Here is a 56505-nt window from a genome sequence, read left to right as displayed (position 1 = left end):
GGGTACCAGCGCATGGTCGGGGAGACGTCGTGGGCGCGCTGTCCTTCGAGCCACTGCGGCTTGCGCCAGATCAGCGCGGGCTCCCACCACACCACCGGGTCGCTGCCGTTCTGCAGGTAGACGACCCGGGTCTGTTCCCAGGGCGCGTCCGCCGGCACCGCGAAGTCGGACGGCAGCTGGGCGAAGCGGACGTTCCGCCCCTCCTGGTAGACCGGCCGCCAGACCGGGCTGCCGGGTTGCCGGGCGTCGGTGACGTCCTCCCGCAGCGGGTTGTCGGGGGTCGGGCCGACCAGCAGCGCTCCCCCGGTCTGCTCGGTGAGCTGCGGGACGCCGCCGGGGAAGGCCCGCTCGGTGGCGTACGAGCCGAGGCTCTCGCCGGCCACCATCAGCCGGGGCCGGGAGGCGGCGGGCAGTTGCGACCAGCGGGCGCGCACCGCGTCGTAGAGGGCCTGGCCGGCGTCGGTCGCCTCGCCCTCGGTGAGGAAGGAGATCCAGCTCGGCAGGTACGAGTACTGGTAGGCGACCTCGGCACTGTCGCCGTCGTACAGGTACTCCACCGGTTTGGCGATCTTCTCGTTGACCCAGCCGCTGCCGGTGGTGCCGAGCACCACCAGGACCTTCCGTTCGAAGCCGCCGGCCCGTTCGAGTTCGGCGACCGCGCGCCGGGCGCGTTCGCGCAGGCCGGCGCCGGTCCGGGCGCCCTCGGCGAAGGAGGTGCCGTCGACCGAGCGCAGTCCGACGTAGGCCCGCACCGGGTCCTTGGCGGGGCGGCCGGTGAAGCCGGAGATCTGCGCGGCGGTGGGGGCGTTCCCGACGAAGTCGCGGCCCTTGGCGCCGAGGCTGTCCCAGCTCTCGTACGAGGCGGGGCTGCCGGAGAGCGTCGGCGAGGTCGGCCGGACGGTGCCGGGGCTGGTGGAGCGGTCGGTGAGGGCGGCGCCGCGTTCGGCCAGGTCGAGCAGGCCGCGCAGCAGGAAGCCCTCGACGAAGCCGACCACCAGCACGGTGGCGAGCGCGGCGGCCCCGGCGGCGGCCGCCCAGTTCGGGACGGCCCGGCCGAGGACCGCGCGCAGCCGGTCGGTGCCGAGCCGGACCGTCCGGGCGCACAGCACCAGCAGCGCGCCGAGCAGCAGCGCGACGGGGAGCACCAGGGCCCACTGCCACCAGGAGATCCGCGGGTCCATGCCGACGGCCCGCCGCAGGTCGCCCTGCCAGCGGACGCTCCACGCGGTGGCCGTCACCACCGCGGCCGAGCCGACCCCGACCAGCGCCCAGCGGGCGACCGGCCGGGCCCGGCCCTCCAGCCGCAGCCCGCAGGCCCGGGTGAGGTGGCCGAGGAACGCGCCGATGCCGTAGCCGAACGCGGCGGTGATCGCGCCCGCGGCGGCCTGCAGATACCAGGGGCGGGGCAGCAGGGAGGGCGTGAAGGACAGGCAGTAGAACACCACCGCCCCCGCCAGCGCGCCCCAGCTCGGCCACCGCCGTACGATCCGCCGCTCCCCCACCGCCGCCCTCCCGTCCCGGTCCGCCGGACCGCCGTCACCGCTGCCGTCAGCACTGCCGTCAGCACTGCCGTCACCACCGCCTCCGGTGCCGGGGCGGTGACCGGTCATACGTATCTCGCCGTCGGTGCCGCCGATCTGACGGCCCGTCCGGCTCCCCCCAATGGCGCAACGCCGCTGGCCCCGGGCCCCACCGGGCTCCGACGATGGGGGCGTAGGGCGGACGCGCGTCCGGACACGGGCCGCGGGCCCCCGGGACGGCCGAACAGCAGGACGACGGAACGACCCAACGACCGCGGCGCGCACGGGGCCGGCGCGGTTCTGAGCGAAAGGGTGCATCGCGATGCGAGACGCGGAGCGGAACGGTTCGGACCGGGGGCTGGTCCGGCAGGGCCGGGTGGAGCCGCCGGAGCGTCCGGGGCGGCGCCCGGGGCGGCGCGGCCTGCGGGTGTCGCTGGCGGTGGCCGGTGCGGCCGCCGGGATCACGGTGGTCGCGGCCTGCGGCGGCACCTCGGGCGAGGACCCGGTGCAGGCCGCGATGTCGACGTTCACGGTCGGGGCGCCGGAGACGGCGAGCTTCTCGGGCAAGCCGCCGTCCGCCTTCGCCTCCGCGCACGGGTCGGCGCTGGCCTCGGCGTCGGCGGCGGAGGCGTCCGCCTCGGAGCGCGCCGCCTCGTTCGAGGCCTCGGCCAACGCCCAGTTGGAGAGCACCCGGGCGAAGGCGGCCGAGGTGCTGGCGGCCGTCCCGGACGCGGGCAACGCGATGACGGACGTGACGCTGACCGGGGTGCCGAACTCGACGTCCGGCGACCTGACGGCGGCGATCGTCACGGTCACCAACAGCACCCAGGAGACCCGCTCCTACGCGGTCCAGGTCGACTTCACCGACAACACCGGCAAGAGCGTGGACAGCCAGGTGGTCGGCGTGGAGCACCTCGCGGGCGGCGCGACCGCCAACCCGGTGGTGTTCAGCAAGCTGGGCAAGGACGTGAACCTGATCCCGGTGGTGGTGAAGGCGTACCGCTACTGACCGCCGCACCGCCCGAACGTCGAGGCGCCCGGGTTCCCGCCGGCCGGCGGGAACACGGGCGCCTCGGTGTCGCGGTCCTCCGCCGCGCGGCGGGCGTTCAGTTGACGGACCGGAGGATGACGTCCTCGTAGTCCCAGCCGGGGTCCTCCTCCTCGTCCGGCCGGGCCCCCTCGATGAGCTCGGCGAGCGGCTCGGCGAAGCCGAAGGGGTCGGTGAGGGAGTCGCTGAGGGAGTCGGTGAGGGAGCCCGTGAAGGGCTCGGCGAAGGGGTCGGCGGGGAGGAGTCCGGTCGGTTCGGCGGTTCGTCCGTTCTGGGTGTCCATGGGTCCATAGTGGTTCGGCCCGCAGGTGCGGGCCCGGTGCCCGGCCGCAGATCCCCCCGATCGGGTGTACGGGTGGTACCGCCCTCCCGGCGCGGCCCCGGTGCCGTCGTCCGGTGCCACCCGGTCGGCGGGTGCGGGCAACCCGGGTGCGCGCGCCCGGCTGGCCGGGGCCGGGGCGCGACCTTAGCTTCGAGGCGGTGGACGTGCCCGCTCGCCGTCCACGTCCGCGACTTCTGGAAGCCGGCTGCTCTTCGATGACTCCTCTCCGCACTCCGGCGCGCCCGCTCGTCCGGGCCGCCGCCGTCCTGCTGTCCTGCGCCGCCTCGGTGCCCACCGCGCTGGCCGCCGCCCCGGCGGCGACCGCCCCGACCGGGCGGACCGTGCACCGGGTCGCGCCCGGCGGCTCGGTGCAGGCCGCGCTCGACGCGGCCGCCCCGGGCGACGTGGTGGAGCTGGCCGCGGGCCGCTACCCGGGCAGCGTGACGCTGGCCACCGACGGCGTGACCCTGCGCGGCCAGGGCGCCGGCACCGTCCTGGTGCCCGACCCGGCCGACCGCGGCTCCTGCGCGCAGGCCGGCAACGGCGTCTGCGTGACCGGGAGTTCGGACGACCGGGGCGCGCCGGTGCGCACCCTGTCGGGGGCGGTGGTGGAGTCGCTGACGGTGGCGGGCTTCCCGCGCAACGGCATCGGCGCGGCCGTCACCGACCGGCTGACGGTGCGCCGGGTGTCGGTGCGCGACAACGGCATGCAGGGCATCAGTGTCGAGATGTCGACCCGGACCGCGCTGACCGACAACGAGGCCCGGGACAACGGCCAGGCCGGGATCTTCGTCGCCAACTGGTACGACCGCAAGGGCGGCGCGCTGGAGACCCGGGGCACCGAGGTGTCGGAGAACCGGCTGACCGGCAACCGGATCGGCCTGCAGCTGCGCCGGGTCCGCGGGCTGACCGCGGAGGCCAACCTGGTGTCCGGGAACTGCGGCGGCGTGTTCGTGGTCGGCGACGACGGGGTGCCGCGGGCCGGGGCGCTGACCGTCCGGGACAACGTGGTGCGGGCCAACAACCGGTACTGCCCGCCGATCCCGCGGCTCGACTCCGTCCAGGGCACCGGGATCCTGCTGACCGGCACCGAGGACGTCACGGTCTCCGGCAACCGGATCACCGACCACAGCGGGGCGTCCCCGATGTCGGGCGGCGTCGTGCTGTACCCGAGCGCGGTCGGCGCGCCGAACGCCCGGGCCACCGTCACCGGCAACGCGCTGGACGGCAACCTGCCCGCCGACCTCGCCGACCGGGACCCGCGGGGCACCGGCAACGCGTTCACCGACAACGCCTGCCGCGTCTCCGAACCGGCCGGCCACTGCTGAGGCCCTTCCCCGGAAAACCGAACGCCCGCACGACCGAAGCTCCGAAGGAATCCGAAGAAAGGCGCATCCCCATGACCTCCGCGACGACCACCGCGACCGCCGCTCCCCCGTCCGAACCGTCCGTCCCGCCCGCGATGCTGCTGCGCGAGCTGGTGTTCGGCGCCGCCTGCGCCGGCGCCGTCCGGGCCGCCGCCAGCCTGCGGCTGCCCGACGCGCTGGAGGAGGAGCCGGCCGGGCCCGAGGAGCTGGCCGGGCGGCTGGGCGTCGAGCCCGGCCCGCTGCGGCGGCTGCTACGCGCGCTGTCCTGCTACGAGGTGTTCGCCGAGGACGCCGACGGCCGCTACCGGCACACCCCGCTGTCGCGCCTGCTGCGCTCCGACGAGCCGGGCAGCCTGCGCGACATCGCGCTGTGGTGCACCGAGCCGTGGACCTGGCAGTCCTGGTCCCGGCTGGACGACGCGGTGCGCACCGGGCGCAGCGTGTTCGGGGACGCCTTCGGCAAGGAGTTCTTCCAGTACCTGCACGACGACGCGCCGGAGTCCGCCGCGCTGTTCAACCGGGCGATGACCCAGTCCAGCCGGCAGTCCGCGCAGGACCTGGCCGGGTTCCTGGACCTGGCGGGCGTCTCCTCGGTGGCCGACATCGGCGGCGGCCAGGGCCAGGTGCTGGCCGAGCTGATGGAGCGCCACCCCGGCCTGCGCGGCACTCTGCTGGACCTGCCGAAGGTGGTGGAGCACGCGGACGCCCGGCTGCTGCCCGGCGGGCCGCTGGCCGACCGGGCCCGACTGGTGCCCGGGGACTGCCGGGTCGAGGTGCCGGTGCGGGCGGACCTGTACCTGGTGAAGAACATCCTGGAGTGGGACGACGACTCGACCCGCCGGACGCTGCGCAACCTGCGCGCGGCGGCCGCGCCGGGGGCCCGGGTGGTGATCGTGGAGAACCTGGTGGACGACTCCCTCTCGATGCGGTTCACCACCGCGATGGACCTGCTCCTGCTGCTGAACGTCGGCGGCGCCAAGCACACCCTGGGCAGCCTGACCGCGCTGATCGCCGAGTCGGGGCTGCACCTGGACGCCATCGACCCGGTCAACCCGTACCTGCACGCCTTCTCCTGCACCGTCCCGTAGCCGGCGCGCACGCGGAAGGGGCCCGTCCGCACCGGGACGAGCCCCTTCCGCGTGCGGCGACGCTCACCCCACGGCGGCGGCCTCCTCGGCGGCCATCTCGGCGACCAGGCCGGTGGTGTGCCGGCCGGCCCGGAAGCGCGGGTCGGCGAGGGTGCGGCGCAGGTAGCCGGTGGTGGTGCGGACGCCGGGGCCGTCGATCCGGAACTCGGCGAGGGCGCGGTCGAGCCGGGCGATCGCCTGGTCGCGGTCGGGGGCCCAGGCGACGGTCTTGGCGAGCAGCGAGTCGTAGTCGGGGCCGATCAGCCAGCCGGGGTAGGCGTGGGTGTCGACCCGGACGAACGGGCCGCCGGGCGGGACGAACTCGGTGAGCAGCCCGGGGGTGGGCAGGAAGCCGCGCCCGGGGTCCTCGGCGTTGACCCGGGCCTCGACGGCGGCGCCGCGCGGGCGGACGGCGTCCTGGCGGAGGGTGAGCGGTTCGCCGGCCGCGATGGTGAGCTGTTCGCGGACCAGGTCGATGCCGGTGACCATCTCGGTGACCGGGTGTTCGACCTGGAGCCGGCAGTTGACCTCCATCAGGAAGAACCGGCCGTCGGGGGCGAGCACGAACTCGAAGGTGGCGGCGCCGACGTAGCCGACCGAGAGGGCGCCGCGGACGGCGGCGGCGCAGATCTCGCGGCGCAGCGGGTCGGGCAGGTTGGGCGCCGGGGACTCCTCGATCAGCTTCTGGTGGCGGCGCTGCACGGAGCAGTCGCGTTCGGCGAGGTGGACGGCGTTGCCGTGGCGGTCGCAGAGCACCTGGACCTCGATGTGCCGGGCGCCGTCCACGTAGCGCTCCAGGTAGAGCCGTTCGTCGCCGAAGACGGCGCGGGCGTGGGCCCGGGTCTCCTGGTAGGCGCCGGCCATCTCGGCGTCGTCGCGGACCACGGCCATGCCGCGGCCGCCGCCGCCCGCGACGGCCTTGAGGATGACGGGGTAGCCGACCCGGGCGGCGGTGGCGCGGGCCTCGGCGGGGCTGCGGACGGCGCCGACCGAACCGGGCAGCACCGGCAGTCCGGCCTCGCCCATCAGTCGGCGGGCGACGGCCTTGTCGCCGAGCTGCTCCATGACGCGCGGCGGCGGGCCGATGAAGGTCAGCCCGTTGGCCTCGCAGATCTCGGCGAAGTCGGGGTCCTCGGAGAGGAAGCCGTAGCCGGGGTGGACGGCCTGGGCGCCGGTGAGGCGGGCGGCCTCGACGATGGACGGGATGTGCAGGTAGCTGTGCCGGGCGGCGGGCGGTCCGAGGTGGACGGCCCGGTCGGCGAAGCGGACCACCGCCGAGTCGCGGTCGGCGGTGGAGTACAGGGCGACGGTGCGGATGCCCATCTCCCGGCAGGTGCGGGCGATCCGCAGGGCGATCTCGCCGCGGTTGGCGATCAGCACGGTGGAGAACACGCCGCCCCCTCAGGCCGGTTCGACGGCGATCAGCCGCTGCTGGAACTCGACGGCCGTGCCGTCCTCGACCAGGATCTCCACCACCCGGCCGGCGGTGTCGGCCTCGACCGGGCTCATCATCTTCATCACTTCGAGGATGCCGATCGGCTGGCCGGCCGTGACGGTGTCGCCGACGCTGACGTACGGCGGCGCGCCGGGCTCGGGCGAGCGGTAGAAGGTGCCGACCATCGGGGCGCGGACGTGCCGGGCGGTGCCGTTCCCCTCCGGTGCGTCCGGTGCGGCCGGTGCGGGGGCGCTGTCCGGGCCGGCGGCCGCCGGCGCCTGCTGCTCCCCGGTCGGCCACTCCACCTCGACGGCGGTGCCCAGGTGTTCGAGCCGGATCCGGCTGGGCGGCCGGGCGGTGGTGCGGGCGAGTTCGGCGACGCTGCGGCAGAGCGCCGTGAGGTCGGCGACCGGGTCGGCGGGGACGGCGCCGTCGCCGATCAGGGTGATCCGTCCGCGCTGCGCCTCGTGCTTGACCTCGACGGTCATGGCTGGCTCCGATCTGCCGCGGCCGCCCCGGTGTCGGTGCCGGTGTCGGTGCCGTAGCGGTGGAAGCGGGCCCGGCGGTCGGCGAGCAGCCGGCCGGGGGCCCAGGGGATCAGTTCGTGCAGGGCCGCGGTGAGGGCGGCCTCCAGCAGGTCGGCGGCGGCGGCGTGGTCCTGGTGGGCGCCGGCCGGGGGTTCGGGGACGATGCCGTCGACGATGCCGAGGCTGAGCAGGTCGCCGGGGTGCAGCCGGAGCGAGGCGGCGGCGGCGGGGGCGGCCCGCGGGTCCTTCCAGAGGATGGCGGCGCAGCCCTCGGGGCTGATCACCGAGTAGGTGCCGTTGGCGCAGACCAGGACGCGGTCGGCGACGGCGAGCGCGAGGGCGCCGCCGCTGCCGCCCTCGCCGATCAGCACGGCGACGATCGGGACGGGCAGCCGGGCCATCAGCCGCAGGTTCTCGGCGATGGCGGCGGCCTGTCCGCCGGTCTCGGCCTCGGGTCCCGGGTTGGCGCCGGGGGTGTCGATCAGGGTGACGACGGGGAGGCCGAGCTTGGCGGCCAGCCGCATCAGCCGGGCGGCCTTGCGGTAGCCGGAGGGCTGGGCCATGCCGAAGTTGCGGCGGCGCCGTTCGCCGAGGTCGGGTCCGCCCTTGTGGTGGCCGATCAGGACGACGGGGGTGCCGGCCAGCCGTCCGGTGCCGGCCACGATGGCGGGGCAGTCCTCGGCGAGCCGGTCGCCGTGCAGTTCCTGGAAGTCGTCGACCAGGCGGCGGATGTAGTCGAGCGTGGTGGGCCGTTCGGGGTGCCGGGCGAGCCGGACGTTCTGCCAGGGGTCGCGGTCGGCCAGCTCGTCGGCGGCGCGCAGGATCGCGGCGCCGTCGCCGGGCGGCAGCGGACCGGTGACGGCGCGCAGGCCGAGCAGCCGGCCGAGGACGGGGCGCAGCCCGACCCGGGGGACGACGTCGTCGACCATGCCGTGGGCGAGCAGGAACTCGGCGGTCTGGAAGCCCTCGGGGAGGGTCTCGCCGGTGGTCTGCTCGATCACCCGGGGTCCGGCGAAGCCCATCCGGGCGCCGGGTTCGGCGAGGATGACGTCGGCGAGGGTGGCGAAGGAGGCGGCGACGCCGCCGTAGGTGGGGTCGGTGACGATCGAGACGGTGAGCACCCCGGCGTCGTCGAGTTCGGCCATCGCCTGGGCGGTCTTGGCCATCTGCATCAGCGACAGCGCGCCCTCCTGCATCCGGGCGCCGCCGCTGGCGGTGACCAGGACGAGCGGGACGCGGCGTTCCAGGCTGGTGCGGGCGGCGTGGGTGATGAGGGCGCCGACGGCGCAGCCGAGGCTGCCGCCGAGGAAGCGGAAGTCCATCACGGCGACGACGCACGGCTGGCCCTCGACCGTCCCGGCGGCGCACAGCACGGCTTCGGCCAGTCCGGTGTCGGCCCTGGCCCGTTCGAGGCGTTCGGTGTAGGGGCGGCTGTCGACGAAGCCGAGCGGGTCGTGCAGGGCGGGCACCGGTCCGATGCTCTCGGCGCTGTCCGGGTCGAGCAGTTGGTCGAGCCGTTCGGGGGCGGTGAGCCGCCCGTGGTACCCGCAGTCGGGGCACACGTGCAGGGTGCGCGTCCAGCGTTTTCGGTAGACCAGGGCGCCGCAGCCCGCGCAGCGCGTCCAGTCCGCCGGTTCGGTCCGCTCGGGCACGGCGGCTCTCCCTTCCCTGCCGCGTACGGGTGCGTGCGTACGCGCGTCCAACGGGGGTCCGGCCGGGTTCAGCGGTCCCAGCGGTAGAACTCGTGGGCCATGGCGTCGGCGGGGCTGCGCCAGGTCGCCGGGTCGTAGGCGTCGACGTAGACGGCGAGGCGTTCGCTGACGTCGCGGAACTCGGGGTGGGCGGCGTACTTGGCGACCTCCGGTCCGGCGGGGCGCGCGGACTCGATGAGGTGCAGGTAGACGTCGCCGAACTGGAACAGGCTGCGGCCGCTGACGCCGATCAGGCCGGGCAGCTCGCCGCGGTCGGAGTCGGCGAAGACGCCGGCGATGTGGTCGGCGGTGCCGGGTTTCATCCGGGCGACGATCAGGGTGCGGTGCACGTCGTTCATCCGGCCGCTCCGGCGCGGTGCTCGACCTTGGCGCGGATCAGCTCCATCTGGACCTTGGAGTTGCGGTTGATCCGGTCGGTCATGCCGAGGTCGTCGACGGGGGCGGTGGGCTTCATCGCGAAGTCCTGGATCCAGCGCATGCTGGTGCCCTGCGGGAGGTCCTCGTACTCCCAGCGGATCTCCATGAACTCGAACGGGCCGGGTTCGACCCGGCGGGCCCGGACGGCGAGGGAGTCGCGGTCGGTCTCGCGCTCGGAGACCCAGCTCCAGACCTGGCCGTTCTCGTCGGGGTGCATGGTGAGCCGGAAGCGGACCAGCTGGCCCTGCCGGTCGAGGACCTCGACGGCGGCGTACTCGCTGAACAGCTGGGGCCAGTTCTCCAGGTCGTTGGTGACGTCCCAGACCAGGTCGAGGGGGGCGTTGATGAGGATCGTGTTGTCGGTGTGTCCGGGCATCTCAGGCACCAGCCTTCACGGTGGAGTTGACGGTCTGCAGGAACTCGGCGACCGGGCGGCCGAGCAGGTCGGAGGAGTCGATGGAGACGCCGTAGCGGTTCTCCAGGTCGGCGAGGACGCCGAGCACGCCGAGCGAGTCGACGCCGAGGTCGAGGAACATGCAGCCGGGGTCGGCGAGTTCGTCGACGGTCACCGCGACGCCGGCCCGGGTCTTGATCAGGGTGGCGAGCTCCTCGTAGGTGATCTCGGTGGCCATGTCGTGCTCCTTCGGAAGGCGGGACGGGACGGGCGGTCAGGGCCGGCGCAGCACCAGGGCGGTGTTGGAGCCCATCAGGCCGCGGCTGAGCACCAGGGCGGTGCGCAGGCCGGCGGCGCGCGGGTGGCCGGTGACCAGGTCGATGCCGTGGTCGCAGTCGGCGGTGTGCGGGGTGGGCGGGACCAGGCCGTGTTCGAGGGCGAGCACGGCGGCGGCGGTGTCCAGCGCGGCGGCGCCGCTGTGGGCCCGGCCGAGGCCGGCCTTGGGGGCGGTGACCGGGACCCGGCCGGCGTGCTCGCCGAGGGCGTCGGCGAGGGCGAGGGCCTCGGCCCGGTCGGCCTCGGGGACGCCGAGGGCGTCGGCGAAGACCACGTCGATCTCGTCGGGGGCGCAGCGCGCCTCGGCGAGGGCGCCGCGGATCGCGTGGGCGAGTCCGTCGCGGCTGTCGGTCCAGCGGGCGGCGCCGGTGAAGGTCGCGGTGTGGCCGGCGATCTCGGCGCGCGGGCGGGCGCCGCGTCGGCGGGCGGTCCGCTCGTCCTCGACGACGAACATGGCGCCGCCCTCGGCGGGGACGAACCCGGCCGCGTCGGTGCCGAACGGGCGGTAGGCGCGTTCGGGGTCGGCGCTGGTGGAGAGGCCGGGGTAGCCGAGCTGGCAGACCATCGAGTACGGGGCGACGGGGGCCTCGGCGGCGCCGGCCAGTACGGCGTCGGTGCCGCGGGCGACGGCCCGGGCGGCGTGCGCGAGGGCGTCGAGGCCGCCGGCCTCGTCGGAGGCGACCACGCCGCAGGGGCCCTTGAAGCCGCCGCGGATGGAGATCTGGCCGGTGGAGGCGGCGTAGAACCAGGCGATCGACTGGTAGGGGCCGACGTGGTGCGGCCCCTCGGCCCACAGGTGCTGCAGTTCGCGCTGGCCGAACTCGCCGCCGCCGGAGCCGGCCGCGGTGACCACGGCGACGCCGAACGGGTCGTCGGGGTGGTCGGCCAGGTCGGCGTCGGCCATGGCGAGTTCGGCGGCGGCCATCGCGAAGTGCGTGAAGCGGTCGGTCTGGACGAGGTAGCGCGGTTCGACGTACTCCTCGGCGTCGAAGCCGCGGACCAGCCCGGCGACCTTGAGCGGCAGGTTCTCGCAGCCCTCCCGGTCGATCGGGGTGAGGGCGGAGCGGCCCTCGCACAGGGCCTTCCAGTAGTCGTCGGCGCCGATGCCGTTGGGCGCGACGACGCCGAGGCCGGTGATCACCGCGCGGCGTCCGTTCATGCGGCGGCCTCCGCCCGGCTCAGCACGACCGCGGACTGGAAGCCGCCGAACCCGCTGCCGACCGACAGCACGTGGCGCAGCGGCAGTTCGCGGGCGGTGCGGGGGACGTAGTCGAGGTCGCACTCGGGGTCGGGCTCGGTGTAGTTGGCGGTGGGCGGGACGACGCCGTGGTGCAGGGCGAGGGTGCAGGCGACGAGTTCGATGGCGCCGATCGCGCCGAGCGAGTGCCCGACCATCGACTTGATGGAGCTCATCGGGGTGCGCCGGGCGTGCTCGCCGAGGGAGCGCTTGACGGCGGCGGTCTCGTGCCGGTCGTTCTGCTTGGTGCCGGAGCCGTGCGCGTTGACGTAGTCGACGGCGTCGCCGGGGAGTTCGGCGTGCGCCAGCGCCCGGTCGATGGCCCGGGACATCTCCAGGCCGTCCTGGGTGAGGCCGGTCATGTGGTAGGCGTTGCCGAAGGTGGCGAAGCCGCCGAGTTCGGCGTAGATCCGGGCGCCGCGCCGCCGGGCGTGCTCCCACTCCTCCAGGACCAGGACGGCGCCGCCCTCGCCGAGGACGAAGCCGTCGCGGCCCGCGTCGAAGGGGCGGGAGGCGTGCTCGGCGTCGTCGTTGCGGGCCGAGGTGGCCTTGATGGCGTCGAAGCAGGCGACGGTGATCGGGGAGATCGGCGAGTCGCAGGCCCCGGCGACGATCACGTCGGCGCGGCCCTCCTCGATGGCGAGGGCGGCGTAGCCGACGGCGTCCAGGCCGGAGGTGCAGCCGGTGGAGACGGTCTGCACGGGGCCGCGGGCGCCGACCTGCTCGGCGACGGCGGAGGCCAGGGTGGACGGGGAGAAGGCCCGCTCCAGGTGCGGGGCGGCCGGGGCGTGGTCGACGTCCCAGTGTTCGCCGCGGCCACTGACCAGCACGTAGTCGCGTTCCAGCCGGGTGGTGCCGCCGACGGCGGTGCCGAGCGAGACGCCGATCCGCCAGGGGTCCTCGCGGTCGGGGTCGATCCCGGCGTCGGCGACCGCCTCGGCGGCGGCGACCAGCGCGAACTGCACGTACCGGTCGTTGCGGGCGGTCTGTTCGGGGGTGAGTCCGTGCGCGGCGGGGTCGAAGTCGCACTCGGCGGCGATCCGGGAGCGGAAGCCCTCCGGGTCGAACAGGGTGATGCCGCGGGTGGCGGTGCGGCCCTCGGTCAGCAGCGACCAGAACCGGGGGACGCCGATGCCGCCGGGGGCGACCACGCCGATCCCGGTGACCGCGACCCGGCGGGTCACGAGGCCGCCCCCGCCGGTTCCGGCGGTCCGGCTTCGGCGCCGGTCTCCTCGGTGTCGACGTGGCCGAGCTCGGGGCGCGGGGCGAGCGGTCCGAGGTGGAAGACCATCCGGGCCTCGGTGGAGCCGACGTTGCGGAAGCGGTGCCGCATCCCGATCGGGATCATCAGCCCCTGGTCGGGGCGCAGCGGCCGGGTGACGCCGTCGAGGTCGACCTCCAGCTCGCCGGCGACCACGAACACGAACTCCTCGGAGTACGGGTGGTAGTGCTCGCCGATCCGGTCGCCCGGTTCGATGATCGCCACCCCCATGAACCCGCTGGTCGCGCCGACCGCCGGCGGGGTGAGCATGGCCCGCAGGTCGCCGCCGCGCTTGCGGTTGGGGGGCGCGTCGTCGACGTGGATGATGCGTGGCGTCTCGGTGGTCACGGTGGTCTTCCTCTCGTGGCGGGTCGTGCGGGGTGCGCGGGTGGTGCGGGGGCGTGCGGGGGTGTGCGGGCCGTGCGCGCGGGTGGCTCAGTCCTCGGCCGAGGTGCGGTCGGTGACCGGGGTGGTGGCGCAGGCGTCGAGCAGCCGGCGCAGGCCGTCGAAGGTGCGCTCGGCGGGCTCGGAGAGCTTGCCGAGGACGGCGGCGGCGCGCGGCCCGGACAGGCCGAGGGCGGTGGCGGGGTCGTCGGCGGGGTCGCCGAGCAGGTCGACCAGCCGGACCACCAGGTCGCCGCTGCGGTAGACGGTGGCGCGCACCAGCGGGCCGCCGGGGTCGGCGGCGGCGTGCTCGTCCTCCTCGGCCAGCAGCTCGGCGAGGGCGGCGCCGGCGCCGGGGCGGACGGGGTACAGGTAGGCGTGCCGCCCCGCCTGGCCGGTCTTGAGCGCGGCGTGGTGGTGGACGGCGGGCAGGGCGGCGCGCTGGAAGAAGTCGCGGGCGGACAGCGGGTCGTCCAGGTCGCGGTCCTCCTCCAGGTACGGGTTGATCGCCTCCTCGACGGCCCGCACCTCGGGCTGCCGGGCGACGTGCCGCAGCGCGGCGACCAGGTCGCCGGCCACCTCGACGCAGCGCACGATCCGGTTGCCGCGGATGAACAGCGAGGTGCGCAGCAGCCGGGTGGTGTCGTCGACCCGGGCCTGCGGGGAGCGGTAGCCGGCCAGCAGTTCGGCGGCCCTGGCCTCGCTGCCGGGCTTCACGGTGAAGCTGAGCGCGTGCCGCACCACCCCGTCCGGGCCGGGCCGGGGGGTGCCGGGGACGGCGGGGTGGTGCTCGCCGGGGCGCAGCGGCGGGGCGTCGGTGTCGGTGGCGGTGGTGCCGTGGGTCTCGCGCAGGACGGTGTAGCGCAGCGAGCGGTTGTCGCGGACGCAGCCGTGCATCGGCTTGACCATCTCGCGGTGGGCGGGGCTGTCGACCCAGGCGAGGAAGGGTTCGGCGCTCTCCCACTCGCTGGTGATCAGCCAGCGGGACGGGTCGTCGATGGACTGGCAGAGCTGGTCGCTGATGTGGCCGGGGACGGCCGAGACCTGGTAGCGGAGCAGCTCGTAGGCCTCCAGGAAGCGGTCCTGGGCGCCGTCGTAGACCTCCAGCATCAGGATGACGCGGAGCCGGCCCGGGGTGGGCCGGCCCGCGGTGGTGGTCTCCTCGGGGGCGGAGAGCAGGGTCATGGTGGCGGGTCCTGTCGTCGGTTCGCGGTGCGCGGTCGGTGCTTCGCCCGCGAAGGGCCCTTCGCCGCCGCGGGGTGCGGGCCGCCGCCGGCCGGGGCGGTCGGCGGGTGGGGCCCGGTTCGCCCTCGATCGTCAGCGCGCGGCGGGGGCCGCGCGAGAGTTCGCGGCCATCCGGGCGAAGCACCCTGCGTGCCCGTCCGCGACGGGGGATGGATGTCGGGTCTGGCGCGACCCGCGCCCCGCACGAATGGAGCAGAGCTGATGAACACACAGATGGCGGACCGGGTGCCGGTCCTGATCGCGGGCGGTTCGCTGGTCGGACTGTCGGCCTCGCTCTTCCTGGGCCGGCTCGGCGTCCCGCACCTGTTGGTGGAGCGGCACGCCGAGACCTCCCGGCACCCGCGCGGGCGCGGCAACAACCTCCGCACCATGGAGCTGTTCCGGGTCGCCGGGGTGGAGGAGGACGTCCGGGCCGCCGCGTCGGTGCTGGCCGGCAACCACGGCATCCTGCAGGCCGAGACGCTCTCCGGCGGCGAGCAGGAGTGGCTGTTCCGGGAGATCGACCCGGGCGGCGGGCTGGCCAGGTTCAGCCCGTCCGGGTGGTGCCTGTGCAGCCAGAACGACCTCGAACCGGTGCTGCTGCGGCACGCCGCCGGGCGCGGCGACGTCCGCTTCAACACCGAGCTGCTGTCCTTCGTCCAGGACGCCGACGGGGTGACGGCCCGGCTGCGGGACCGGGCCACCGGTGAGGAGAGCGAGGTGCGGGCGGACTACCTGGTCGCGGCGGACGGGCCGCGCAGCCCGGTCCGGGAGCGGCTGGGCATCGGGCGGTCCGGGCGCGGCGACCTGTTCCACAACGTGTCCGTCACCTTCCGGGCCAAGCGGCTCGCCGAGGTGGTCGGCGACCGGCTGTTCATCGCCTGCTACCTGACCGACCCGGCCGGCGCGGGCGCGCTGCTGCCCGTCGACAACCGCGAGCAGTGGGTGTTCCACCTGCCCTGGCACCCCGAGCGCGGCGAGGCCGTCGAGGACTTCACCGACGCCAGGTGCGCGGCCCACATCCGGGCCGCGGCCGGGGTCCCCGACCTGGACGTGGAGATCACCGGCCGGGCGCCCTGGCACGCCGCCGAACGGGTCGCCGACCGGTACGCCGAGGGCCGGGTCTTCCTGTGCGGCGACGCCGCCCACGAGATGCCCCCCACCGGGGCGTTCGGCTCCAACACCGGCATCCAGGACGCGCACAACCTGGCCTGGAAGCTGGCCGCCGTGCTCGGCGGCTGGGGCGGCCCGCGCCTGCTGGAGTCGTACCAGGCCGAGCGGCGGCCGGTCGCCGTGCAGACCGCGGCCCGGGCGGCGGCCCGCTCGGTGGAGCACCGGCACCCGGGCTTCGACGCGGCGCCGGTCGGCGGGCCGCGCACCGACGTCCTCGCGGTGGCGCTCGGCTACCGCTACCCCGAGGGCGCGCTGGTCGGCGCGGACGCCACCGCCGGGGTCGTCCCCGAACGCTTCGCCGCGACCGGCGAGGTCGGCACCCGGGCCCCGCACCTGTGGCTGCGCGGCGCCGACGGCGAACGGGTCTCCACCCTCGACCTGTTCGAGCGCGAGCCGGTGCTGCTCGCGCCCGCGGCGGGCGGCGGGCGGTGGGCGGAGGCGGCCCGGGCGGTGACCGGGGAGACCGGCGTCCCGATCCGCTGCCTGCTGCTCGGCGAGGGCGGCGACTACCTCGCCGAGCCCGTCCCCGAGCCCCCGGCCGGCCGCGGCCCGGCCGGCCCCGTCGGCTGGCCCGCGGTCTACGGGCTGCGCGAGGGCGGCGCGGTGCTCGTCCGCCCGGACGGGTTCGTCGGCTGGCGCGCGAGCAGCCCGGTCGGCGACCCGGCGGCGGCCCTGCGGGTGGCCGTCCGGGGGGTGGCGGGCCTGTAGCGCGGGGCCGCGTGGGGGCGGGGCCGCGCGGGCGTGCCGGTGGGCCCCGTCGTCCGGCCGCGCGGGCCCCGGCCCGGGGAGGGGCCCGCTCAGTGGCGGGTGGCCGCGGCGAGGGCGAGCAGGACGAAGCCGAGGACGACGGCGAGGCTGAGCTGGAAGGCGGCGGGGTAGTCCGCGGGGGTGCCGAGGTGGGAGAAGAAGGTGGCTCCGACGGTGGCGATGCCGGCGGCGGAGCCGATCCGCTGGGCGGTCTGCAGGACGCCGCCGGCCGAGCCGGCCCGGGTGACGGGGACGTCCTGGAGGGTGAGGGCCTGGTTCGGGGAGACCACCAGGCCGCTGCCGAGGCCGGCCAGCAGCAGCGGGAGGGCGGTGGCCCAGCCGACCTCGGGGCCGTCGAAGAGGTGGACGGCGAGGGCGGCGAGGGCGAGGCCGACGGCGACGGTGGTGAGGCCGGCGGCGATCAGCCGGCGGCCGTACCGGGTGACGAGGCGTCCGCCGACGGTGGAGGCGACCGCGGAGGCGAGGGCGAAGGGGGTGATGGCGAGGCCGGCCTGCAGGGCGGTGTAGTGGCGGCCGGACTGCAGGTAGAGGGTGAAGACGAAGAAGACCGCGGTGAACCCGGCGAAGTAGAGCAGCGAGACCAGCGCGCCGCAGGTGAAGGAGCGGGTGTCGAACAGCCCCGGGTGGACCAGCGGTTCGCGCCGCCGGGCGTACCGGCGCTCCCACCACACGAAGGCGCCCAGGACGAGCGCGGCGCAGGCCGGCAGCAGCCACTTGCGGGCGTCGTGCCACTGGGTCTGGACGAGCGGGAGCAGCAGCAGGACGGTGCCGGTGCCGAGCAGCAGCACGCCGACCGGGTCGAAGTCGCGGCGGGCGCAGGTGGCGGGGGTGGGCGCGGGGAGCAGCCGGTGGGCGAACGGGAGGGCGGCGACGCCGATCGGGAGGTTGACGTAGAACACCCAGCGCCAGCCCTCGGCGGTGCCGAACGCGGCGATCAGCAGGCCGCCGAGCAGCGGGCCGACGGCGGTGGAGAAGCCGATGGTGGTGCCGAGCAGGCCGAACGCGCGGGCCCGTTCCTCGCCGCGGAAGAGCTGCTGGATGAAGCCGGAGACCTGGGGGACGAGGAGTCCGCCGGCCATGCCCTGGAGCAGTCGGGCGACGACCAGCCAGCTCTCGCCCCGGGCGGCGCCGGCCAGCGCGCTGGTGGCGGTGAACAGGGCGAGGCCGGCGAGGAAGACCGGGCGGCGGCCGATCGCGTCGCCGAGCCGTCCGGCCGGGACCAGGACCAGGCCGAAGGCCAGCGAGTAGCCGGAGAGCACCCACTGCAGCCCGGCCTCGGACATGTGCAGGCCGTCGCGGACGGACGGCAGGGCGACGTTGACGATCGACACGTCGAGCAGGGTCATGAACCCGGCGACCAGGCACACCGCGAGGGCCCGCCAGCGGTGCGCCTCCGGGCTCGGGGCGTCGGTCGTCGTGCTGGGCTGGGTGGCCATCGCGGGGGTTCCCTTCCGTCCGGCGTCCAGTCTCGGAGGCGTCGGCGGCGGGCGGCGGGCGGCGCGCCGGGGCCGGGCGGCTGACGCGGGGTCAGGGGCCGAGCGGGATCCGGCGGGCGTCGGCGGCGGCGGGCGGGACGGCGCCGAGGTCGGTGAGGGTGGTGACGACCACGGAGTCGGGGCCGGGCAGCCAGTTGCTGGTCTTGGACTGGACGGTGACGGCCTGCCGCTGTTCGGTGCCGTCGCAGACCACCTGCGAGGGGGCGGTACGGGTCGAGCCGAACGCGATGGTGGCGGGGTCGTCGGGGTCGGGCTGCTCGACCGAGGTGTTCAGCGAGCGCGGCTGGTCGCTCGGCGCGCAGGTGTAGGCGAGGACCACCCGGACCCGGCCGGGCATCCTCGGGTCGATCGCGGCCCCGGTGATCGCGATGGCGGTCCGGGCCGGCTCGGCGGATGGCGAAGGCGAGGGCGAGGGCGAGGGCGTCGGCGAGGGTTCAGCGGACGGCGAGGGCTCCGCGGAGGGGGACGGGCTCTCGGCGAGCGGGGCCGGCGCGGCGGACGGGGCCGGGGCGAGGGCGGCCGCGGCGGTGGTGAGGGCGAGCAGGCCGGCGGCGAGCAGACGGACGGGCACGGGGGGCCTTTCGGTCGACGGCGGGGCGTGCTCCGACTGTCCGCCAGTTCCGCCGCCCGGGCGAGCCGTCGCGCCCGGGCGGGTGTCGGTCCGTCAGCCCGGCCGGTACGGGAGCTCGATCTCCGCCCAGACCACCTTGCCGTGCCGGGTGGGGCGGCTGCCCCAGCGGTGGGCGAGCTCGCTGACCAGGTGGATGCCGCGGCCGCCCTCGTCCTCCTCGGCGGAGCTGCGCAGCCGGGGCGGCTGGCCGCCGACGTCGGAGACCTCCAGGGTGAGGGTGCGGTCGCGGAAGATCCGCAGTCGGCGCGGGGCGTCGGCGTGCAGCAGGGCGTTGGTGACGAGTTCGCTGACCACGAGTTCGGCGTAGTCGGTGAGCGCGGACAGGCCCCAGGCGTCCAGGGTGGCGCGGGTGAAGCGGCGGGCGCGGGCGGGCAGCGGGCCCTCGCTGGGCAGCAGCAGGGTGGCGATCCGGTCGGCGGGGACGGGCAGGACGCGGGCCATGATCATGGCGATGTCGTCCTCGGTGCCGTCGGTGACCAGGGTGGAGAGCGCGGCGTCGCAGCTCTCCTCCAGGGTGCGGCCGGGGATGGCGAGGGTGCGGGCGAGCAGGCCGATGCCCTCGTCGAGGTCGCGGCCGCGGCGTTCGACCAGGCCGTCGGTGTAGAGGGCGAAGGTGGCGCCGGGCGGCAGGGTGAACTCGATCGACTCGAAGGTGCCGCCGCCGACGCCGAGCGGGACGCCGGAGGGCAGGTCGACGACGTGCGCGGTGCCGTCGGGGTCGACCCGGACCGGCGGCAGGTGGCCGGCCGAGCAGACCACCACGCTGCGGTCGACCGGGTCGTAGACGGCGCACACGCAGGTCGCGAACTGGCCCTCGCCGATCGCCGAGGCGGTCTCGTCGAGCCGGCCGAGGACCTGCTCGGGCGGCAGGTCGAGGGTGGCCAGGGTGCGGGCGACGGTGCGCAGTTGGCCCATCGTGGCGGCGGCCCGGATGCCGTGGCCCATCACGTCGCCGACCACCAGGGCGACCCGTCCGCAGGAGAGCGGGACGACGTCGAACCAGTCGCCGCCGACCTCGCTGACCACGCTGGAGGGCAGGTAGCGGTGGGCGATCTCCAGGCCCAGGGTGCGGTGGATCTCCTGCGGCAGCAGGCTGCGCTGCAGGGTGAGGGCGGTCTCCCGCTCGCGCCGGTAGAGCCGGGCGTTGTCGATGGCCAGCGCGGTGCGGGCGACGAGTTCCTCGGCGAGCGCGACGTCGGCGGCGCCGAACGGCTCGGGGTTGCGGGTGCGGACGAACTCGGCGCCGCCGAGCACCATGCCGCGGGCGATCAGCGGCACCAGCAGGTACGAGTGGATGCCGGCGGCGACGCCGGAGGCGACCCGGTCGGGGTCGGGGACGAGGCCGCGCAGCACCTCCTCGTCGACGTGCGGCTTGAGCAGCGGGCGGCCGCTGCGCAGGCACTGGGTGTAGACCCGGTGCGGGCCGTACTCGGTGGTCTCGCCGACGGTGTCGGAGACGGTGGTCAGCCCGGAGCCGTACGCCTCGCCGACCGCGACGGCGCGGACCTGGACCGGTCGGCCGGGCTGGATCGGGGCGGGCTCCTCGCCGCGCAGCACCGGCTCCAGCAGGTCGACGGTGGCGAAGTCGGCGAACTTCGGGATGATCGCCTCGACCATCTCCTCGGCGGTGCGCTTGAGGTCGAGGGTGGTGCCGATCCGGGCGCCGGCCGCGGCGAGCAGGGTGAGCCGCTCCTGGGCGCGGGAGGCGCGGGCCTCGGCCCGGAAGCGCTCGGTGACGTCGATGATCGAGGAGGAGACGCCGAGCACCTTGCCGGTGGAGTCCTCCAGCCGGAAGTACGAGGCCGACCAGGCCCGGTCGCGGCGCGGGTCGCCGGGGACCCGGCCGTGCGAGCGGGCGTCGACCACCGGCTTGCCGGTGGCGAGCACCTGGCGCATCACGTTCTCGATCTCGGCGGCGTTGATGCCGGGCAGCAGGCTGGAGATCCGCCGGCCCAGGTGCTCCTCGACGCTGAGGCCGTTGATCCGGGCCAGCGCCTCGTTCAGCCGGACGAAGCGCAGGTCGGTGTCGTAGACGGCCAGGCCGATCGGCGACTGGTCGAAGAAGCCGTCCAGGATCGCCAGGTCGGACTCGACCTCGTGCAGCACGTCGGTGTCGGAGGCGGTGGCCAGCAGCAGGGTGCGGCCGTCGGGGCCGGCGATCGGGTAGGTGTGGAACTCCAGCTCGACGGTGGAGCCGTCGCGGCGGCGCACCGGGTGGGTGCCGGACCAGCCGTGCCCGGCCACCAGCCGGGCGAACCAGGCGTCGGCGGCGGCCCGGTCCTCCTCGGGGAGCAGCAGCCGGATCGGGTGGGCGCCGATCGCCTGCCCGGCGGGCCAGCCGGTGAGCGCCTCGGCCTCCTGGCTCCAGTGCAGGATCCGGGCGTCCTGATCGACCAGCGCGGTGGCCAGCGGGACCAGGCGGTGCCCGGCCAGGCGCGCGGAAGCGGCACCCGCCGCGTCGCGGCCGGGCGTCTGTTCGAACCCGTGCGTGCTCAGTTGGCCACCTGCCCGGTACCTTCCCCGGTTCCGCCGGTCGTTCCGGCTTCCACCAGACTGCACGGCCCGTCGCACGCTGGCGACTGGTGGTCGTGCGGGCGGTCGGGCCGAAGAAGGCGAGTCTGCTCGATTCGGACCGGTTCGGGCAAGACTGTGCACCTCAACTGCCGGTCCGTGACCGTCCGGCCCCCTCCTCGCCGCCCGCCAGCGCGGCGTCCAGCAGCCTGGACCACTGGCGCACGACACCGGCCCGGCGCGGTCCGTCGTCGGTGAGCAGGTTGGCCAGACCGAGGCCGCGGGCCAGGTCCAGGGTGGCCTGGACGGTCTCCCGGACGCCGGCCGCGGACTCGTCCGCGCCCAGGCACTCGACGGCGGCCCGGTGCGCCTCCCGGCCGACGTGGTTCTCCAGCGCGGCGATCCGGCCGCGCAGCGGCTCCTCGGTGGCGGCGGCCACCCACAGGTGCAGCGCGGCCCGGAACAGCGGACCGGTGTAGAGCCGGACGATCATCTCCACCACCGCCTCGGTGCGGGCCGGGCCGGACGGCGGCAGCTGCTCGACCTGGGCCAGCACGGCGGCCACCCGCTCGGCGGCGACGTGCTCGACGGCGGCGGCGAACAGGTCCTCGCGGGTGCGGAAGTGGTGCTGGGCCGCGCCTCGGGTGACACCGGCCCGCTCGGCGACCACCAGCACCGTGGAACCGTTCCAGCCGACCTCGGCCAGACACTCGACCGCCGCCTCCAACAGCCGCCGCCGGGTGGCGCGGCTGCGGTCCTGCTGCGGGGCCCGGGCGGCGGGCGGGCTGGTCGTCATCGGCGGCTCCTGGTGGGCGCGTTCGGGTGGACGCGTTCTGTTCGGATGGCGGTGCCCCGAATCCTATGGGGCGGTGCCGGGGACGGGAGCGGTACGGGCGGGGACGGTGGTGGTGGCAGCGGTGGTGGTGGCGGCAGCGGTGGCAGCGGTGGTGGCGGCGGCGCTGCGGGCCGCGCGGTCCCGTAGTTCCCGGCGGAGGATCTTGCCGCTGGCGGACTTCGGCACCGCCTCCAGGAACTCCACCTCGCGGACCTTCTTGTACGGGGCGACCCGGCGGGCCACGTACTCGATCACCTCCTGCTCGGCCAGGTCGCAGCCGAACGCGGGCACCACGTACGCCTTGGGGCACTCGGCGCCGTGGGCGTCGGTGACGCCGATGACGGCGGCGTCGGCGATCCGCGGGTGGGTGAGCAGCAGGGCCTCCAGCTCGGCCGGAGCGACCTGGTGACCCTTGTACTTGATCAGCTCCTTGACCCGGTCGACGACGAACAGCCAGCCGGCGGCGTCGACGTGGCCGACGTCGCCGGTGTGCAGCCAGCCGTCCGGGTCGACGGTCGCGGCGGTCGCGGACTCCCGGCCGAAGTAGCCGTTCATCACCTGCGGGCCGCGGAACAGCAGCTCGCCGTCCTCTCCGGGGCCGAGGTCGCGCGGCGGGGCGTCCAGCGCGCGGATCCGCAGCTCGGTGCCGGGAACGAGGCGGCCGACCGTGCCGACCGGCGGGTGCGGGTCACCGGGCGGGACGACGTGGGTGACCGGGGAGAGCTCGGTCATGCCGTAGCCCTGCAGCAGGTGCGGCAGGCCCAGACGGCGGGCGCAGGCCGCGGCCAGCACGGCGTCCAGCGGGGCGGCGGCGGAGAGCACGTACCGGATCGAGGACAGGTCGAAGCGGTCCACCAGCGGGTGCTTGGCCAGCGCGAGGGCGATCGGCGGGGCCACGTACACCGCCTCGATCCGGTGGCGCTGGATCGCGGTCAGGAACTGCTCCAGGTCGAAGCGGGGCAGCACGACCACGGTGGAACGGGCCCGCAGCGGGCGGTTGAGCAGCGCGGTCAGGCCGTAGATGTGGGCGAACGGCAGCACGGCCAGCACCCGTTCGCCCGGGGCCGGGCCGAGCAGGGCGTCGACCTGGGCGAGGTTGGTGGAGACCGAGCGGTGGGTGAGCATCACGCCCTTGGGCAGGCCGGTCGTCCCGCTGGAGTACGGCAGCACGGCCAGGTCGGCGGCCGGATCGAGGCGGGGCGCGGGCTCGGGGGCGTCGGAGGCGGCCAGCTCGGCGAGGGTGCGGGGGCCCGCCCCGCGTTCGCCCTCGTCCGGTGCGTCCGGCGCGTTCGGCGCGTCCGGCGCGTCGCAGAGGAAGACGCCGGCCGGCGGGTGCTCGGCGGTGGCCTGCCGGACCAGCGGGAGGAAGGCGGCGGCGGTGATGATCCAGCGGGCTCCGGAGTCGCGCAGCTGGCCGGCCAGTTCGGCGGCGGTGGCGAGCGGGTTGACGGGGGTGACGGTGGCGCCGGTGCGGGTCGTGCCGTAGAAGGCCAGCGGGTACGCGAGCGAGTTCGGGCAGAGCAGCGCCACCACGTCGCCCTGCGCGACCCCCGCCGCTGCCAGCCCGGCGGCCAGCCGGCGGCTGCCCGCGTCCAGCTCCCGGTAGCTGACGGAGCGCCCGGTCAGGCCGTCCACCAGGGCCGGGCGGTCGGCGTGCTCGCCCGTCGCACAGCCGCCGAGGACCGCCTCGTGGATCGGCAGGTCGAGCGGGGCGACGGGCGGGTAGTCGCTGTGGAACACCATGCGGGCCTCCGGGCGGCTCGGCGGTCGCGGGCCGCGGGATGCGGCCACGCGGTGCCAGCCTGCCGGGGCCCAGCACGGCGCTGCCAGGGCGCGTGACGGGCTTACCGGCGTACGCGGGTACCCTCCTGGCGGACCAGCAGGTCGAGCGGCCGGGCGTGGGTCTCGGCGGCGGGCCGCGGAACGCGGTCACGCGGTCACGCGGTCACGCGGTCACGCGGTCACGCGGTCACGCGGTCACGCGGTCACGCGGTCACGCGGTCACGCGGTCACGCGGTCACGCGGTCACGCGGTCACGCGGTCACGCGGTCACGCGGTCACGCGGTCACGCGGTCACGCGGTGCCAGCCTGCCGGGAGCCGACGCCGCAACGCCAGGGCGCGTGGCGGGCTTACCGGCGTACGTGGGTGCCCTGCTGGCGGGCCAGCAGGCCGAGCAGTCGGGCGTGGGTCTCGGGGTCGGCGGCGGCGATCAGGCCGCCGGCGCCGGTGTGCACCGGTGCGCCGCGCAGGTCGGTGACGGTGCAGCCGGCTGCCTCGCAGAGGGCGATGCCGGCGGCGAAGTGCACGCTGTCGGCGAGGTGGCCGTCGGTCAGGTAGGCGGCGCGGCGGCCGGCCGCCACCCAGGCGACCGCGAGGGTGGTCGACACCACGCGCGGGCGGAACTCCTGCTCGAAGTCGGGGTCGGTGAGCAGCCGGGCGACCCGGAGTCCGGGGGCGTTCGGGTAGGGCGGGTCGAGGTTGAGGTCGACCAGCCGGGAGCGGGCCGTCGGCGCGAGCGGGGTGTCCAGGCCGTTCCGGCGCAGGTGCGCGGCGGCGCCGTCGGTCCAGTACGTCTCGCCGGTGTACGGGTCGGCGGTGGCGGCGGCGACCGTCCGGCCGTGCTCGCGCAGGGCGACGTTGACGCCCACCAGGTGCGTCCCCACCGCGAAGTTGAGCGTGCCGCACAGCGGGTCGACCAGCCACTGCCGGGCAGCGGAGCGGTCGCCGCTGCGGCCGCTCTCCTCCCCCGTGAACGCGTCGCCCGGCCGGGCCGCCCGGAGCAGGTCGAGGACGGCCCGCTCGGCGGCCAGGTCGGCGGCGGTCGCGAAGTCGCCCCCGCCCTTCTCCTCCCTGGCGATCCCCGCCCAGTCGGTGGCCCGCACCACCGCGGCTCCGGCTTCGGCGGCGCGGCGGGCGAGATCGGCGTCGTTCACGGGCGACCTTTCGGCGGGCGAAGCGGCAGAAGTGCAGGAGAGGGAGGGGGAAGGAGGGAGGAGGCGGGCGGGACGGCCTGGGGCCGGAAGCGTGCCGCCGTCTCCCGTGGCGTCTTCGACGGCGCGCCGCGGCGCGGGCCCCTGCCGGCGGGGGTGCCCGTGCTGCCTACTCCTCCGGCTCCCAGTCGTTGAGCTGGTGGAAGATCGCGGCGTCGCCGTCGATCGGGAGGCTGTCGATGGGGAGGCGGCCGTAGAGCATCCGGATGAGCTCGTCGGCGGTGCCGCGGATGGTGGCGTCCGGGGCGGCCGGGGTCGCGGGGGTGCGGGTGGCGTGGGCGCCGGTGGCGGAGAGGGCGAGGTACCAGGTGGGGCCGTCGGTGGCCTGGAAGGCGAGGGTGGCGGGGGTGTGCGGCCAGGCGACGGTGGTGGAGCAGCAGGTGAGGAGGAACTCCTCGACGCTGTCGAGGGCGACCTCGCGGGGCAGCTCGGTGGGGAGGCCGGCGGTGAGCCGGGCGTCGTAGGTGTGGACGGCCGTCTCGTTGAGGCGGCGGCGGGCGGCCCCTGCGGTGTTCTGCGGGGACTGGCCGAGGGTCCACCACGTCCAGCAGGGGGCGTCGGGGCCGGTCTCGCGGAGGGCGGCGAGGAGTTCGGCGGTGGAGTCGGCGAACCAGGCGATCAGCTCTTCCCGGTCGGTCGGGGCCGGCTCGGTGGGGCGGGGCGGGGGCGTCTCGGCGGCGCCCGCGGTGACGATCGCGGCCCAGAAGCGCTGCCCCTGGCCGAGGTGCTGGGCCAGGTCGTGCAGCGTCCACTCGGGGCAGGTCGGGACCTGCGCGTCGAGGGCGGGGGCGGCGGCGAGCGCCTCGCGGAAGGCCGCGGAGCGGTCGTCGATGAGGTTCAGCCGGGCCGGGAAGTCAAGATCGTTGGACACGGTTGACTGTCTATCATCAAGCCTCCGACGGGCGGTAGCGGTTATTCACGGCGCCCGGGCGGTCGGCGGGAGCGGCCGGTCAGTAGGAGCGGGGCAGTCCGAGGGTGTGCTGGGCGACGTAGTTGAGGATCATCTCCCGGCTGACCGGGGCGACCCGGCCGACCCGGGTGGCGGTGATCAGCGCGGCGAGGCCGTACTCCTGGGTGAGGCCGTTGCCGCCGAGGGTCTGGACGGCCTGGTCGACAGCGCGGCAGGACGCCTCGCCGGCCGCGTACTTGGCCATGTTCGCGGCCTCGCCGGCGGCGGCGTCCCGCCCCGTGTCGTACAGGTGGGCCGCCTTGCGGGTCATCAGCCGGGCGAGTTCGACCTCGACGGCGCACTGCGCGAGCGGGTGGGCGATGCCCTGGTGGGCGCCGATCGGGCGGTCCCAGACGGTGCGGGTGCGGGCGTAGGAGACGGCGGTGGCGAGAGCGTGGCGGGCGATGCCGAGGGTGAAGGCGGCGGTCATGATCCGTTCGGGGTTGAGGCCGGCGAAGAGCTGCGCCAGCCCGGAGTCGTCCGGGTCGCCGACCAGGGCGTCGGCGGGGAGCCGGGCGTCGTCCAGGAAGACCTGGAACTGCCGTTCGGGGGCGGTGAGTTCCATCGCGATGGGGCGGTACTCGAAGCCGGGGGTGTCGCGCGGGACGACGAACAGGGCGGGCCTGAGCCGACCGGTGCGGGCGTCCTCGGTGCGGGCGACGAAGAGGACGGCGTCGGCCTGGTCGATCCCGGAGACGAACACCTTGCGGCCGGTGAGCAGCCAGTCCTCGCCGTCGCGGCGGGCGGTGGTGGTGATCCGGTGGGAGTTGGAGCCGGCGTCGGGCTCGGTGATGCCGAACGCCATCACGGCGGTGCCGTCGGCGAGCCCGGGCAGCCAGCGGCGGCGCTGCGCCTCGGTGCCGTAGCGGGCGATGACCGTGCCGCAGATCGCCGGGGAGACGATCAGCATCAGCAGCGGACAGCCGGCGGCGCCCAACTCCTCCAGGACGATCGCGAGTTCGCCGATGCCCGCGCCCCCGCCGCCGTACTCGGCGGGGAGGTTGACGCCGAGGTAGCCCGCCTTCGCGGCCTCGGTCCAGAGCTCGCGGACCGGCTCCCCGGCGCGGGCCTTGCGCTGGAAGTAGGCGCGGCCGTAGCGGGCGGCGAGCGCAGCGACGGCGGCGCGCAGGTCGTGCTGTTCCTCGGTGTCGATCAGCGCTGCGGACATGGCGGGTCCTTCCGGTCGGTGGTCGGGGCGGACGGGCGGGACGGGCGGGACAGGTGGCGGTGCGGACGGGGCGGCGATCAGTGGCCAGCGGCTGGCGCTCAGCGGTCGGGGCGGACGACGGCGAGGACCGCGCCGGTCTCGACCTGGCGGCCGACGGTGGCGGTCAGGTCGGTGAGGGTGCCGTCGGTGGGGGCGGTGAGCCGGTGCTCCATCTTCATCGCCTCGATCCGGAGCAGGACCTGGCCGGCGGTGACGCGTTCGCCGGGGCGGGCGTCGATCCGGACGACGGTGCCGGGCATCGGGGCGAGCAGGGCGCCGGGGGCGAGCGGGGCGGTGGGGACCGGGAGGAGGTCGACGGCGGTGAGGGCGTGGTGGCCGGCCGGGGTGTCGACGAAGATCCGGTCGCCGTACCGGGCAACCAGGTAGCGGCGGCGCAGCGGGCCGATCGCGAGGTCGACGGACTGCGGCGTGCTGTCCAGGAGTCGGACGTCCGGGTGGCCGTCGGCGCGCAGGCCGTCGCGGGTGAGGCGGTAGTGGACGTCGAGTTGGGTGCCGTCGGCGGTGCGGTAGCGCTTGGTCTGCGGCTGGGAGGGGAGGTTGCGCCAGCCGGCCGGGAGGTGGCGCAGCGGGCCGCGGCGGTCGGCGGTGTCGGCGAGGGCGGCGGCCAGGGCGGCGAGGGCGGCCGGTTCGCCGGTCAGTTCGCCGGCGGGGGCGGTGAGTCGGGCGTGCTGGTCGGTGAGCAGGGCGGTGTGGACCCGGCCGGCCAGGAAGTCGGGGTGGCGCAGGGCGCGGACCAGCAGGTCGCGGTTGGTGGCGGGGCCGTGCAGGCGGGCGCGGGCTAGTACTGCAACGGTGCTTACCGTGACGGTTGTCGGGTTCGCTCGTTGGGCGGTTCATGGGTGGAGACATATCCGAGGTCGATGCTCGTCGCTGGTCGGACGGGCTGGCCGACCTGCACGAGCGGTTTGCTCACCGGTTCGCGCGGAGCGAGTCGCGCGAGTCGGCACTGGCCTACATGCGGGGCCTGCTGGCGCCGTTGGAGCGCAAGAACGGCTGGACGGTGGCGGAGGAGGCCGGCCATGGCGGGCCGGACCGGATCCAGAGGCTGCTGAACCGCATCGACTGGGACGCCGACAGGGTGCTCGACGACGTGCGCGGGTACGTCGTCGAGCACCTGGCGGATCCCTGCGGCGTGCTGATCGTGGACGACACCGGCTTCCTGAAGAAGGGCGTGCGGTCAGCCGGCGTCCAGCGGCAGTACTCCGGCACCGCGGGGCGGACCGAGAACTGCCAGGTCGGAGTCTTCCTCGCCTACTCCAGCGAGCTGGGCCGGACGTTGATCGACCGGGCGCTCTACCTGCCGAAGTCCTGGACCGACGACCGCGTGCGCTGCCGAACGGCCGGGATCGGCGACGAGGTCGAGTTCGCCACCAAGGTCCAGCTCGCACGGGCGATGGTCCGCCGTGCGATCGACGACAAGATCCCGTTCCGCTGGGTGACCGCGGATGCCGGCTACGGCTACAGCAAGGGCTGGCGCTACGAACTCGAGCAGGCCGACGTCTTCCACGTCATGGCCACCACCAGCCACGACACCGTCGTCACCTGGCAGGCCATGGACCATCGGCTGCACGACCTGGTCGCCGGCCTGCCCCGGCAGAGGTGGAAGCGCCGCTCCTGCGGCGAGGGCGCCCACGGCCTGCGGATCTACGACTGGGCTCGCGTGGAGGTCCGCCCCTGGCACCGTCCTGACCGCAGGCACTGGGTCCTGGCCCGCCGCAGCATCAGCGATCCCACGAAGGTCGCCTACTACATCGCCTACGCGCCGGCCGAGGCCACACTCAACGAGCTGATCGCCGTCGCGGGCGCCCGCTGGGCGATCGAGGAGTGCTTCCAGACCGCGAAAGGCCAGTGCGGCCTCGACGACTACCAGGTCCGCCGCCACCCGGGCTGGTACCGGCACATCACCCTGGCCATGGCCGCCCACGCCTACCTCACCGTCGTGCGGGCCCAGCAGATCGAAAAGGGGCCGGACCCGCTCGAACGCCAGACCTGGTACCCCTCACCCTCCCCGAGATCCGCCGGCTGATCACGCAGCTCACCCGGCCTGTCCGCCGCAGCATAGGCCACGTCCTGCACTGGTCCCGATGGCGCCGCAGACGCCAACAACAGGCCCGGACCAGCCATTACAAGAGACGAGGCCACAGCCCAAGAGCTGAAGCCTCGTCAGGGTAAGCACTGTTGCAGTACTAGGGCGTCGGCGAGGCGGCGGGCGGCGGCGGCGCGGGTGGGGGCCCAGGCGACGGCCTTGGCGAGCAGCGGGTCGTAGTGGGCGGTGATCCGGTCGCCCGGTCCGGCTCCGGCGTCCAGGCGCAGGCCGGTCGGGGTCGGCAAGGTGGAGAACTCGACGTCGGTGCCGGGGATTTCGAGGAGGTGGAGGTCGCCGGTGGCGGGCTGCCAGTCGCGGGCGGGGTCTTCGGCGTACAGTCGGGCCTCGATCGCGCAGCCCCGGGTGGGCGGTGGCTCGGCGGGGAGCTTCTCGCCTTCGGCGACGGCGAGTTGGAGGGCGACCAGGTCGAGTCCGGTGACGCATTCGGTGACCGGGTGCTCGACCTGGAGGCGGGTGTTCATCTCCAGGAAGGCGAGGCGTCCGTCGGGGGCGAGCAGGAACTCGGCGGTGCCGGCGCCCTGGTAGCCGACGGCGCGGGCGGCGGTGACGGCGGCGCCGTGCAGCCGGGCACGCAGTTCGGGGGCGAGGCAGGGGGCGGGGGCCTCCTCGACGACCTTCTGGTGGCGGCGCTGGAGTGAGCAGTCGCGGTCGCCGACCGCCCACACGGTGCCGTGGGCGTCGGCGAGCAGTTGGACCTCCAGGTGGCGGCCGGCGGGCAGGTAGGGCTCGCAGAACACCTCGCCGTCGCCGAACGCGGCGGCGGCCTCGGCCCGGGCGGCGGCCAGCGCGTCCGGGAGTTCGGCGAGGGTGCGCACCACCCGCATGCCGCGTCCGCCGCCGCCGGCCGCGGCCTTGACCAGCAGCGGCAGGTCGCTCTCGGCGGGTTCGGGGCCGACGGTGAGGACGGGGATGCCGGCGGCGGCCAGCAGGCGCTTGGCGGCGGTCTTGGAGCCCATCGCGGCGATGGCGGCGGGCGGCGGCCCGATCCAGCGCAGCCCGGCGTCGAGCACGGCCTGCGCGAACTCGGCGCTCTCGGACAGGAATCCGTACCCGGGGTGGACGGCGTCGGCGCCCGCGTCGAGGGCGGCGCGGACCAGCAGGTCGGCGCGCAGGTAGGTGTCGGCGGGCGCGGCGCCGGGCAGTCGGACGGCGGTGTCGGCCTCCCGGACGTGCCGGGCACCGGCGTCCGGATCGGAGTGGACGGCGACGGTGGCGATGCCGAGGGTGCGGCAGGTGCGCAGGATCCGGCGGGCGATCTCACCCCGGTTGGCCACCAACAGCGAACTGATCATCCGTCACTTTCCTTTGCTTGCATGGTGGTTGGTGGTCACATCCGGAAGACGCCGTAGCCGGCGGCGCCCTCGACCGGGCCGCTGTGGACGGCGGACAGGCAGAGCCCGAGGACGGTGCGGGTGTCGCGCGGGTCGATCACCCCGTCGTCGTAGAGCCGCCCGGAGAGGAAGACCGGGAGCGACTCGGCCTCGATCTGCTGCTCGACCGCGGCGCGAATCGCGGCGTCGGCGTCCTCGTCGTAGGGCTGCCCCTTGGCGGCGGCGGCCTGGCGGGCCACCAGGGAGAGCACGCCCGCGAGTTGCTGCGGGCCCATCACGGCCGACTTGGCGCTGGGCCAGGCGAACAGGAAGCGCGGGTCGAAGGCGCGGCCGCACATGCCGTAGTGGCCGGCCCCGTAGGAGGCGCCGATCAGTACGGAGAGGTGCGGGACGGTGCTGTTCGCCACCGCGTTGATCATCATCGCGCCGTGCTTGACGATGCCGCCCTGCTCGTACTCCCGGCCGACCATGTAGCCGGTGGTGTTGTGCAGGAAGACCAGCGGGCGGTGCAGCCGGTTGGCGAGCTGGATGAACTGGGCGGCCTTCTGGGACTCCTGGCTGAACAGCACGCCCTGGGCGTTGGCCAGCAGGCCGACGGGGTAGCCGAACAGGGTGGCCCAGCCGGTGGCGAGGCTGGTGCCGTAGTCGGGCTTGAACTCGTCGAAGTCGGAGCCGTCGACGATCCGGGCGATCACCTCGCGCGGGTCGAACGGCACCCGGAGGTCGTCCGGGACGATGCCGAGCAGTTCCTCCTCCGGGTACTTCGGCGGCTCGGGCGAACTACCGGGCTCCGGGCCGGACTTGCGCCAGTGCAGCCGGTGGACGGCCCGGCGGGCCAGCCGCAGCGCGTCGGGTTCGTCGAGGGCCAGCTGGTCGGCGAGGCCGGAGGTGCGGGCGTGCATCTCGGCGCCGCCGAGCGACTCGTCGTCGGCGTCCTCGCCGGTGGCCATCTTCACCAGCGGCGGGCCGCCGAGGAAGACCTTGGCCCGCCCCTTGACCATGATCACGTGGTCGGACATGCCCGGCACGTAGGCGCCGCCCGCCGTGGAGTTGCCGAACACCACGGCCACGGTGGGGATTCCGGCGGCCGACAGCCTGGTCAGGTCGCGGAACAGGGCGCCACCCGGAATGAAGACCTCTTTCTGGCCGGGCAGGTCGGCGCCGCCGGACTCGACCAGGTTGATCAGCGGGAGCCGGTTGCGCAGCGCGATCTCGTTCGCCCGCAGCGCCTTGCGCAGCGTCCACGGATTGGACGAACCGCCGCGCACGGTGGGGTCGTTGGCGGTGATCACGCATTCGGTGCCGGCCACCGTGCCGATACCGGTGACCAGGGCCGCGCCGACCTGGTAAGGGCTGCCCCAGGCGGCGAGCGGGGAGAGTTCGAGGAACGGCGAGTCCGGGTCGAGCAGCAGCTCGATCCGCTCGCGGGCCGGGAGCTTTCCCCGACTCCGGTGCCGCTCAAGGTACTTGGGACCGCCGCCGGCCAGCGCCTTGGCGTGCTCGGCGTCCAGCTCGGCGAGCTTGGCCAGCATCGCGGCCCGGTGGGCGGCGTACTCGGGCGCGTCCGGATCGAGCCGGGTGGGCAGGGTGGTCACGGCTGGGCCTCCGGTCCGGCGGGGGTGGGCGGCAGCAGGTGCCGCGGGATGTCGAGGTGGCGGGAGCGCAGCCACTCCCCCAGCGCCTTCGCCTGCGGGTCGAAGCGGTACTGGGCGGCGACGCCTTCGCCGAGCAGCCCGCGCAGGGTGAAGTTGACCGCGCGGAGGTTCGGCAGCAGGTGCCGTTCGATCTCCAAATCGGCGGTCTCCGGCAGGAGTTCGCGGAGCAGGGTGGTGCTGAGGGTGTGCGCGAGCCAGCGCCAGCCGGCCTCGTCGCGGGCCCAGACACCGAGGTTGGCGTCGCCGCCCTTGTCGCCGCTGCGGGCGCCGGCGACCAGGCCGAGCGGGGCCCGGCGGGTGGGGCCGGGCGCGGGCGGCGGGGGCAGGCGCGGCGGGGACGCGGGCGGCGCGGGCAGCGGCGCCACGGTGGGGGGCGGGAGGCGCGGCGGCGGGACGGCGACCTGACCGCCGTCGGGCAGGTGGGCGCGGTGGTCGACCTCCGCGCGGTCCAACTCCCTTGCCTCGAAGACGCCGTAGGGGCTGGGCCGGGCGGGCGGGGCGATCAGGTGGAAGCCCGGATAGCCGGAGAGGCCGAGTTCGACGGCGGCGGCGGTGAGGGCGCGGCCGACCCGGTGCTCCCTCGGGTCGCGGGCGGTGAGCCGCAGCAGGGTGCTGGCGCGCTCCTCGGTGTCGGCGTCCGGATGCTGGGTGCGGGTCTCGGTCCAGCGCAGGTCGGCGGGCGGACCGGCGGGCGGGCTGGTGGATGGGCCGGTGGATGGGCTGGTGGGTGGGCCGGCGGGCGGGTTCGCGGATGGGTCGGCGGCCAGCGCGCGGGTCAACTGCCTTCGTACCAGGGCGGCTTTGGCCTCGGTGTCCAGCCCGGTGAGGACGAAGACCAGTTCGTTGCGGTAGCCGCCGAGCCGGTTGAGTCCGACCTTGAGGGTGGCGGGCGGGGGCTCGCCGCGCACCCCGTCGATCCGGACCCGGTCGGGGCCCTGCAGGGTCAGCGTCACGGTGTCCAGCCGGGCCGTGACGTCCGGCCCGAGGTAGCGTGCTCCGCCCGTCTCGTACAGGAGTTGGGCGGTGACGGTCTCCACGGTGACCGCGCCGCCGGTGCCCGGGTGCTTGGTGATCACACTGCTGCCGTCGGCGTGCAGTTCGGCGATCGGGAAGCCCGGATGGTCGGTGTCGTGCTCGGTGAAGAACGCGTAGTTCCCGCCGGTGGCCTGGGCCCCGCACTCCAGCACGTGGCCCGCCACCACCGCGCCCGCCAGCGCGTCCAGGTCGTCCGGCGTCCAGCCGTGGTGGGCGATGCCGGGCCCGACCACCAGGGCGGCGTCCGTCACCCGGCCGGTCACCACGACGTCCGCGCCGGCCCGCAGGCACTCGGCGATCCCGAACGCCCCGAGGTACGCGTTCGCGGCGAGCAACGGGCGGTCCGGATCCTCCCCCGCCCAGCCGAACTCCGCCGCCCTGGGGAGGAGTTCGTCGCCGGTGACATGGCCGATCCGGGCCCGCAGGCCCTGTCCGGCGGCGAGCTCGCCGAGCGCCCCGGCCAGGCGGGCCGGGTTCAGGCCGCCCGCGTTGACCACGATCCGCACGCCACGGTCGAGCGCCTCGGCGAGGCACTCCTCGGCCTGCCGCAGGAACGTCCGCGCATAGCCGAGCGCCGGGTCGCGCAGCCGGTCCCGGGCCAGGATCAGCATCGTCAACTCGGCCAGGTAGTCACCCGTCAGCACGTCCAGCGGACCGCCGGTCAGCATCTCGCGGAACGCGCCGAACCGGTCGCCGTAGAACCCCGAGGCGTTGCCGATCCGCAGCACGGAACCTCCCCAACTTCGCTTCGGACGAATGCCGTTGACGACCCGGCCGAGAGCGGCCGGAAGCAGCCAGGAGCGGCCGGGACCGAGCGTGACAGCAGACCGGGGACAAAGCAAGCACGCATGCTTGTTTCAGGTCGGAGTAGAGGCGAGGGAGCGAAAGGAGGGATGATCATCGGCATGCTTGATGTGATCTTCTTCGATCTGGACGGCACCCTGGTCGACCACCGCGGCGCGGTCTTCGCGGCGATCGGCCGGATCGCCCAGGAGAGCCCCGGGGCGACCGCGGGGCCGGCGGAACTGGCTTCGGCCTGGTGGGAGTTGGAGGCCCGCCACATGCGGGAGTACCTGGCCGGCGCGTGCTCGTTCGCCGAGCACCACCGACGCCGGGTCCGGGCCTTCCTGCCCCTGCTGGGCGAGCCCGTACCGGCGGAGGCCGAACAGCTGGACGCCTGGATCGGCGGGCGCTACCTGCCCGCGTTCGAAGCGTCCTGGCAGTGCTACCCCGACGTCCGGCCCGCACTCGACGCCCTGGAACGGCTTCCCTCCCCGCCCCGGCTCGCCGTCCTCACCAACGGCGACCCCGGGCAGCAGCGCGCCAAACTGGCCCGCTTCGGCCTGCTCGAACGCTTCGAGGCCGTACTGACCCCGACCGAACTCGGCGCCGCCAAGCCCGCCGCCTACGCCGCCGCCTGCCGCCTACTCGGCACCACCCCCGACCGGGCGGCCAACGTCGGCGACATGCTGCCGAGCGACGTCACCGCCGCCACCGCCGCCGGGCTCACCGGCATCTGGCTGGACCGCGGCATCGACTTCGTCACCGGCGGGCCCTCGCCGACAGCGGACGCGGCGGTACTGCGGATCGAGAAGCTGACCGAGCTGACCGAACTCGCCTTCTGTGAGAGGACGTTGGCCTGAACGGGCGGTCGAAAGCGATCGGTAAGTCGCTGAACTCACCCTTCCGGCAACGCACTTGCATCCAGTAAGCCCGCTCTCCGGCCCAGGACGGCTGACCGGGCCCACGGAACCCGCGCGCCCGGTGGCGGCAAGCGAGCCGCCGATCGGTGCCCGGTGCTAGCCTCCTGCGCGCAGTCCTACAAGGGGGAGAGATGGGAACCATCACGCCGCTGCGATTTTCCGGCACCTACGAGGACGAGCAAGGTCGCGAGGAGATCAGCTGGCTCCTTCAGCCTTCCGCCCACAGTTGGCGAAAACCCGAGACCTTCGAACTCCACACCGTGATACGCGGCGTGGAGTTCCACGGGTCGGACTTCGAGGGGTTGGCGGCGCTCGACCGGGACGCCGCGGCAGCCGCGGGCCTCGATCCCGACCTGTGCGACTGCCGCCTGTCCGGCGGGCTCCCCGTCCAGGTGACGGCCACCGGCGGACAGCGCATCGTCCTGGCGGAGTTCTCCTGCGAGCTGCGGAACGGGACCGCCGAGATCGTGCGGGTCGCCATCGAGATCGACGGGACCGTCCACCAGGGAACCGGCGAGTACTTCGAGGACTGTCTGGACAAGGTCCAGCGGACCTTTCCGCCGGGCACGTTCCTGATGTCCTGCCACACGTGCCAGTGGTCCGGCCCCGTGCTGCACTACCAGAACGTGCTGGGGGTGCGGTGCTGCCGCGACGCCGGCCGACAGCACCTCGACGCACCCCCCAACGGCCGGCACTGGCGGGTTCCCGTCGCGGAGTGGGTCCCCGACACCCACCTCTGCGCGCGGTACGCACGACGAACGCCGACCACGCCGACCACGCCGACCTGAACGGACAGCTCGGGATTCCGTCCCGTCAACGTGCGGTATGTTGCCACACCTACCCCAGCGCGCGGGCCACAACAAGCGCCCGCGCTCGGCATCTGGCACGAGAACCAGACTGGCGCACCTGTCACCCGCTCGCCGATCGCGTTCGACCACTGATCGCTTCGGACCTACTCGTCCAGGATCGGACGGTGTCCGAACTGACTCTGCTGCGCGCCGATCACACCCCGGCGGCACTCGCCTTCGAGACGGCGAACCGCGCCTACTTCGCGGCTTCGGCCCCCGATCGCAGGAACGACTTCTTCGCCCGGTACGCCGAACGGCACGCTGCTCGGCGGGTTCAATCTGGTCGGCATCGGCGGCCGCAGCGCGACCCTCGGCTACCGAGTCGCCCGGCAAGCCCGGCAGCTGGTACCGGCGCGACCTGGAGGGCGGACGGACGGACAGGCGTCGGCGGGCCGGCGTCCGCGGGCAGGTGTCTGCGGTCAGGTGTCGGCCGGATCGGCTACCGTCCGGGCATGTCGCCGAAGCAGCGCTCCCCCGGGTCCGTCGCCGAGCGGACGGCGGTGGTCGAACGGCTTCGGGTGGCGCCGTTCCCGGAGGTGGCGGGGCGGGCCCGGGTTCCAGCTGGTGCGGCTGGAGGAGAGCCAGGACTTCCGGGAGACCCGGAGTTCCGAGGCACGGGGTGAGGCGCGGCGGGAGATCAAGGCAGCCCGGCAAGCGCTGGGAGCCCTGCTGACGGCCCGTCGGGGCGCGCCGGAGGACGTGGAACTGCGGGACCACCTCGACATCACCTGCTCGGCGCTCCGCGCGCCCGCACCGCTCGGAACGCTGTGCGCCGTGGCCGGCCCGATGCCGCTCCGGCACCTCCCCGGCACGGGGCGCTGGGCGGGCCTGGCGATCGGGCAGGCCGCCCCGGAGTTCCCGATCACGCTACTGCTCGCCGTCGGCGAGACCTCGGCCCTCGCGCCGAAGGCCCCCGGGGAGGGCTGACCCTGGGAGAGGGGCCGGCGCAGGCGCTCGAAGCGTTCGCGCTGCCGCTCGACCCAGCCGTCCGGCAGGTCCACGGGTACGGCCACGGCCGTCCCCGAACCCGCGGTGTCCTCGACGGTGACCAGGGGGCGGCGAACTGGGTGCCGAACTCGATTCGATCCGCGACCCGGGCCCGACCGTCCTGAACCGGCTGGTCGCGAACATGCGGCGCGGTGACTCACTCCTGATCATCGAACGGTTCGGCCCGGACGAACCGGAGGGCAGCTGGTACGCGCAGGTGCGCCTGCGGGCGGACGGCGTCTACCAGTTGGAGGACCGCGACGGCGTTCCCGCCGAGCACTACCAGACCCTGACGGTCTCCCTCCCCAAGGTGGTGGACGCGCTGCTCGGCTGGTCGTCCGGCGAGACGGCATGGCGGACGGGTTCGCGGAGCCGGGAGCCCCTGGAGCCCGGGGAGACTAACGGGACCGCGACCGGTGCCGCGACCGAGGCCGTCCGGGTCAGAGCAGCCAGAGGCCGAAGCCCGCGACCAGGATGCCGGCGGCGATCAGCAGCGGGCCGAGCAGGTGGTCGCGGGGGCGGTCGGTGCCGGGGCGGATCCGGATGGTGGAGGCCAATCCGAGGCCGGAGAGCAGCAGGCCGATCGGGGTGAGGACCGCCCACAGGGCGGGGACGGCGAGGTGGCCGGAGATCATCGGGCCGTCGGCCGGCCGGTGGGTCGGGGGCGCGCTTCGGGCGCTGCCGGGGTGTGGGGTGCGGCCATGGTGGATCCTCCTGCTGGGCTCCGCACGACGCTACCCGGGTGCGGAACAAGACTCCGCCACGGATTGGCAAAGCCTTCACCGAACCCGTCCGGGCAGGCCGGGGGCGGTGCGGCTGACGGCCCGTCAGCTTCACCCGGGTGGCCGCTCGGTGCACACGAAAAAACCATTCGACTCCCAGCGAACGCCCAGGGACTTCCAGGCTTGTGCCCAGTGGCTCCCGTCGGCTCTTCCGGCCCCCGTCGGGAGGGTCGCCCGGCGGGGGTCGGGAGGCGGTCGGGAGGCGGTCGGGGACGGCATGAAGGGACCCCGGTCCGGCACCACCTTGCCGGGCCGGGGCCGGGGTCCTTCGGGGAGCGGTCCGCGCTCAGCCGACCGGGACGGCCGGCTCGGCGGCGGCGGGGGTGGTGGCGGCTGCTGCCTCCTTCGCGGCTCGGGCCGCCGCGCGGCGGGCGGTGAAGCGGTTGACCAGGGTGACCATCGCCCAGGCGTAGGCCCAGCCGACCAGGATGTCGATGATGAAGTGCTCGGCGCCGTAGACCAGCGTGAAGGCCATCGCCGGCGGGTACGCGGCGAGCAGCACGCGCAGCGCGCGGTTGGCCTTCGGCCAGAACACCAGGGCGATCATCATCGGGTAGGCGGCGTGCAGCGAGGGCATCGCGGCGACGTCGTTGGCGAACTTGCTGCCGTTCTCGAAGATGGTGCCGGCCCGGTGCAGGCCGCTGTTGTCGAGGACGGTGGCGACGATCCGGTTGACGGCCGGCATGTGGTTCTCCAGCGCGGCCAGCCACGGCGGGTCGGCCGGGTAGAGCACGTAGGTGACGAAGCCGATCGCGGTGATCGCCAGGTAGCAGCCGAGGAAGTGCCGGAACCGGGCGTGGTTGCGCTTCCACAGCACGGCGAGGATCACGAACACCGCGAAGAAGTGCGACATGTAGACGGTGACGGCCGCGTAGTCGTACCACTGCGGCCGGCCCGGGTGGTAGAGCCAGTCCTGCAGTCGGACGGTCCAGGTCTCGCCGAAGCCGAGCACCTCGTCGAAGGCGATCTGCGGCGCGTAGTGCGGCGGCCAGGGCGTGTGCGCGCCGTAGCCGCGCAGCAGGGAGTAGACCCAGACCACGCCCATCACGGGGACCCAGTCCCGCAGGACGTACAGCCAGCCCTTGCGGCCGCCGCTGTGCACGGACGCCGCGACCAGCGCGGCGATCAGCCAGAGGAAGACCACGTCGTTGGCGTAGGGCAGGCCGTAGACCGCCAGGTAGCGCCAGAAGGCGAGGGCGAACAGGGGCCAGGCGAGGTGTCGGAGCCTGAGCCGGGAGAGGAGGTGGAGCGCCAGGGAACGTGACCGGGCTGCCAGGTGGGACGAGTCGATCATGCGTCACGAAGCTAGCAACCGCGGCTTGGAGATTCCTCCTGCCGCGCGCCGGGGTTCCCAGCGAGTTCCCAGGGGCCACCCGGACGAGTGCGTGCCGCCGCCGACCGGGCTAATGCTCGACATTAATAATGTCGAGCATTAATGTGTGCGGCATGGAGAGGAAGTCGACGGGTACCCGAAGCACCCCTGCACGGGGTGTCCGCGGGCCGGGGCCGGGGCCGAGCGGCGACGGTGACGGCGACGGGAGCGGTGGCGGCGCGTCCACCCGGGCGCGGCTGATCCGCTCCGCCGAGCGGCTGTTCGCGGCGCAGGGCGTGCACGGCGCGCAGCTGCGGGACGTGGTGCGGCAGGCGGGGCAGGCGAACCCGTCCGCCGTGCAGTACCACTTCGGTTCGCGCGAGGGGCTGCTCGAGGAGGTGATGGCCGAGCGGCAGCGACGCACCGAGCGGGCGCTCGGCGAGCGGCTGCCGCAGCCCGAGGGGCGCTCGCTGGGCGAGCTGCTCGGGGCGCTGGTCGACGCGGAGGCCACCGAGCTGCGCACCGAGCGCGGCCGGGACTGCCTGCGGATCTCCACCCAGGTCAGCCACCGCAGCGGCATCCGGGAGCGGCGTCCGCACGCCGGCCTCGCGGGCACCCTGTACTGGCGGCTGATCCTCGCGCTGGAGACCCCGCTGATACCGCTGGCGCCCGAACCGGTCCGGCTGGAGCGGATCGACCTGGCGCTGACCCTGATCGGAGCGGCGCTGGCCGAGCGCGCCCGGCAGTTGGCCGAGGCCGAGCCGACGCTGAGCGACGACCGCGCGTACCTCGCCGACCTGGTCTCGGTCTGCGCCGGCCTGCTGACCGCACCGCTCCCCTGAGCCACGCACACCCGCACACCCGGCCCCGGCCCCGGCCCCACGAAGCCTGCCTGCTCCGACCACCTGGAACGACCGGTGGTGGACGCAGGACCGAACGCGGTACCGAACCACATGCCCACGAGGCGAGCACCAAGGAGCAAGTCATGAGCGAGCTGTCCGGCAAGACCGTCATCATCACCGGCGGGGCCCGCGGCCTGGGCGCGGAGACCGCGAAGCAGGCGGTCGCGGCGGGGGCGAACGTGCTGGTCACCGACGTCCTGGACGAGGACGGCGCGGCGACCGCCGCCGAGTTGGGCGAGCGGGCCCGCTACCGGCACCACGACGTCACCTCGGAGCAGGACTGGGCGGACGTGGTGGCGTACGCGCAGGCCGAGTTCGGCGCGGTGCACGGGCTGGTGAACAACGCCGGGATCTCCACCGGCAGCTTCCTGGCCGACGAGTCGGTGGAGCACTTCCGCCGGGTCCTCGACATCAACCTGACCGGTGTGTTCATCGGCATGAAGGCGGTCATCCCGGCGCTGCGGGAGGCCGGCGGCGGCTCGGTGGTGAACATCTCCTCGGCGGCCGGCCTGATGGGCCTGGCGCTGACCGCGGGCTACGGCGCGTCCAAGTGGGGCGTGCGCGGCCTGACCAAGATCGGCGCGGTCGAGCTGGGCGTGGACCGGATCCGGGTGAACTCCGTCCACCCGGGCATGACCTACACCCCGATGACGGCGTCCACCGGCATCCAGCGCGGTGAGGGCAACTACCCCAACACGCCGATGGGCCGGGTCGGCGAGGCGCCGGAGATCGCGGCGGCCACCGTCTTCCTGCTCTCGGACGCCGCGTCCTACGTCACCGGCGCCGAGCTGGCGGTGGACGGCGGCTGGACCACCGGCCCGACCGTCCGCTACGTGATGGGCCAGTGATCCCGGGCGGCTCCGCCGGTACGCGCCGCCCGGTGCGCGCGTACCGGCGGGGCCGTCAGCCCAGGAGGACGGAGCCGCCGGGGGCGAGGCGGGTGTGGCGGGTGTCGGTCGCGCGTTCGATCCAGCCGTCGAAGTTCTCGTTCCCGGCCTCGCTCAGGTGGGCGTCGTGGATCGGGACGGTGTGCTCCGGTTCGATGGCGCGCACCATCTCGATCGCCTGCCGCAGGCTCTGCCAGGGGCCGCCAGCGGGCAGCAGCAGGGTCCGCACCTCCTCGCCCGGGCCGGCCGGGACGTGCAGCGAGTCGCCCGGGTGGTAGGTGCCGCCGAGCAGGTAGCCGAGGTTCGCGCAGTCGGGGTACCCGTCGATGGTCTCGGCGTGCCGTCCGCCGACCGCGCGGACGTCGAAGCCGCCGGCCGTGAACTCGTCCCCGGTCCGGACGGCGATCGGCGCGGGCCCGGTGAGGCCGGGGAGCGCGGCGAGTTCGGCGGCGAGCTCCGGGTGGGTGTAGACCGCCAGTTCCGGGTCGGCGGCGCGGGCGGCGACCAGCAGGTCGTCGTCGACGTGGTCGGCGTGCGCGTGCGTGTAGAGGACCGCCCGGACGCCCGCGAAGGCCCCCGGCTCCGTCCAGCAGCCGGGGTCGATCAGGACGGACCGCTCCCCGTCGGGCGAGTCGATCCGGACGCAGGCGTGGGCGTACTTCGTCAGGCGCATCCGGTCAACGTATCGCCGGGGCGGCGGCGGACGCCCCCGGTTTTCCCGGCCGACCGCTCCGGCCGGTCTACCTGTTCACTGCGGGCCCGCCGGACGCCGTCGTCCGCGCGCGGCGACTGACCGACGCGGACGTGCCGGCCGCCCGACTGCCTTCACCCCAGGCCGAGTTGGCGCTCCGCCGCCTCGACCGTCTGGGCCAGCAGCACCGCGATCGTCATCGGGCCGACGCCGCCCGGGACGGGGGTGATCAGGGCGGCCCGCTCGCGGGCCGAGGCGAAGTGGACGTCGCCGACGTTGCCGGGGTTGTAGCCGGCGTCGATGACGACCGCGCCGGGCTTGAGGTCCTCGCCGCGGATGAGTTCGGGCCGACCGACCGCGGCGAGCAGGACGTCGGCCTCGCGGAGGATCGACGGGAGGTCCGCGGTCCGCGAGTGGCAGTAGGTGACGGTGGCGTCGCGGCCGAGCAGCAGCATGCCGGCGGGCTTGCCGAGGATCGCGCTGCGGCCGACCACGACGGCGTGTCGGCCGGCCAGTTCGACCTGGTACTCGTCGAGCAGCCGCATGATGCCGCCGGGGGTGCAGGAGGCGAAGCCGGGGAGGCCGAAGGACATGGCGGCGAAGGAGTGCGTGGTGACGCCGTCGACGTCCTTGGCCGGGGCGATCGCCTCGAAGGCGGCGCGCTCGTCGACGTCCGGGCCCGCCGGGTGCTGGAGCAGGATGCCGTGCACGGCCGGGTCGGCGGACAACTCGCCCAGGACGTCGACGAGTCGGGACGTGCCGGTGCCGGCCGGCAGCGGCACGTGGCGGGAGCGGATGCCGGCCTGCTCGCAGCGGGCGCGCTTCATCCGGACGTAGGTGACGGAGGCCGGGTCCTCGCCGACCAGGACGGTGGCGAGGCAGGGGGTGACGCCGGTCCGGAGGCGGAGGTCGGCGGCCGCGGCGGCGGTGGCCTCGGTGAGGCGGCGGGCGGGGGCGGTGCCGTCCATCAGGCGGGCGGACGGGCGGGATCGGTCGGTCATCGGCGCGACTCCTGGGGTCTCGTGGCGAGTTCGCCCAGGCGCGCGGCAACGGTGCGGCGGCCGCTCCCCGGTGGTGCTCCACCCGTGCGCCAGTCACGGCCCTCGGACATCGTAGCCGAGGGCCGGACGGGAGCGCCCGAAGGGCAGGCGGGGCCGGGAAGCGCGGGGCCGGTCAGTCGGCGGCGGCCTCGATGCGTTCGACGACGAGTTCGCAGAGTTCGTGGGTGCGCAGCGCGTCGGCGGCGTCGAGGGTCTTGCCGGCCCGGAGGGCGTCGAGGAAGTGCAGGACGACCTGCTCGATGCCGCGCTGGCGGGCGACCGGGACCCAGTCGCCGCGGCGGCGGACGGTGGGCTGGCCGCGGTGGTCGATCACCTCGGACAGGTTGTGGACCTCGCGCTTGGAGTCGGCGCCGGAGACCTCCAGGATCTCCTCGGTGGAGCCGGAGAGCCGGTTCATGATGCCGAGGGCGGTGAAGCCCCGGCCGGCCAGCGTGAGGACGACGTGCTCGACCAGGCCGTCCCGGGTGCGGGAGCGGACGTCGACGTGCTCGATCTCGCCGGGGGCGAGGAAGCGCAGGCTGTCGATGACGTGGATGAAGTCGTCGTAGACCAGGGTGCGGGCCCGCTCGGGGAGGCCCTCGCGGTGCTTCTGCAGCACGATCAGGTCGCGCGGGCGCTCTGCGGCGAGCAGGTAGCCGGGGGCGTGGCGGCGGTTGAAGCCGACCAGCAGGGAGCGCCCGGTGTGCTCGGCGAGGGCGACCAGGCGGCGGGCGCCGTCGAGGTCGTAGGCGAGCGGCTTGTCCACGTACACGTCGACGCCGCGGGTGAGGAGTTCCTCGACGATCGGGACGTGCTGGTCGGTGGCGGCGTGCACGAACGCGGCGCGGATGCCGGAGTCGATCAGCTCGCCGAGGTCGGTGGTGCGGAACGGGATGCGGTGGGCGTCGCCGATCCGGTCGAGCTTGGCCCGGTCGCGGGTCATCAGCCGGAGGTCGAGGCCGGGTTGGGCGGTGAGGACCGGCAGGTACGCCTTCTGCGCGATGTCGCCGAGCCCGATCACGCCGATCGGGATCGGGGGCGCGCTGCGGTCGGTCTCTCGGTCGCTCATCGGCACTCCTGCGAGGATGGGTGGTGGTCGTCGCTGACCACCCGGCAGCATATGCCAGGACGTTCGTTGAGCTGTCCGAACGTCCTCGAACGGCCGGTTCGCGTCGGTGCGGGGCCGCCCCGGGACGGCCCCGCACCCCGCCCGGCGGCGTCAGCAGGACAGGCTGCCGCCCCCGGTGTCGGTGCCGAGGACGCCGACGAACTGCTTGTAGAGGTTGATCCGGTCGTTGCGCTCGTCCGGGTTCTTGCCGTCGCACTCGAGCGCGCCGTTGATGCTGCGGATGGTCTCGCCGAAGCCCTTGTTGTTGACGATCGCGTCGTGCGGGGTCATCCGGCCGGCGCCGCTCTGGGTGTTCCAGAACCAGAGGCCGGTCTTCCAGGCGGTGGCCGGGTTCTTCTCCACCTGCCACGGGTCGTGCAGCAGGTCGATGCCGAGGGCGTCGCCGGCCGCCTTGTAGTTGAAGTTCCAGCTGAGCTGCAGCGGGCCGCGCCCGTAGTAGGCGCTCTGCCCGGCCGGGCAGCCGTAGGGCTGCGAAGTGTCGCAGTAGTGAGGGTAGTTGGCGGTGTTCTGCTCGACCACGTAGCGCAGCCCGCCGGTCTCGTGGCTGACGTTGGCGAGGAAGGCGGCGGCCTCCCGCTTGCGGACGGCGTCGCCGCCCGCGTTGGCGAACTTCGGGTAGGCGCCGAGGGCGTCGGTCAGGCCCTTGTACGTGTAGAAGGCGTTCCGGCTCGGGAACATCTTGTTGAACTGGGCCTCGCTGACCACGAAGGACGCGGCCGAGGCGGCGGGCACCGGCGCGGCGGCCAGGCCGAGGGTGCCCAGCAGCGCGGTCGAGGTCAGCACGGACAGGGCGCGCGCGAGGACGCGGGAGACGGACATCGGGAACCCCGGTGGATCGACGGTGGAGTGCGGCGCCGGGCGGGAACGCGCGGTGACACGGGGTGACGTGCGGTGGCGCGTGGTGGCACGCGGTGGCGTGCGGCGGTGCCCGGCGGCACGGGATGACTTGGAGTGACGCATCACTGGCGATGCGTCACCGGTCCATCTTCGCCAGCGGGGTCGACCGTACCCAAACCGGTCGGGCGCCGTTCACCCGTTCGGCGGCAGCAGCGCGACGGCGAGGGGACGAGGGCGCGGGGGTTCAGGCCCCGTCGGCGCCGAGCATCCGGCGGAAGTCGGCCACCGCGTCGTCGAGCCGGCCCGCGTAGCCGCCCTGGGCGAGCCGCAGCATGAAGGCCACGGCGTCGTCCGGGTGCGGGTCGGCGTAGGGCTGCCCGTTGTAGTCGAGGAACAGCAGCATCGACTCGAAGGTGGTGCGCTTGTTCCGGTCGGTGAGGGGGTGGTTGCGGGCGATGGACTCGCCGAGCGCGACCGCCTTGGTCCAGGCGTCCGGGTAGGCGTCCGCGCCGAAGGCCGAGGCGCGCGGGCGGCCGAGCGCCGACTGCAGCAGCGAGCGCTCGCGCACCGCGGCGGCGTCGCCGACCAGGTAGGCGACGTCGTCCTCGTCGAGGTGGTCGGTGCGGGCGGGAACGGAACGGTGCCCGCTCACAGGTCGGCCAGCCTCTCCAGCGTCTCGGCGTTCGCCGCCCTGATCCGCGCCACCAGCGCGGCCCGCCGCGCGGCCCGCCGCTCCGGCGGCAGGTCGGCGGCCCGCGGGTCCTGCCGCTCCGCCCGCTCGACCCGCTCGGCCTGCTCCTGCTGCTCCACCTCGGTGCCTCCTCCCGGCCGGTCGCCGTCGGTCATGGGGGGAAGTTAACGGTCCGGACGGATCGAGGTCGATCGATTATTCGACGGCGGGCCGGTCCGTCGCCGGTGCCGGCCGGGGCCCTCGGGGGCCGACGGGGCGGCCGGCCGTCAGAGCGGCAGGTCGACGACCAGTGGGCGGTGGTCGGAGAGCGGCAGTCGCAGGTAGTGGGCGGTGTGCGGGTGGTCGCGGGGCAGGCCGCTGGCGAGGATGTGGTCGAGTTGGAGTCGGGGGCGGTGGGCGGGGAAGGTCCGGGCCCGGGCCAGGTCGTGCCAGCCGGCGGGGCCGCCGGGCGTTCCGGCCCCGGCGGGGGTGAGCAGGTCGGCGGCGCGCAGCGCGGTGGCGGGCAGGCGGCCGCCGAGGTTGAAGTCGCCGAGCAGCAGGTGCGGCCGGGGCAGGTCGGCGATCCAGCGCCGGACGGCGAGGAGTTGGCGGACGTTCGAGCCGGGGAAGAGCGACAGGTGCAGCACCACGGCGGTGAACGGGCCGCGCCGGCCCCGCAGGACGGCGGCCAGCGCGGCGCGCGGCCGGTCGCGGACCACGGTGAGGCCGGGCCGTCCGGGCATCGGCAGCGGGGCGGCCAGCGGCGAGGCCGGGAGGCGGTGGGCGTGCCAGGCGAGGACGGGCAGCCGGGTGATCAGGGCGACGCCGTGCGAGGGCGATTGGCCGTCGTGGCCGGTGCCGGGCGGGCCGTAGAGGCGCAGGCCGGGTTCGGCGGGGTCCGGTTCCCAGCGCCGGCCGGGGGCCGCGCGGGCGTGCAGGGCGGTGGCGTAGCGCCAGTCGGTGGCGCCGGTGGCCTCGGCGACGGCGCGGGCCTGGTCGGTGTGGCCGGTGCGGTCCTGTCGGCGGTCGAGTTCCTGGAGGGCGAGGACGTCGGCGTCCAGCGCGGTGGCGGCGGCGATCAGCGGGCCGGGGCCGAAGGGTTCGGGTCCGGCGGCGGCGGGTCGGCCGTCGGCGCGGACCGGTCGGCCGTGCAGCACGTTGAAGGTCGCGAGGCGCACGGGCGCGGTGGCGTTCACCGCCCGACCGTACCCCCCTCCCCCGGTACTCGGGACGAGGGGGGTGGGTGACGGCCGGTCAGGCCGACGGCGTCCCAGGGTCGGCCGGGTCAGGCGGGGTCGGGCCGGCAGGCCAGGTCGCGGGCGGGCAGGGTGCCGGTGGCGAGGAAGCGGTCGGCCGCGGTGACCGCGCAGGACGGGGTGCCGGGGTCGTAGGCGCCGTGGTTGCCGCCGTCGACGGTGACCATCCGGGCGCGCTGCCCGAGCGCGGCGCGCATGCCGAGGGCGCCGGCGTACGGGGTGGCGGGGTCGCGGGTGGTCTGCAGGAGCAGGATGTTCGCGGGTCCGCGGTCGGTGACGCGGACGGCGGGTTCGGCGGGGGCGGGCCAGAACGCGCAGGGCGTGATGTCGGCGCCCATGCCGGCGGAGATCGGGTTGCGGGCCCGGCTCTCGGTGACGGCCCGCTGGTAGCGGGCGGGGTCGCGGTCGGCGGGGGTGTCGTTGCACAGGACGGCGACGAAGGCGGCGATGTCGTTGTCGGCGGGGACGCCGGGGGTGGCGGGCTTGTCGAGCCACCAGTACGGTACGGGGCCGGTGCCGCCGGCGGCCAGGTAGCTCCACCAGTCGGCGATCTCCGGGAACAGCGCGGTGTGGTAGCTGTCGAGGCGGTAGAGGGTGCGCCACAGGTTGCCGTCGACCGGTCCGGCCACCGGGTGCCGGACCGGCGCGCGGTCGAGCGCGGCGGCCAGCGCGAGGTAGCCGGCCCGGACGGCGGCGGGCGTGGCGCCGAAGTGCAGGTCGGCGTCGCGTTCGGCGGCCCAGGCGGCGAAGTCGGCGAAGCGCAGTTCGGCGCCGGCGTCCCAACTGGCCAGGCGCTGCTGCCAGGTGGTGTTGGGGTCGACGTTGGCGTCGAGGACGAGGCGGTCGGTGCGGCCGGGGAAGAGTTCGGCGTAGACCGCGCCCAGGTAGGTGCCGTAGGAGGCGGCCCGGTAGGAGATCCTCCGCTCGCCGAGGGCGGCCCGGATCCGGTCCAGGTCGCGGGCGGTGTCGGCGGTGGTGAGGTGGCGGACCAGGTCGCCGCCGGCGGCGAGGCAGTCGCGGGCCAGGTCACGGGCGAAGCGCGTGTTCGGGGCGATCGAGCCGTCGGGGGCGGGGAACGGGAAGACCCGCTGCCAGGGCACCTCGGCGGGGGTGCGTCCGCAGGTCACCGGGGTGCTGTGGCCGACGCCGCGCGGGTCGAAGCCGATCAGGTCGTAGCGGTCGAGCACCTCGCGCGGGTAGCCGGCCGCGGTGGCGCTCGGCAGGTGCAGGCTGGCCACGCCGGGGCCGCCGCCGTTGTGCACCAGGACGCCGCGCCGCAGGCCGGGCTTGGCGGTGGCGAGCCGGGAGACGGCGATCTCGATGGTCCGCCCGTCCGGCTTCCGGTAGTCCAGCGGCACCCGCACCGTGGTGCAGCGCAGCGCCGGGTCGACCGGCGCCCCGGACGGGTCGGCGGGGCAGTCCGTCCACACCGGCGGCCGGGGGTGCTCGGCGGCGGCCGCCTGCGCTTGCGCCGCCGTACCGGTCAGGGCCAGGGTCAGGGCCAGCGCCGGCGCGAACCCGGCGGCCGGCAGGCGTCCGCCCACTCGTGATCTCCTCGACATGGACGAGACCATAGGGAGGTAAAGGGCCCGGCGCATACCCCTGTGGGGGTATCCGCCGTCGGTCCGCATGCCGAACGACTCCGGTGTTCGGGACCGGAGTTGACGACGGGTCAGGCCGGGTGGTCGAGGTGGCCGGCGGCTTCGGCGAGGGCGGCCAGGACGGGGCTGATCAGCGGGTGCTGTTCGGCGCCGGCCCGGGTGGCGGCGAAGACCCGGCGGGTGGCGAGGGCGCTGTCGACGGGGCGGACGGCGACGGCGTCGAGTTCGGCGCCGCGCAGGGCGGAGCGCGGGACGAGGGCGACGCCGGCGCCGGCCGAGGCGAGGGCGGTGACGGCCCGGAAGTCGTCGGAGGAGTGGACGAGCCGGGGCTGGAAGCCGGCGTGTTCGCAGGCGAGCAGGACGACGTCGTGGCAGGGGTTGCCGGGGTAGGGGCCGATCCAGGGTTCGGCGGCGAGGTCGGCGACGGCGACCGGGCCGGGGCCGGCGGCCAGCGGGTGGTGCAGCGGGAGGACGGCGTCGAAGGGTTCGGCGTACAGCGGCAGCCGGGTCAGCCGGCGGTCGTCGGGGCGCGGGGCGCCGCGGTACTCGACGGCGACGGCGAGGTCGGCGCGTCCGTCGAGCAGCATCGGCAGGCTGGCGTCGCCCTCCGCGTCGAGGACGCGGACCCTCAGGTCGGGGGCGGTGCGGGCGAGGGCGGTGACGGCGGGGGCGAGGACCAGGGCGATGCCGGTGGCGAAGGCGGCGACGGTGATCTCGCCGGCGGCACCGGAGCTGTAGGCGGCGAGGTCGGCCTCGGCGCGTTCGAGCTGGGCGAGGACGGCGTCGGCGTGGGTGAGCAGGATCTCGCCGGCGGCGGTGAGCCGGACGCCGCGGCCGGCCCGGACCAGCAGGGTGTGGCCGGTCTCCTGTTCGAGGGCGGCGAGCTGCTGGGAGACCGCGGAGGGGGTGAGGTAGAGCGCGGCCGCCGCGGCGGTCACGGTCCGGTGGTCGGCCACGGCCCGGAGGGTCCGCAGCCGTCGTGCGTCGATCACGGGGTCAATTCTGCCAGCGCGGCGGGGCCGGTCGGGACGCCGGGTGGCCGGGGCCGGGTCGGTCGGGTCGAGGCGTCCGGCCCGCTGGGGGCCGGTACGGCGCGGGCGGCGGGCGTTTCGGGGCCGGCGGACCGCTCTGCTGCGGGGGAAAGGGGGTGGCGCGGGGAGCCGGGCATGGCTCCCCGCGCCGGACGGGCCGCCCCGGCAGGGGTGGGTGCGGGGCGGTCCGTCGGGGTGGCGCGGTCGAGGGTGCCCGCACCTGGCCCTGGGGGTGGAGGTCAGTCCTCCAGCGCGGCGCGGGCGTCGATGAACGCGGCGACGGCGCGCTCGACGTCCTCGGTGCTGTGCGCGGCGGAGAGCTGGACCCGGATCCGGGCGGCGCCGTGCGGCACCACCGGGTAGGAGAAGCCGATCACGTAGACGCCGCGCTCCAGCAGCAGCTCGGCGAGGCGGCCGGCCTTGGCGGCGTCGCCGACCATGACGGGGGCGATGGCGTGCTCGCCGGGCAGGATCTCGAACCCGGCCCCGGTCATCTTCGTCCGGAACAGCTCGGTGTTGGCGCGCAGCCGGTCGCGCAGGTCGTCGCTGGTCTCCAGCAGGTCGAGCACGGTGAGCGAGGCGGCGGCGATCACCGGGGCGAGCGAGTTGGAGAACAGGTACGGGCGGGAGCGCTGGCGCAGCAGGGCGACGATCTCGCGGCGGGCGGCGACGTAGCCGCCGGAGGCGCCGCCGAGGGCCTTGCCGAGGGTGCCGGTGATGATGTCGACGCGGTCCATGACGCCGTGCAGTTCGGGGGTGCCGCGGCCGGTGGGGCCGACGAAGCCGACGGCGTGCGAGTCGTCGACCATGACCATCGCGCCGTAGCGGTCGGCGAGGTCGCAGATCTCGGCGAGCGGGGCGATGTAGCCGTCCATCGAGAACACGCCGTCGGTGACGATCAGGCGGCGGCGGGCGTCCTGGGTGTCCTGGAGCTGCTTCTCCAGGTCGGCGAGGTCGCGGTTGGCGTAGCGGTGGCGGCGGGCCTTGGAGAGCCGGATGCCGTCGATGATGGAGGCGTGGTTGAGCGCGTCGGAGATGACCGCGTCGCGCTCGTCGAGCAGGGTCTCGAAGACGCCGCCGTTGGCGTCGAAGCAGGAGGAGTACAGGATGGTGTCCTCCTGGCCGAGGAACTGGGAGAGGCGCTGCTCCAGTTCCTTGTGGACGTCCTGGGTGCCGCAGATGAAGCGGACGGACGCCATGCCGTAGCCCCAGCGGTCCAGGGCGTCCTTGGCGGCGGCGACCACGGCGGGGTGGTCGGCGAGGCCGAGGTAGTTGTTGGCGCAGAAGTTGAGCACCTCGCCGCCGTTTCCGGAGGTGACGGTGATCTCGGCGGACTGCGGGGTGCCGATGACGCGTTCCGGCTTGAACAGGCCGGCCTCGCGGATCTCGGCCAGGGTGGCGGAGAGGTCGTCGCGGACGTTCTCGAACACGGTGGGTCGCTCCTCACGGCGGGTACGGCGGTCGTGTGCGGGGTGGGTCAACCGGTACGGGTCACAGCGTCGTCCAGTCGAGGATGACCTTGCCGCAGTTTCCGCCGGCGGCCTCGTCGAATGCGGCCTCGAAGTCCTGGACGGGGTGCCGGCCGGTGATCACCGGGGAGAGGTCGAGCCCGCCCTCCAGCAGCACGGACATCGCGTACCAGGTCTCGAACATCTCGCGGCCGTAGATGCCCTTGATGGTGAGCATCGAGGTGACCACCCGGGCCCAGTCGATCGGGAAGCCGTCGGCGGGCAGGCCGAGCATGGCGATCTTCCCGCCGTTGGTCATGTTGGCGATCATCGACTGCATCGCCTCGGGGCGGCCGGACATCTCCAGGCCGACGTCGAAGCCCTCGCGCAGGCCGAGCTGGTGCTGGCCGTCCTCGATGGTCTGCCGCGAGACGTCCAGCGCGAGGGTGACGCCGAGCCGGCGGGCCAGGTCGAGGCGGTACGGGGAGACGTCGGTGATCATGACGTTGCGGGCGCCGGCGTGCTTGGCGACGGCGGCGGCCATGATGCCGATCGGGCCGGCGCCGGTGACCAGGACGTCCTCGCCGACCAGCGGGAAGGACAGCGCGGTGTGCACGGCGTTGCCGAACGGGTCGAAGATCGCGGCGACGTCGAGGTCGACCGGGACGCGGTGCACCCAGACGTTGCTCGCGGGCAGCGCGACGTACTCGGCGAACGCGCCGTCCCGGTTGACGCCCAGGCCGATGGTGTTGCGGCACAGGTGGCGGCGGCCGGCCAGGCAGTTGCGGCACTTGCCGCAGACCAGGTGGCCCTCGCCGCTGACCAGGTCGCCGACGCTGACGTCCGCGACGGCGGCGCCGACGGCGGCGACCTCGCCGACGAACTCGTGGCCGATGGTCATCGGGGTCTTGATGGTCTGCTGGGCCCAGTTGTCCCACGCGCGGATGTGCAGGTCGGTGCCGCAGATGCCGGTGCGCAGGACCTTGATCAGGACGTCGCCGGGGCCGACCTCCGGTTCCGGGACGTCGGTCATCCAGAGTCCGGGTTCGGCGTTCAGCTTGACGAGTGCCTTCACGGCGAGCGCTCCTGACGCGGGGTTCGGGCGGCCCGCGGACGGGCGGGCCTGGGGGTGGGCGCGCGGGGGGCGCGGCTCCGGCGGGGCGTCCCGGCGTGCGGCGGTCACCGGCCGGGCAGGGTGAAATCTGCCTGGTCACGGTGGGTGCGGTCCATCGAGGAATTCTTAACGGGTGCCACAGCTGGGCTGAACGATCGTGCCCGAGCTGGGCCCGCGGGGGGCTTCCGGCGTGCCGCAAGACACCCGGACGGAGCAGCGGCCGGCGGGGTCCGGACGCTCCCCCGGCGGGTCCTGACGGGGGGTCAGGGTGGTGTCCGCGCTTTGACCTAGCCTTGACATAACCAATTGGTCCAGTCCATTTTGTTGTGCGCGCTCCCTACGCACCTCCACACCCCCATCCCCCACTGGAGGTACCCGTGCATGCCCCCAACCGCCGCGCCACCGCGGTCGGCGCCGCGGCGCTGCTGCTGGCCACGGCCGCCGTCGCGGCCGTCCCGAGCAGCGCCAGCGCCGCCAACGTCCTGACCAACCCCGGCTTCGAGACCGGCACCCTGAGCGGCTGGTCCTGCTCCGGCGGCCTCGGCTCCGTGGTCTCCACGCCCGTCCACGGCGGCTCGAAGGCGCTGGCCGGCGCCGTCAGCGCCGCGGACAACGCCAAGTGCGTCCAGACCGTCGCGGTGCAGCCCAGCACCACGTACTCGCTGTCCGGCTGGGTCCGCGGCAACTACGTGTACCTCGGCGTCACCGGTGGCACCTCCACCTGGACGCCGGCCGCGGCCGACTGGAAGCAGCTGACCGTCAGCTTCACCACCGGCGCCGCGCAGACCAGCGCCGAGGTGTACCTGAACGGCTGGTTCGGCCAGGGCACGTACTACGCGGACGACATCAGCCTGGACGGCCCCGGCGGGACCCCGCCGGACACCCAGGCGCCGACCGTGCCGGGCACCCCGATCGCGACCGGCTCCAGCGCCACCCAGGTCTCGCTCTCCTGGGGCGCCTCGACCGACAACGTCGGCGTCACCGCCTACGACGTGTACAAGAACGGCACGCTGGCCACCAGCGTCACCGGCACCACGGCGACCGTCACCGGCCTGACCGCCTCCACCGCCTACACCTTCACCGTGAAGGCCCGCGACCTGGCGGGCAACACCTCCGCCGCGTCCAACCCGGTGTCGGTGACCACGCCGTCGAACGGCGACCCGACCGCGCCGACCGCGCCGACCAACCTGGTCGCCACCGCGACCGCGTCCACCCAGGTCTCGCTCTCCTGGGGCGCCTCGACCGACAACGTCGGCGTCACCGCCTACGACGTGTACAAGAACGGCACGCTGACCACCAGCGTCACCGGCACCACGGCGACCGTCACCGGCCTGACCGCCTCCACCGCCTACACCTTCACCGTGAAGGCCCGCGACGCGGCCGGCAACGCCTCCGCCGCGTCCAACGCGCTCGCGGTGACCACCCCGCCGACCACCACCCCGAGCGGCTTCAAGCAGGCCGCGCCGTACCTGTACAACGGCTGGGGCAACCCGCCGGCCGCGGCCACCGTGATGAACGCGACCGGCATCAAGTGGTTCACCCTGGCGTTCGTGCTCGCGCAGAACGGCTGCAACCCGACCTGGGACAGCCAGCGCCCGCTGCTGAACGGCGTGGACCAGCAGACCATCAACGCGGTGCGCGCCGCGGGCGGCGACGTCGTCCCGTCCTTCGGCGGCTGGTCGGGCAACAAGCTCGGCCCGAACTGCGCCGACGCGACCGCGCTGGCCGGCGCCTACCAGAAGGTGATCGACGCCTACGGCCTGAAGGCGATCGACATCGACATCGAGAACACCGACGAGTTCGAGAACTACACCGTCCAGGACCGCATCCTGAACGCGCTGAAGATCGTCAAGCAGAAGAACCCCGGCATCAAGACGATCGTCACCTTCGGCACCGCGATCAGCGGCCCGACCGACCCCGGCAACCGGCTGATCGAGCAGTCCAAGGCGCTCGGCGCGGACATCGACGTCTTCACCATCATGCCGTTCGACTTCGGCAACGCGTCGACCGACATGTACGCCGCCACCGTCAGCGCCGCCAACGGCCTGAAGAACAAGCTCAAGTCGGTGTACGGCTGGGACGACGCCACCGCCTACTCGCACATCGGCCTCTCCGGCATGAACGGCCTCAGCGACAACAACGAGGTCACCACCATCGCCAACTGGACCGCGATCCGCGACTGGGCCAACACCAACCACATCGCCCGCCTGGCGTTCTGGTCGGTCAACCGCGACCGCGGCTGCGCGGGCGGCGGCCTGCAGGAGACCTGCTCCGGCATCGCCCAGTCCGACTGGCAGTTCACCTCCATCACGGCCGGCTTCACCGGCTGACGCGCCACCACCCCTGACGGCCCCGGTCTCACCCCACGGAGACCGGGGCCGTCCCCGTCCCCGTCCCCGTGTCCGCGTCCGTCCTCGGGCCGGGGGCGGGAACGGGGGCGGGGGCGGCGTCGTAGGCGGGGAGTGCGACCTCGCTCGCCTTGGCGGCCTGGGCCTCCATCAGGCGGCGCAGCGGCCGGCGGGTCATCCAGCGCATGGAGGCGGCGCGCAGGCGGATCACGGCGGCGCTGGTGGGGGCGTAGCCGGCCACGCCGCCCGGGGGGAGCTGCTGGGCCTTGGCGGCGTAGGGGCGCATCTGCCGCTGGTAGGCGGCGTAGGCGGTGGTGTGGTCGCCGCCGGCGGCGGCGAGTTCGTGGGCGAGGAGGTAGGCGCCGACCAGGGCGAGGCTGGTGCCGAGGCCGGTGAGGGGGGTGGGGCAGCAGGCGGCGTCGCCGATCAGGGCGACCCGGCCGCGGCTGTGGCTGTCGAGGCGGACCTGGCCCATCGAGTCGAGGTGGAAGTCGTCGGCCTCGGCCATCGCGGCGAGCAGGCGGTCGCTCTCCCAGCCGCGGCCGGCGAAGCGCTCGGTGAGCAGGCGCTGCTGGGCGGCGCGGTCGCGGCGGTCGTGGGTGAGCGGGCCGGACCGGAAGGCGAAGGCGGCCTTGACCTCGCCGGGGAGCCGGCCCGGGCGGGCGCTGACCACCAGGCCGCCGGGGGCGTTGTACATCAGGAACCAGCCGTCGAGGTCGAGTGCGGTGCGGGCGGTGAACCAGGCGGTGTGGCAGTCGAGCGGGGTGACGAAGTCGCGCTCGGGGCCGAAGGCCAGGCGACGGGTGGTGGAGTGCAGGCCGTCGGCGCCGACCACCAGGTCGAAGCGGCGGGGCGGGGCGTTCTCGAAGACCGCGTGGACGCCGTCGGCGTCCTGGTGCAGGGCGGTGAGGGTGTCGTCGAAGAGGTACTCGACCTCGTCGGCGGTGGCCTCGTACAGCAGGTCGGCGAGGTCGCCGCGGAGGATCTCCAGGTCGGAGACGATGCCCTCGCCGCCGAAGAGCTCGGTGGGCAGCCGGGCGGTGTGCCGGCCGCGACGGTCGACCAGGGCGATGCCGCGCTGGTCGACGGCGAGTTCGCGGACCCGCTCCAGCAGGCCCATCCGCTCGATGACGGTGCGTCCGGCGCCGCGCAGGTCGACGGTCTGGCCGCCGGGCCGGGGCGCGGGGGCGCGCTCCACCACGACGGGGCGGAAGCCCTTCCTGCGTAGCCAGTACGCCAGGGCCGGGCCGGCGATTCCGGCGCCCGAGACGAGGATGTCGAGGCTGGTCTCCGTGTTCTTCATGACACCGAACGTACGCCGTACGCGCCGCACTAGGCAAGCTGATTCCTTGGGTTTTGGGGATTGCTGCACTAGTGCACTAGTGCGCTGCCCCGGGCGCCGGAAGGTGGTGCAGGGAGCACTTCGGCAGCTAGCATGGCCTCCCACGGGTGCACTAGTGCGGAGGTGGAGCGGGTGGACCGCTACGAGCAGATCGCGGCCGAACTGCGGGGGCGGATCGAGCACGGTGAGCTGCGCCCCGGCGACCGGGTGCCGTCCACCCGGGAGATCACCCGCCGGTGGAACGTCGCGATGGCGACCGCCACCCGGGTGCTGGCCGAGCTGCGCGGCCAGGGCCTGGTCCGGGCCGTGCCGGGCGTCGGCACGGTGGTGGCCGGGAACCCCTCCCCCGCGTCCGGCCCCTCCTCCTCCACCTCCCCCTCCACCGTTCCGGAGGCCGGGCGCGCGCCGCGCACCGCCGGGCGGCAGGTGCCCCGGCGGCCCGCGCCGGAAGGGGTGCTGACGGCGGAGCGGATCGTCGCGGCGGCGATCGGGGTGGCCGACGGCGAGGGCCTGGAGGCGCTGTCGATGCGCCGGGTCGCGGCCGAACTGGACGCCGCCACCATGTCGCTGTACCGGCACGTCCCGGACAAGGACGGCCTGGTCGAGCTGATGATGGACCGGGTCTTCGCCGACCTGGCGTTCTCCCCCGCCGAGACCCGGCTCGACTGGCGGGCCCGGCTGGAGCTGGCCGCCCGCCGCCTCTGGGCGCTGTTCCGCGCCCACCCCTGGCTGGCGTCCGCGATGTCGGTGACCCGCCCGCAACCGCTGCCCAACGCGCTGCCGTTCGGCGAGTGGATGCTCGCCGCCATGGCCGGCGCCGGACTCGACCTGCAGAGCGTGCTCACCGCATACCTGACCCTGGTCAACTACGTCCGGGGCACCGCGCTCAACCTGGAGCTGGAGGCCGCCGCGGAGGCCGCCACCGGGCAGGACGCCGAAGCCTGGATGGACCAGCACGAACCCCGCTACGCCGAACTGGTCGCCGCGCACCCGACCTTCCGACGGCTGACCGAGGAGGGCTACGACTTCGACCTCGACCAGCTCTTCGAGTTCGGCCTGCAGCGCCTGCTGGACGGGCTGGCGGCGCTGGTCGCGGAGACGGCCGGAGCCGAGCGGCCGTAGCGGGCGGACGGCGGCCGCGGGTGGCGGCCGTGGCGGACGCGGGTGGCGGTTATGCGGGGCATCCGGGCCGGGCGGGGAAAAGCCGTGGCACCCCGTCCGCGCCGTCCGTAGCATGCCCGGGTCCCGTCAGCGGTCCCGTCAGCCAGGGGAGAAATCCGGTATGCCCGCTCAGCGCCTCCTGTTGCCGCGTTCGGCGCCGTCCGCCGTCGGTGTGTCGTCCCGGGCGGTCGGGGCGTTCCTGGACCGGCTGGCGGAGCTGTCGGTGGAGTGCCACTCGCTGGTGGTGGTGCGGCGCGGGCAGGTCGTCGCGGAGGGCTGGTGGGCACCGTACTCGGCCCAGCGGCCGCACCTGCTCTACTCGTTGACGAAGTCGGTGACGGCCCTCGCGGTGGGCCTGGCGGTCGCGGACGGGCTGCTGGCGACGGACGACCTGG

General features: G+C 74.8%; 50 protein-coding genes, 3 pseudogenes and 1 riboswitch (2 of these 54 only partly in view). Of the genes and pseudogenes, 13 read left to right on the top strand and 40 right to left on the bottom strand.

Going from position 1 to position 56505, the window contains the following annotated elements; all coding sequences use genetic code 11:
* Positions 1-1502 carry the 5' portion of an alpha/beta hydrolase gene (locus KSE_RS46095; protein ID WP_033258311.1) on the bottom strand. It extends 178 nt beyond the left edge of the window, so 1502 of the gene's 1680 nt are visible here — the first part of the coding sequence; its start codon is at positions 1500-1502; its stop codon lies off the left edge, out of view.
* A 340-nt stretch (positions 1503-1842) separates the two neighbouring features.
* Between KSE_RS46095 and KSE_RS35880 the strand changes: the two genes are divergently transcribed.
* A complete protein-coding gene (locus KSE_RS35880) occupies positions 1843-2529 on the top strand; it encodes a hypothetical protein (protein ID WP_051055566.1) in 687 nt (228 codons plus the stop codon).
* Positions 2530-2626: 97 nt separating this feature from the next.
* Here the strand turns inward: KSE_RS35880 and KSE_RS35875 are convergent, their stop codons facing one another.
* Positions 2627-2851: a hypothetical protein gene (locus KSE_RS35875; RefSeq protein ID WP_014140300.1), complete on the bottom strand. Its 225-nt coding sequence runs from the start codon at positions 2849-2851 to the stop codon at positions 2627-2629.
* Between the two features lie 254 nt (positions 2852-3105).
* Between KSE_RS35875 and KSE_RS35870 the strand changes: the two genes are divergently transcribed.
* Both KSE_RS35870 and KSE_RS35865 read left to right on the top strand, forming a co-directional pair.
* Positions 3106-4218, top strand: a complete 1113-nt coding sequence (locus KSE_RS35870; RefSeq protein ID WP_014140299.1) for a right-handed parallel beta-helix repeat-containing protein — start codon at positions 3106-3108, stop codon at positions 4216-4218.
* A gap of 71 nt (positions 4219-4289) precedes the next feature.
* Positions 4290-5345, top strand: a complete 1056-nt coding sequence (locus tag KSE_RS35865) for a methyltransferase (RefSeq protein WP_014140298.1) — start codon at positions 4290-4292, stop codon at positions 5343-5345.
* A gap of 63 nt (positions 5346-5408) precedes the next feature.
* Here the strand turns inward: KSE_RS35865 and KSE_RS35860 are convergent, their stop codons facing one another.
* The 10 genes from KSE_RS35860 to KSE_RS35815 form a co-directional block, all read right to left on the bottom strand.
* A complete protein-coding gene (locus tag KSE_RS35860; protein WP_014140297.1) occupies positions 5409-6776 on the bottom strand; it encodes an acetyl-CoA carboxylase biotin carboxylase subunit in 1368 nt (455 codons plus the stop codon).
* A 9-nt stretch (positions 6777-6785) separates the two neighbouring features.
* The gene (accB, locus tag KSE_RS35855; protein ID WP_014140296.1) at positions 6786-7307 is read right to left on the bottom strand and encodes an acetyl-CoA carboxylase biotin carboxyl carrier protein; all 522 of its coding nucleotides are present in this window, start codon (positions 7305-7307) and stop codon (positions 6786-6788) included.
* Positions 7304-8998: an acetyl-CoA carboxylase carboxyl transferase subunit gene (locus KSE_RS35850; protein ID WP_014140295.1), complete on the bottom strand. Its 1695-nt coding sequence runs from the start codon at positions 8996-8998 to the stop codon at positions 7304-7306. Before KSE_RS35850 ends, accB begins: the two co-directional genes overlap by 4 nt.
* A gap of 68 nt (positions 8999-9066) precedes the next feature.
* A complete protein-coding gene (locus KSE_RS35845; RefSeq protein WP_014140294.1) occupies positions 9067-9387 on the bottom strand; it encodes a TcmI family type II polyketide cyclase in 321 nt (106 codons plus the stop codon).
* A 5-nt stretch (positions 9388-9392) separates the two neighbouring features.
* Complete coding sequence (locus KSE_RS35840) at positions 9393-9851, bottom strand: SRPBCC family protein (RefSeq protein ID WP_014140293.1); 459 nt, start codon at positions 9849-9851, stop codon at positions 9393-9395.
* 1 nt (position 9852) lies between these two features.
* Complete coding sequence (locus KSE_RS35835) at positions 9853-10107, bottom strand: acyl carrier protein (protein ID WP_014140292.1); 255 nt, start codon at positions 10105-10107, stop codon at positions 9853-9855.
* Positions 10108-10143: 36 nt separating this feature from the next.
* A complete protein-coding gene (locus KSE_RS35830; RefSeq protein WP_014140291.1) occupies positions 10144-11364 on the bottom strand; it encodes a beta-ketoacyl synthase N-terminal-like domain-containing protein in 1221 nt (406 codons plus the stop codon).
* Entirely contained in the window at positions 11361-12626 is a 1266-nt protein-coding gene (locus tag KSE_RS35825; RefSeq protein ID WP_014140290.1) for a beta-ketoacyl-[acyl-carrier-protein] synthase family protein, read from the bottom strand. Before KSE_RS35825 ends, KSE_RS35830 begins: the two co-directional genes overlap by 4 nt.
* Positions 12623-13051 carry a cupin domain-containing protein gene (locus KSE_RS35820; RefSeq protein WP_014140289.1) on the bottom strand — a complete coding sequence of 143 codons (429 nt, stop codon included), beginning with the start codon at positions 13049-13051 and terminating at the stop codon, positions 12623-12625. The genes KSE_RS35825 and KSE_RS35820 overlap by 4 nt, the downstream gene beginning before the upstream one ends.
* 87 nt (positions 13052-13138) lie before the next feature.
* Entirely contained in the window at positions 13139-14272 is a 1134-nt protein-coding gene (locus KSE_RS35815; RefSeq protein ID WP_014140288.1) for a SchA/CurD-like domain-containing protein, read from the bottom strand.
* A gap of 261 nt (positions 14273-14533) precedes the next feature.
* Here KSE_RS35815 and KSE_RS35810 point away from each other — a divergent pair, with 261 nt between their 5' ends.
* Positions 14534-16192, top strand: coding sequence for an FAD-dependent oxidoreductase (locus tag KSE_RS35810; protein WP_033258310.1), 1659 nt, complete (start codon positions 14534-14536; stop codon positions 16190-16192).
* Between the two features lie 89 nt (positions 16193-16281).
* Here the strand turns inward: KSE_RS35810 and KSE_RS35805 are convergent, their stop codons facing one another.
* From KSE_RS35805 to KSE_RS46530, 10 genes and pseudogenes are all read right to left on the bottom strand, one after another.
* The gene (locus KSE_RS35805; RefSeq protein ID WP_014140286.1) at positions 16282-17688 is read right to left on the bottom strand and encodes an MFS transporter; all 1407 of its coding nucleotides are present in this window, start codon (positions 17686-17688) and stop codon (positions 16282-16284) included.
* A gap of 91 nt (positions 17689-17779) precedes the next feature.
* Complete coding sequence (locus KSE_RS35800; protein WP_014140285.1) at positions 17780-18319, bottom strand: hypothetical protein; 540 nt, start codon at positions 18317-18319, stop codon at positions 17780-17782.
* 93 nt (positions 18320-18412) lie between these two features.
* Positions 18413-20938, bottom strand: a complete 2526-nt coding sequence (locus tag KSE_RS35795) for a SpoIIE family protein phosphatase (RefSeq protein ID WP_014140284.1) — start codon at positions 20936-20938, stop codon at positions 18413-18415.
* 97 nt (positions 20939-21035) lie between these two features.
* Positions 21036-21686 carry a TetR/AcrR family transcriptional regulator gene (locus KSE_RS35790; protein ID WP_014140283.1) on the bottom strand — a complete coding sequence of 217 codons (651 nt, stop codon included), beginning with the start codon at positions 21684-21686 and terminating at the stop codon, positions 21036-21038.
* A gap of 63 nt (positions 21687-21749) precedes the next feature.
* Entirely contained in the window at positions 21750-23468 is a 1719-nt protein-coding gene (locus KSE_RS35785; RefSeq protein WP_014140282.1) for an AMP-binding protein, read from the bottom strand.
* A gap of 387 nt (positions 23469-23855) precedes the next feature.
* Positions 23856-24659 (bottom strand): inositol monophosphatase family protein, encoded by an 804-nt coding sequence (locus KSE_RS35780; protein ID WP_014140281.1) that lies wholly within the window; start codon positions 24657-24659, stop codon positions 23856-23858.
* A 166-nt stretch (positions 24660-24825) separates the two neighbouring features.
* Positions 24826-25587, bottom strand: a complete 762-nt coding sequence (locus KSE_RS35775) for a maleylpyruvate isomerase family mycothiol-dependent enzyme (RefSeq protein ID WP_014140280.1) — start codon at positions 25585-25587, stop codon at positions 24826-24828.
* 79 nt (positions 25588-25666) lie between these two features.
* Entirely contained in the window at positions 25667-26833 is a 1167-nt protein-coding gene (locus KSE_RS35770; protein WP_014140279.1) for an acyl-CoA dehydrogenase family protein, read from the bottom strand.
* A gap of 98 nt (positions 26834-26931) precedes the next feature.
* On the bottom strand, positions 26932-27132 hold the full coding sequence (locus KSE_RS45365; protein WP_014140278.1) for an acetyl-CoA carboxylase biotin carboxyl carrier protein subunit: 201 nt from the start codon (positions 27130-27132) through the stop codon (positions 26932-26934).
* Between the two features lie 111 nt (positions 27133-27243).
* Positions 27244-27459, bottom strand: a pseudogene (locus tag KSE_RS46530) (acety-l/propionyl-CoA carboxylase subunit alpha); the annotation flags it as partial.
* 269 nt (positions 27460-27728) lie between these two features.
* Here KSE_RS46530 and KSE_RS35760 point away from each other — a divergent pair.
* Positions 27729-28919, top strand: a complete 1191-nt coding sequence (locus KSE_RS35760; RefSeq protein ID WP_014140277.1) for an IS701 family transposase — start codon at positions 27729-27731, stop codon at positions 28917-28919.
* A gap of 161 nt (positions 28920-29080) precedes the next feature.
* On the opposite strand, the pseudogene KSE_RS35755 reads toward KSE_RS35760, so the two are convergent.
* The 3 genes and pseudogenes from KSE_RS35755 to KSE_RS35745 all read right to left on the bottom strand — a co-directional run.
* Positions 29081-30292: pseudogene (locus tag KSE_RS35755) on the bottom strand (ATP-binding protein); the annotation flags it as partial.
* Positions 30293-30327: 35 nt separating this feature from the next.
* Entirely contained in the window at positions 30328-31926 is a 1599-nt protein-coding gene (locus KSE_RS35750) for an acyl-CoA carboxylase subunit beta (RefSeq protein ID WP_014140275.1), read from the bottom strand.
* Positions 31923-33689, bottom strand: a complete 1767-nt coding sequence (locus KSE_RS35745; RefSeq protein WP_231873464.1) for an acyclic terpene utilization AtuA family protein — start codon at positions 33687-33689, stop codon at positions 31923-31925. The genes KSE_RS35750 and KSE_RS35745 overlap by 4 nt, the downstream gene beginning before the upstream one ends.
* 237 nt (positions 33690-33926) lie before the next feature.
* Between KSE_RS35745 and KSE_RS35740 the strand changes: the two genes are divergently transcribed.
* The 3 genes from KSE_RS35740 to KSE_RS41755 all read left to right on the top strand — a co-directional run bounded on the left by KSE_RS35740 (position 33927) and on the right by KSE_RS41755 (position 36499).
* Positions 33927-34664, top strand: coding sequence for an HAD family hydrolase (locus KSE_RS35740; protein ID WP_157850089.1), 738 nt, complete (start codon positions 33927-33929; stop codon positions 34662-34664).
* Between the two features lie 191 nt (positions 34665-34855).
* Positions 34856-35512 (top strand): DUF6304 family protein, encoded by a 657-nt coding sequence (locus tag KSE_RS35735; protein WP_014140272.1) that lies wholly within the window; start codon positions 34856-34858, stop codon positions 35510-35512.
* Between the two features lie 624 nt (positions 35513-36136).
* Positions 36137-36499, top strand: coding sequence for a hypothetical protein (locus KSE_RS41755; RefSeq protein WP_014140271.1), 363 nt, complete (start codon positions 36137-36139; stop codon positions 36497-36499).
* A 26-nt stretch (positions 36500-36525) separates the two neighbouring features.
* On the opposite strand, the pseudogene KSE_RS46425 reads toward KSE_RS41755, so the two are convergent.
* The 3 genes and pseudogenes from KSE_RS46425 to KSE_RS35720 all read right to left on the bottom strand — a co-directional run.
* Positions 36526-36720: pseudogene (locus KSE_RS46425) on the bottom strand (DUF5959 family protein); the annotation flags it as partial.
* Between the two features lie 279 nt (positions 36721-36999).
* Positions 37000-37194: a hypothetical protein gene (locus KSE_RS35725; RefSeq protein WP_014140270.1), complete on the bottom strand. Its 195-nt coding sequence runs from the start codon at positions 37192-37194 to the stop codon at positions 37000-37002.
* Positions 37195-37627: 433 nt separating this feature from the next.
* The gene (locus KSE_RS35720; RefSeq protein ID WP_014140269.1) at positions 37628-38635 is read right to left on the bottom strand and encodes a phosphatase PAP2 family protein; all 1008 of its coding nucleotides are present in this window, start codon (positions 38633-38635) and stop codon (positions 37628-37630) included.
* 143 nt (positions 38636-38778) lie between these two features.
* Here KSE_RS35720 and KSE_RS35715 point away from each other — a divergent pair, with 143 nt between their 5' ends.
* Positions 38779-39495 (top strand): TetR/AcrR family transcriptional regulator, encoded by a 717-nt coding sequence (locus KSE_RS35715; protein WP_014140268.1) that lies wholly within the window; start codon positions 38779-38781, stop codon positions 39493-39495.
* 143 nt (positions 39496-39638) lie between these two features.
* Positions 39639-40403 (top strand): glucose 1-dehydrogenase, encoded by a 765-nt coding sequence (locus tag KSE_RS35710; RefSeq protein WP_014140267.1) that lies wholly within the window; start codon positions 39639-39641, stop codon positions 40401-40403.
* 55 nt (positions 40404-40458) lie between these two features.
* On the opposite strand, the gene KSE_RS35705 is transcribed toward KSE_RS35710, so the two are convergent.
* The 11 genes from KSE_RS35705 to tdh form a co-directional block, all read right to left on the bottom strand.
* On the bottom strand, positions 40459-41115 hold the full coding sequence (locus tag KSE_RS35705) for an MBL fold metallo-hydrolase (protein WP_014140266.1): 657 nt from the start codon (positions 41113-41115) through the stop codon (positions 40459-40461).
* Positions 41116-41267: 152 nt separating this feature from the next.
* Positions 41268-42134 carry a bifunctional 5,10-methylenetetrahydrofolate dehydrogenase/5,10-methenyltetrahydrofolate cyclohydrolase gene (locus KSE_RS35700; protein ID WP_014140265.1) on the bottom strand — a complete coding sequence of 289 codons (867 nt, stop codon included), beginning with the start codon at positions 42132-42134 and terminating at the stop codon, positions 41268-41270.
* A 25-nt stretch (positions 42135-42159) separates the two neighbouring features.
* Positions 42160-42241: riboswitch (ZMP/ZTP riboswitch) on the bottom strand.
* Between the two features lie 65 nt (positions 42242-42306).
* Complete coding sequence (locus KSE_RS35695; protein WP_014140264.1) at positions 42307-43242, bottom strand: Gfo/Idh/MocA family protein; 936 nt, start codon at positions 43240-43242, stop codon at positions 42307-42309.
* A gap of 150 nt (positions 43243-43392) precedes the next feature.
* Complete coding sequence (locus tag KSE_RS35690; protein WP_014140263.1) at positions 43393-44121, bottom strand: chitinase; 729 nt, start codon at positions 44119-44121, stop codon at positions 43393-43395.
* A gap of 262 nt (positions 44122-44383) precedes the next feature.
* On the bottom strand, positions 44384-44791 hold the full coding sequence (locus tag KSE_RS35685; protein WP_014140262.1) for a type II toxin-antitoxin system death-on-curing family toxin: 408 nt from the start codon (positions 44789-44791) through the stop codon (positions 44384-44386).
* The gene (locus KSE_RS35680; RefSeq protein WP_014140261.1) at positions 44788-44985 is read right to left on the bottom strand and encodes a hypothetical protein; all 198 of its coding nucleotides are present in this window, start codon (positions 44983-44985) and stop codon (positions 44788-44790) included. The genes KSE_RS35685 and KSE_RS35680 overlap by 4 nt, the downstream gene beginning before the upstream one ends.
* A 111-nt stretch (positions 44986-45096) precedes the next feature.
* Complete coding sequence (locus tag KSE_RS35675) at positions 45097-46005, bottom strand: endonuclease/exonuclease/phosphatase family protein (RefSeq protein WP_231873274.1); 909 nt, start codon at positions 46003-46005, stop codon at positions 45097-45099.
* A gap of 89 nt (positions 46006-46094) precedes the next feature.
* Positions 46095-47609 (bottom strand): alpha/beta hydrolase, encoded by a 1515-nt coding sequence (locus KSE_RS35670; RefSeq protein ID WP_014140259.1) that lies wholly within the window; start codon positions 47607-47609, stop codon positions 46095-46097.
* Between the two features lie 128 nt (positions 47610-47737).
* A complete protein-coding gene (locus tag KSE_RS35665; protein WP_014140258.1) occupies positions 47738-48658 on the bottom strand; it encodes a LysR family transcriptional regulator in 921 nt (306 codons plus the stop codon).
* Between the two features lie 278 nt (positions 48659-48936).
* On the bottom strand, positions 48937-50127 hold the full coding sequence (locus KSE_RS35660; protein ID WP_014140257.1) for a glycine C-acetyltransferase: 1191 nt from the start codon (positions 50125-50127) through the stop codon (positions 48937-48939).
* Positions 50128-50188: 61 nt separating this feature from the next.
* Positions 50189-51220 carry an L-threonine 3-dehydrogenase gene (tdh, locus tag KSE_RS35655; RefSeq protein WP_014140256.1) on the bottom strand — a complete coding sequence of 344 codons (1032 nt, stop codon included), beginning with the start codon at positions 51218-51220 and terminating at the stop codon, positions 50189-50191.
* 416 nt (positions 51221-51636) lie between these two features.
* Here tdh and KSE_RS35650 point away from each other — a divergent pair, with 416 nt between their 5' ends.
* Positions 51637-53589 (top strand): fibronectin type III domain-containing protein, encoded by a 1953-nt coding sequence (locus KSE_RS35650; RefSeq protein WP_014140255.1) that lies wholly within the window; start codon positions 51637-51639, stop codon positions 53587-53589.
* A gap of 28 nt (positions 53590-53617) precedes the next feature.
* Here the strand turns inward: KSE_RS35650 and KSE_RS35645 are convergent, their stop codons facing one another.
* Positions 53618-54910 carry an FAD-dependent monooxygenase gene (locus KSE_RS35645; protein ID WP_014140254.1) on the bottom strand — a complete coding sequence of 431 codons (1293 nt, stop codon included), beginning with the start codon at positions 54908-54910 and terminating at the stop codon, positions 53618-53620.
* 171 nt (positions 54911-55081) lie between these two features.
* On the opposite strand from KSE_RS35645, the gene KSE_RS35640 reads away from it, so the two are divergent.
* Positions 55082-56071, top strand: a complete 990-nt coding sequence (locus tag KSE_RS35640; protein WP_014140253.1) for a TetR/AcrR family transcriptional regulator C-terminal domain-containing protein — start codon at positions 55082-55084, stop codon at positions 56069-56071.
* A 160-nt stretch (positions 56072-56231) separates the two neighbouring features.
* A protein-coding gene (locus KSE_RS35635; RefSeq protein ID WP_014140252.1) for a serine hydrolase domain-containing protein crosses the window boundary here: on the top strand, positions 56232-56505 show its beginning. 1226 nt of this gene lie beyond the right edge of the window; the window shows 274 of its 1500 coding nt (coding positions 1-274); its start codon is at positions 56232-56234; its stop codon lies beyond the right edge, outside the window.

This window comes from Kitasatospora setae KM-6054, assembly GCF_000269985.1.
Taxonomy (GTDB): Bacteria; Actinomycetota; Actinomycetes; order Streptomycetales; family Streptomycetaceae; genus Kitasatospora; species Kitasatospora setae.
The sequence above is the reverse complement of the archived record's forward strand: the minus strand, read 5'-3'. Positions and strand labels throughout refer to the sequence as shown.

What these genes read in the sequence shown, in the direction of transcription:
- KSE_RS35880 (WP_051055566.1), top strand. Translation starts at nt 1,843, where the DNA reads ATGCGAGACGCGGAGCGGAACGGTTCGGACCGGGGGCTGGTCCGGCAG.
- KSE_RS35875 (WP_014140300.1), bottom strand. Translation starts at nt 2,851, where the DNA reads ATGGACACCCAGAACGGACGAACCGCCGAACCGACCGGACTCCTCCCC.
- KSE_RS35870 (WP_014140299.1), top strand. Translation starts at nt 3,106, where the DNA reads ATGACTCCTCTCCGCACTCCGGCGCGCCCGCTCGTCCGGGCCGCCGCC.
- KSE_RS35865 (WP_014140298.1), top strand. Translation starts at nt 4,290, where the DNA reads ATGACCTCCGCGACGACCACCGCGACCGCCGCTCCCCCGTCCGAACCG.
- accB (WP_014140296.1), bottom strand. Translation starts at nt 7,307, where the DNA reads ATGACCGTCGAGGTCAAGCACGAGGCGCAGCGCGGACGGATCACCCTG.
- KSE_RS35840 (WP_014140293.1), bottom strand. Translation starts at nt 9,851, where the DNA reads ATGCCCGGACACACCGACAACACGATCCTCATCAACGCCCCCCTCGAC.
- KSE_RS35835 (WP_014140292.1), bottom strand. Translation starts at nt 10,107, where the DNA reads ATGGCCACCGAGATCACCTACGAGGAGCTCGCCACCCTGATCAAGACC.
- KSE_RS35830 (WP_014140291.1), bottom strand. Translation starts at nt 11,364, where the DNA reads ATGAACGGACGCCGCGCGGTGATCACCGGCCTCGGCGTCGTCGCGCCC.
- KSE_RS35815 (WP_014140288.1), bottom strand. Translation starts at nt 14,272, where the DNA reads ATGACCCTGCTCTCCGCCCCCGAGGAGACCACCACCGCGGGCCGGCCC.
- KSE_RS35810 (WP_033258310.1), top strand. Translation starts at nt 14,534, where the DNA reads ATGAACACACAGATGGCGGACCGGGTGCCGGTCCTGATCGCGGGCGGT.
- KSE_RS35805 (WP_014140286.1), bottom strand. Translation starts at nt 17,688, where the DNA reads ATGGCCACCCAGCCCAGCACGACGACCGACGCCCCGAGCCCGGAGGCG.
- KSE_RS35790 (WP_014140283.1), bottom strand. Translation starts at nt 21,686, where the DNA reads ATGACGACCAGCCCGCCCGCCGCCCGGGCCCCGCAGCAGGACCGCAGC.
- KSE_RS35785 (WP_014140282.1), bottom strand. Translation starts at nt 23,468, where the DNA reads ATGGTGTTCCACAGCGACTACCCGCCCGTCGCCCCGCTCGACCTGCCG.
- KSE_RS35770 (WP_014140279.1), bottom strand. Translation starts at nt 26,833, where the DNA reads ATGTCCGCAGCGCTGATCGACACCGAGGAACAGCACGACCTGCGCGCC.
- KSE_RS45365 (WP_014140278.1), bottom strand. Translation starts at nt 27,132, where the DNA reads ATGCCCGGCACCGTCGTCCGGATCGACGCCCGCCCCGGCGAACGCGTC.
- KSE_RS35760 (WP_014140277.1), top strand. Translation starts at nt 27,729, where the DNA reads ATGGGTGGAGACATATCCGAGGTCGATGCTCGTCGCTGGTCGGACGGG.
- KSE_RS35745 (WP_231873464.1), bottom strand. Translation starts at nt 33,689, where the DNA reads ATGCTGACCGGCGGTCCGCTGGACGTGCTGACGGGTGACTACCTGGCC.
- KSE_RS35740 (WP_157850089.1), top strand. Translation starts at nt 33,927, where the DNA reads ATGCTTGATGTGATCTTCTTCGATCTGGACGGCACCCTGGTCGACCAC.
- KSE_RS35735 (WP_014140272.1), top strand. Translation starts at nt 34,856, where the DNA reads ATGGGAACCATCACGCCGCTGCGATTTTCCGGCACCTACGAGGACGAG.
- KSE_RS35725 (WP_014140270.1), bottom strand. Translation starts at nt 37,194, where the DNA reads ATGATCTCCGGCCACCTCGCCGTCCCCGCCCTGTGGGCGGTCCTCACC.
- KSE_RS35720 (WP_014140269.1), bottom strand. Translation starts at nt 38,635, where the DNA reads ATGATCGACTCGTCCCACCTGGCAGCCCGGTCACGTTCCCTGGCGCTC.
- KSE_RS35710 (WP_014140267.1), top strand. Translation starts at nt 39,639, where the DNA reads ATGAGCGAGCTGTCCGGCAAGACCGTCATCATCACCGGCGGGGCCCGC.
- KSE_RS35705 (WP_014140266.1), bottom strand. Translation starts at nt 41,115, where the DNA reads ATGCGCCTGACGAAGTACGCCCACGCCTGCGTCCGGATCGACTCGCCC.
- KSE_RS35700 (WP_014140265.1), bottom strand. Translation starts at nt 42,134, where the DNA reads ATGACCGACCGATCCCGCCCGTCCGCCCGCCTGATGGACGGCACCGCC.
- KSE_RS35695 (WP_014140264.1), bottom strand. Translation starts at nt 43,242, where the DNA reads ATGAGCGACCGAGAGACCGACCGCAGCGCGCCCCCGATCCCGATCGGC.
- KSE_RS35690 (WP_014140263.1), bottom strand. Translation starts at nt 44,121, where the DNA reads ATGTCCGTCTCCCGCGTCCTCGCGCGCGCCCTGTCCGTGCTGACCTCG.
- KSE_RS35680 (WP_014140261.1), bottom strand. Translation starts at nt 44,985, where the DNA reads ATGACCGACGGCGACCGGCCGGGAGGAGGCACCGAGGTGGAGCAGCAG.
- KSE_RS35645 (WP_014140254.1), bottom strand. Translation starts at nt 54,910, where the DNA reads ATGAAGAACACGGAGACCAGCCTCGACATCCTCGTCTCGGGCGCCGGA.